This window comes from Bradyrhizobium sp. P5_C12, assembly GCF_054049735.1.
On sequence record NZ_JBFULU010000016.1, the window covers coordinates 1 to 56,693 of the forward strand.

General features: G+C 64.2%; 53 protein-coding genes and 1 pseudogene. 38 read left to right on the forward strand and 16 right to left on the reverse strand.

Annotated elements, in window-relative coordinates; translation table 11 throughout:
• Both ACXJMY_RS16375 and ACXJMY_RS16380 read right to left on the reverse strand, forming a co-directional pair.
• A pseudogene (locus ACXJMY_RS16375) lies at window positions 1-258 on the reverse strand (putative bifunctional diguanylate cyclase/phosphodiesterase); the annotation flags it as partial.
• A 372-nt stretch (window positions 259-630) separates the two neighbouring features.
• A complete protein-coding gene (locus ACXJMY_RS16380) occupies window positions 631-996 on the reverse strand; it encodes a nuclear transport factor 2 family protein (protein WP_456620368.1) in 366 nt (121 codons plus the stop codon).
• 100 nt (window positions 997-1,096) lie between these two features.
• Between ACXJMY_RS16380 and ACXJMY_RS16385 the strand changes: the two genes are divergently transcribed.
• On the forward strand, window positions 1,097-1,687 hold the full coding sequence (locus ACXJMY_RS16385; RefSeq protein WP_456620369.1) for a TetR/AcrR family transcriptional regulator: 591 nt from the start codon (window positions 1,097-1,099) through the stop codon (window positions 1,685-1,687).
• Between the two features lie 153 nt (window positions 1,688-1,840).
• Here ACXJMY_RS16385 and ACXJMY_RS16390 read toward each other — a convergent pair whose 3' ends face one another.
• The gene (locus ACXJMY_RS16390; RefSeq protein ID WP_456620370.1) at window positions 1,841-2,146 is read right to left on the reverse strand and encodes a hypothetical protein; all 306 of its coding nucleotides are present in this window, start codon (window positions 2,144-2,146) and stop codon (window positions 1,841-1,843) included.
• Between the two features lie 620 nt (window positions 2,147-2,766).
• On the opposite strand from ACXJMY_RS16390, the gene ACXJMY_RS16395 reads away from it, so the two are divergent.
• The 4 genes from ACXJMY_RS16395 (at window position 2,767) to hemC (ending at window position 6,994) form a co-directional block, all read left to right on the forward strand.
• Entirely contained in the window at window positions 2,767-3,294 is a 528-nt protein-coding gene (locus ACXJMY_RS16395) for a hypothetical protein (protein ID WP_456620371.1), read from the forward strand.
• A gap of 455 nt (window positions 3,295-3,749) precedes the next feature.
• On the forward strand, window positions 3,750-4,064 hold the full coding sequence (locus tag ACXJMY_RS16400; RefSeq protein ID WP_456620372.1) for a DUF3303 domain-containing protein: 315 nt from the start codon (window positions 3,750-3,752) through the stop codon (window positions 4,062-4,064).
• Window positions 4,065-4,362: 298 nt separating this feature from the next.
• Complete coding sequence (locus ACXJMY_RS16405) at window positions 4,363-5,988, forward strand: GMC family oxidoreductase (RefSeq protein WP_456620373.1); 1,626 nt, start codon at window positions 4,363-4,365, stop codon at window positions 5,986-5,988.
• Window positions 5,989-6,013: 25 nt separating this feature from the next.
• Window positions 6,014-6,994, forward strand: a complete 981-nt coding sequence (hemC, locus tag ACXJMY_RS16410) for a hydroxymethylbilane synthase (protein WP_456620374.1) — start codon at window positions 6,014-6,016, stop codon at window positions 6,992-6,994.
• A 178-nt stretch (window positions 6,995-7,172) separates the two neighbouring features.
• Here hemC and hemE read toward each other — a convergent pair whose 3' ends face one another.
• Complete coding sequence (gene hemE, locus ACXJMY_RS16415; protein WP_456620375.1) at window positions 7,173-8,207, reverse strand: uroporphyrinogen decarboxylase; 1,035 nt, start codon at window positions 8,205-8,207, stop codon at window positions 7,173-7,175.
• 106 nt (window positions 8,208-8,313) lie between these two features.
• Between hemE and ACXJMY_RS16420 the strand changes: the two genes are divergently transcribed.
• On the forward strand, window positions 8,314-8,535 hold the full coding sequence (locus tag ACXJMY_RS16420) for a hypothetical protein (RefSeq protein WP_456620376.1): 222 nt from the start codon (window positions 8,314-8,316) through the stop codon (window positions 8,533-8,535).
• A gap of 217 nt (window positions 8,536-8,752) precedes the next feature.
• Window positions 8,753-10,657: a diguanylate cyclase gene (locus ACXJMY_RS16425; protein ID WP_456620377.1), complete on the forward strand. Its 1,905-nt coding sequence runs from the start codon at window positions 8,753-8,755 to the stop codon at window positions 10,655-10,657.
• 9 nt (window positions 10,658-10,666) lie between these two features.
• On the opposite strand, the gene ACXJMY_RS16430 is transcribed toward ACXJMY_RS16425, so the two are convergent.
• Window positions 10,667-10,885, reverse strand: coding sequence for a SlyX family protein (locus tag ACXJMY_RS16430; RefSeq protein ID WP_456620378.1), 219 nt, complete (start codon window positions 10,883-10,885; stop codon window positions 10,667-10,669).
• The gene (gene trhO / locus ACXJMY_RS16435) at window positions 10,875-11,627 is read right to left on the reverse strand and encodes an oxygen-dependent tRNA uridine(34) hydroxylase TrhO (RefSeq protein WP_456620379.1); all 753 of its coding nucleotides are present in this window, start codon (window positions 11,625-11,627) and stop codon (window positions 10,875-10,877) included. The genes ACXJMY_RS16430 and trhO overlap by 11 nt, the downstream gene beginning before the upstream one ends.
• A 222-nt stretch (window positions 11,628-11,849) precedes the next feature.
• Here trhO and ggt point away from each other — a divergent pair, with 222 nt between their 5' ends.
• Both ggt and ACXJMY_RS16445 read left to right on the forward strand, forming a co-directional pair.
• On the forward strand, window positions 11,850-13,436 hold the full coding sequence (gene ggt, locus ACXJMY_RS16440; protein ID WP_456620380.1) for a gamma-glutamyltransferase: 1,587 nt from the start codon (window positions 11,850-11,852) through the stop codon (window positions 13,434-13,436).
• A gap of 70 nt (window positions 13,437-13,506) precedes the next feature.
• Window positions 13,507-13,971, forward strand: coding sequence for an FKBP-type peptidyl-prolyl cis-trans isomerase (locus ACXJMY_RS16445; RefSeq protein ID WP_456620381.1), 465 nt, complete (start codon window positions 13,507-13,509; stop codon window positions 13,969-13,971).
• Window positions 13,972-14,122: 151 nt separating this feature from the next.
• Here ACXJMY_RS16445 and ACXJMY_RS16450 read toward each other — a convergent pair whose 3' ends face one another.
• Window positions 14,123-14,341, reverse strand: coding sequence for a CsbD family protein (locus ACXJMY_RS16450; RefSeq protein ID WP_456620382.1), 219 nt, complete (start codon window positions 14,339-14,341; stop codon window positions 14,123-14,125).
• Window positions 14,342-14,467: 126 nt separating this feature from the next.
• Between ACXJMY_RS16450 and ACXJMY_RS16455 the strand changes: the two genes are divergently transcribed.
• The 3 genes from ACXJMY_RS16455 to ACXJMY_RS16465 all read left to right on the forward strand — a co-directional run bounded on the left by ACXJMY_RS16455 (window position 14,468) and on the right by ACXJMY_RS16465 (window position 16,074).
• Window positions 14,468-14,980, forward strand: a complete 513-nt coding sequence (locus ACXJMY_RS16455; protein WP_456620383.1) for a cupin domain-containing protein — start codon at window positions 14,468-14,470, stop codon at window positions 14,978-14,980.
• A gap of 132 nt (window positions 14,981-15,112) precedes the next feature.
• The gene (locus ACXJMY_RS16460; protein ID WP_456620384.1) at window positions 15,113-15,541 is read left to right on the forward strand and encodes a VOC family protein; all 429 of its coding nucleotides are present in this window, start codon (window positions 15,113-15,115) and stop codon (window positions 15,539-15,541) included.
• Between the two features lie 44 nt (window positions 15,542-15,585).
• Window positions 15,586-16,074, forward strand: coding sequence for a VOC family protein (locus ACXJMY_RS16465; RefSeq protein ID WP_456620385.1), 489 nt, complete (start codon window positions 15,586-15,588; stop codon window positions 16,072-16,074).
• Window positions 16,075-16,268: 194 nt separating this feature from the next.
• On the opposite strand, the gene ACXJMY_RS16470 is transcribed toward ACXJMY_RS16465, so the two are convergent.
• Together ACXJMY_RS16470 and ACXJMY_RS16475 are read right to left on the reverse strand one after the other, a co-directional pair.
• Window positions 16,269-17,393, reverse strand: coding sequence for a hypothetical protein (locus ACXJMY_RS16470; RefSeq protein WP_456620386.1), 1,125 nt, complete (start codon window positions 17,391-17,393; stop codon window positions 16,269-16,271).
• A gap of 2 nt (window positions 17,394-17,395) precedes the next feature.
• Window positions 17,396-18,097: a FecR family protein gene (locus ACXJMY_RS16475; RefSeq protein WP_456620387.1), complete on the reverse strand. Its 702-nt coding sequence runs from the start codon at window positions 18,095-18,097 to the stop codon at window positions 17,396-17,398.
• A gap of 51 nt (window positions 18,098-18,148) precedes the next feature.
• On the opposite strand from ACXJMY_RS16475, the gene ACXJMY_RS16480 reads away from it, so the two are divergent.
• Window positions 18,149-19,579, forward strand: coding sequence for a phospholipid carrier-dependent glycosyltransferase (locus ACXJMY_RS16480; RefSeq protein ID WP_456620388.1), 1,431 nt, complete (start codon window positions 18,149-18,151; stop codon window positions 19,577-19,579).
• 111 nt (window positions 19,580-19,690) lie between these two features.
• Complete coding sequence (locus ACXJMY_RS16485) at window positions 19,691-21,634, forward strand: PAS domain S-box protein (protein WP_456620492.1); 1,944 nt, start codon at window positions 19,691-19,693, stop codon at window positions 21,632-21,634.
• Between the two features lie 107 nt (window positions 21,635-21,741).
• Here the strand turns inward: ACXJMY_RS16485 and ACXJMY_RS16490 are convergent, their stop codons facing one another.
• Complete coding sequence (locus ACXJMY_RS16490) at window positions 21,742-22,383, reverse strand: OmpA family protein (RefSeq protein ID WP_456620389.1); 642 nt, start codon at window positions 22,381-22,383, stop codon at window positions 21,742-21,744.
• A 515-nt stretch (window positions 22,384-22,898) separates the two neighbouring features.
• Here ACXJMY_RS16490 and ACXJMY_RS16495 point away from each other — a divergent pair.
• From ACXJMY_RS16495 to ACXJMY_RS16510, 4 genes are all read left to right on the forward strand, one after another.
• The gene (locus tag ACXJMY_RS16495) at window positions 22,899-24,323 is read left to right on the forward strand and encodes a caspase family protein (protein WP_456620390.1); all 1,425 of its coding nucleotides are present in this window, start codon (window positions 22,899-22,901) and stop codon (window positions 24,321-24,323) included.
• A gap of 251 nt (window positions 24,324-24,574) precedes the next feature.
• The gene (locus ACXJMY_RS16500) at window positions 24,575-24,820 is read left to right on the forward strand and encodes a hypothetical protein (protein ID WP_456620391.1); all 246 of its coding nucleotides are present in this window, start codon (window positions 24,575-24,577) and stop codon (window positions 24,818-24,820) included.
• A 121-nt stretch (window positions 24,821-24,941) separates the two neighbouring features.
• Window positions 24,942-25,175, forward strand: a complete 234-nt coding sequence (locus ACXJMY_RS16505; RefSeq protein WP_456620392.1) for a hypothetical protein — start codon at window positions 24,942-24,944, stop codon at window positions 25,173-25,175.
• 117 nt (window positions 25,176-25,292) lie between these two features.
• On the forward strand, window positions 25,293-26,453 hold the full coding sequence (locus ACXJMY_RS16510; RefSeq protein WP_456620493.1) for a winged helix-turn-helix domain-containing protein: 1,161 nt from the start codon (window positions 25,293-25,295) through the stop codon (window positions 26,451-26,453).
• Window positions 26,454-26,470: 17 nt separating this feature from the next.
• Here the strand turns inward: ACXJMY_RS16510 and ACXJMY_RS16515 are convergent, their stop codons facing one another.
• Window positions 26,471-27,409, reverse strand: a complete 939-nt coding sequence (locus tag ACXJMY_RS16515) for a DUF1932 domain-containing protein (protein WP_456620393.1) — start codon at window positions 27,407-27,409, stop codon at window positions 26,471-26,473.
• Between the two features lie 205 nt (window positions 27,410-27,614).
• Here ACXJMY_RS16515 and ACXJMY_RS16520 point away from each other — a divergent pair, with 205 nt between their 5' ends.
• Window positions 27,615-28,649, forward strand: a complete 1,035-nt coding sequence (locus ACXJMY_RS16520) for a LacI family DNA-binding transcriptional regulator (RefSeq protein WP_456620394.1) — start codon at window positions 27,615-27,617, stop codon at window positions 28,647-28,649.
• A 6-nt stretch (window positions 28,650-28,655) separates the two neighbouring features.
• Here the strand turns inward: ACXJMY_RS16520 and ACXJMY_RS16525 are convergent, their stop codons facing one another.
• Window positions 28,656-29,084, reverse strand: coding sequence for a ribosomal maturation YjgA family protein (locus ACXJMY_RS16525; RefSeq protein ID WP_456620395.1), 429 nt, complete (start codon window positions 29,082-29,084; stop codon window positions 28,656-28,658).
• 79 nt (window positions 29,085-29,163) lie between these two features.
• Between ACXJMY_RS16525 and ACXJMY_RS16530 the strand changes: the two genes are divergently transcribed.
• Window positions 29,164-30,495 (forward strand): MFS transporter, encoded by a 1,332-nt coding sequence (locus tag ACXJMY_RS16530; RefSeq protein ID WP_456620396.1) that lies wholly within the window; start codon window positions 29,164-29,166, stop codon window positions 30,493-30,495.
• 255 nt (window positions 30,496-30,750) lie between these two features.
• Here ACXJMY_RS16530 and ACXJMY_RS16535 read toward each other — a convergent pair whose 3' ends face one another.
• Window positions 30,751-31,137, reverse strand: a complete 387-nt coding sequence (locus ACXJMY_RS16535) for a hypothetical protein (RefSeq protein WP_456620397.1) — start codon at window positions 31,135-31,137, stop codon at window positions 30,751-30,753.
• A 246-nt stretch (window positions 31,138-31,383) separates the two neighbouring features.
• Here ACXJMY_RS16535 and ACXJMY_RS16540 point away from each other — a divergent pair, with 246 nt between their 5' ends.
• The 9 genes from ACXJMY_RS16540 to ACXJMY_RS16580 all read left to right on the forward strand — a co-directional run bounded on the left by ACXJMY_RS16540 (window position 31,384) and on the right by ACXJMY_RS16580 (window position 44,039).
• Window positions 31,384-32,490 (forward strand): efflux RND transporter periplasmic adaptor subunit, encoded by a 1,107-nt coding sequence (locus ACXJMY_RS16540; RefSeq protein ID WP_456620398.1) that lies wholly within the window; start codon window positions 31,384-31,386, stop codon window positions 32,488-32,490.
• A 262-nt stretch (window positions 32,491-32,752) separates the two neighbouring features.
• Complete coding sequence (locus ACXJMY_RS16545; RefSeq protein WP_456620399.1) at window positions 32,753-35,890, forward strand: efflux RND transporter permease subunit; 3,138 nt, start codon at window positions 32,753-32,755, stop codon at window positions 35,888-35,890.
• A gap of 33 nt (window positions 35,891-35,923) precedes the next feature.
• Window positions 35,924-36,523, forward strand: coding sequence for a TetR/AcrR family transcriptional regulator (locus ACXJMY_RS16550; RefSeq protein ID WP_456620400.1), 600 nt, complete (start codon window positions 35,924-35,926; stop codon window positions 36,521-36,523).
• Window positions 36,524-36,664: 141 nt separating this feature from the next.
• A complete protein-coding gene (locus tag ACXJMY_RS16555) occupies window positions 36,665-37,288 on the forward strand; it encodes a flavin reductase family protein (RefSeq protein ID WP_456620401.1) in 624 nt (207 codons plus the stop codon).
• Window positions 37,289-37,585: 297 nt separating this feature from the next.
• Entirely contained in the window at window positions 37,586-39,853 is a 2,268-nt protein-coding gene (locus ACXJMY_RS16560; RefSeq protein WP_456620402.1) for an acyl-CoA dehydrogenase, read from the forward strand.
• The gene (locus ACXJMY_RS16565) at window positions 39,853-41,136 is read left to right on the forward strand and encodes an acetyl-CoA C-acetyltransferase (protein ID WP_456620403.1); all 1,284 of its coding nucleotides are present in this window, start codon (window positions 39,853-39,855) and stop codon (window positions 41,134-41,136) included. Before ACXJMY_RS16560 ends, ACXJMY_RS16565 begins: the two co-directional genes overlap by 1 nt.
• 2 nt (window positions 41,137-41,138) lie before the next feature.
• Window positions 41,139-43,235 carry a 3-hydroxyacyl-CoA dehydrogenase NAD-binding domain-containing protein gene (locus ACXJMY_RS16570; protein WP_456620404.1) on the forward strand — a complete coding sequence of 699 codons (2,097 nt, stop codon included), beginning with the start codon at window positions 41,139-41,141 and terminating at the stop codon, window positions 43,233-43,235.
• A gap of 7 nt (window positions 43,236-43,242) precedes the next feature.
• Window positions 43,243-43,653 carry an acyl-CoA thioesterase gene (locus ACXJMY_RS16575; RefSeq protein ID WP_456620405.1) on the forward strand — a complete coding sequence of 137 codons (411 nt, stop codon included), beginning with the start codon at window positions 43,243-43,245 and terminating at the stop codon, window positions 43,651-43,653.
• Window positions 43,654-43,847: 194 nt separating this feature from the next.
• Entirely contained in the window at window positions 43,848-44,039 is a 192-nt protein-coding gene (locus ACXJMY_RS16580) for a hypothetical protein (protein WP_456620406.1), read from the forward strand.
• A 220-nt stretch (window positions 44,040-44,259) separates the two neighbouring features.
• Here ACXJMY_RS16580 and ACXJMY_RS16585 read toward each other — a convergent pair whose 3' ends face one another.
• Complete coding sequence (locus ACXJMY_RS16585; protein WP_456620494.1) at window positions 44,260-44,724, reverse strand: nuclear transport factor 2 family protein; 465 nt, start codon at window positions 44,722-44,724, stop codon at window positions 44,260-44,262.
• A gap of 154 nt (window positions 44,725-44,878) precedes the next feature.
• Between ACXJMY_RS16585 and ACXJMY_RS16590 the strand changes: the two genes are divergently transcribed.
• The 9 genes from ACXJMY_RS16590 (at window position 44,879) to ACXJMY_RS16630 (ending at window position 54,551) form a co-directional block, all read left to right on the forward strand.
• Window positions 44,879-45,565, forward strand: coding sequence for an HAD family hydrolase (locus ACXJMY_RS16590; protein ID WP_456620407.1), 687 nt, complete (start codon window positions 44,879-44,881; stop codon window positions 45,563-45,565).
• A gap of 122 nt (window positions 45,566-45,687) precedes the next feature.
• A complete protein-coding gene (locus ACXJMY_RS16595; RefSeq protein ID WP_456620408.1) occupies window positions 45,688-46,533 on the forward strand; it encodes a DeoR/GlpR family DNA-binding transcription regulator in 846 nt (281 codons plus the stop codon).
• A gap of 302 nt (window positions 46,534-46,835) precedes the next feature.
• Entirely contained in the window at window positions 46,836-48,386 is a 1,551-nt protein-coding gene (glpD, locus tag ACXJMY_RS16600) for a glycerol-3-phosphate dehydrogenase (protein WP_456620409.1), read from the forward strand.
• Window positions 48,383-49,459 (forward strand): ABC transporter ATP-binding protein, encoded by a 1,077-nt coding sequence (locus ACXJMY_RS16605; RefSeq protein ID WP_456620410.1) that lies wholly within the window; start codon window positions 48,383-48,385, stop codon window positions 49,457-49,459. The genes glpD and ACXJMY_RS16605 overlap by 4 nt, the downstream gene beginning before the upstream one ends.
• Window positions 49,460-49,471: 12 nt before the next feature.
• Window positions 49,472-50,557, forward strand: a complete 1,086-nt coding sequence (locus ACXJMY_RS16610) for an ABC transporter ATP-binding protein (protein WP_456620411.1) — start codon at window positions 49,472-49,474, stop codon at window positions 50,555-50,557.
• Window positions 50,557-51,531, forward strand: a complete 975-nt coding sequence (locus tag ACXJMY_RS16615) for a carbohydrate ABC transporter permease (protein ID WP_456620412.1) — start codon at window positions 50,557-50,559, stop codon at window positions 51,529-51,531. The genes ACXJMY_RS16610 and ACXJMY_RS16615 overlap by 1 nt, the downstream gene beginning before the upstream one ends.
• Window positions 51,531-52,337, forward strand: a complete 807-nt coding sequence (locus ACXJMY_RS16620) for a carbohydrate ABC transporter permease (RefSeq protein ID WP_456620413.1) — start codon at window positions 51,531-51,533, stop codon at window positions 52,335-52,337. The genes ACXJMY_RS16615 and ACXJMY_RS16620 overlap by 1 nt, the downstream gene beginning before the upstream one ends.
• Window positions 52,338-52,348: 11 nt before the next feature.
• Entirely contained in the window at window positions 52,349-52,678 is a 330-nt protein-coding gene (locus ACXJMY_RS16625) for a DUF2160 domain-containing protein (protein WP_456620414.1), read from the forward strand.
• 130 nt (window positions 52,679-52,808) lie between these two features.
• The gene (locus tag ACXJMY_RS16630; RefSeq protein ID WP_456620495.1) at window positions 52,809-54,551 is read left to right on the forward strand and encodes an ABC transporter substrate-binding protein; all 1,743 of its coding nucleotides are present in this window, start codon (window positions 52,809-52,811) and stop codon (window positions 54,549-54,551) included.
• Between the two features lie 312 nt (window positions 54,552-54,863).
• Here the strand turns inward: ACXJMY_RS16630 and ACXJMY_RS16635 are convergent, their stop codons facing one another.
• Both ACXJMY_RS16635 and ACXJMY_RS16640 read right to left on the reverse strand, forming a co-directional pair.
• Window positions 54,864-55,967 (reverse strand): alkene reductase, encoded by a 1,104-nt coding sequence (locus ACXJMY_RS16635; protein ID WP_456620415.1) that lies wholly within the window; start codon window positions 55,965-55,967, stop codon window positions 54,864-54,866.
• 169 nt (window positions 55,968-56,136) lie between these two features.
• Window positions 56,137-56,640 (reverse strand): DUF1993 domain-containing protein, encoded by a 504-nt coding sequence (locus ACXJMY_RS16640; protein WP_456620416.1) that lies wholly within the window; start codon window positions 56,638-56,640, stop codon window positions 56,137-56,139.
• Window positions 56,641-56,693 lie beyond the last annotated feature (53 nt).

The window sequence follows — 56,693 nt, forward strand, 5'->3', positions numbered from 1 at the left end:
GAATGCGATCGCAGCGCCCGCCACGATGACGGCCCAGATCAAGGCCAGCGTCCAGTCCGGCGAGCGCCACAGCGCGATGGCGAGCACGGCGGCGTTGCAGGCATTGGCGAGCATGATGCCGACCGAATAGCCGAGCACGAGCGACATCTGTTCGGCGCGGATATGGCCGGCGACGGCCTCGTCGGTTGCGGGCCCGCCAAAGGCCGACAGATCGCCGGCGAACAGCCGTGCGAGATAGGAGGTCAGTTGGGTCCGCATTCGGGAGCCTGCAGCATGGGCCGTTCGTCCGGCTCGATCCGAAGAATTCTCCGCAAACCTTTGACGAACTATGAATTATCCCCGTTGCTGCCCAGCGCCACGATCACTTCTAGGTGGCAAAGCCCGCGTATCGATAACAAATCGATACAAATGCGGCGTCCCGCGTTACCGTTGTAACGGAAGGAACAATGTTTGCGACCATCTCCGCTGTTATGCCCCCGCGAAGGCGGGGCATCCAGTACGCAGCGGCTTCTCGTTTCATCACGACCGTCTCTGGAATACTGGATCGCCCGCCCCAGTGCGCAAGTGCGCACAAGGCAGGCGATGACAGCGGTCGGATGGGTAACGCGACGCCCGCCTAACGCTGGCCCATCACCGCCCCAATTGCTTCGGATCGTAGTAGAACCGCTCTTCGATCAGCTGATCGCCTCGCCAGGTCTGCCAGGCAATCTCTTCCAGCGTCCGCGTGACGCCTTCGGCATTGGTGAAGCTGAATTTCCAGCGCGTGGCGACGTTGTCGCCTTCGATCAGGCTCGGCCCGATCCGCACCGCCTTGACCTCCTTCGACGCGGCCAGCACGCCGCGCTCCTTGGCGACGAGCTTGTCGCGGCCGGTCGTCGGCGCCGCGTTGTTCTCATAGGTCGCCGCATCGGGCGTATAGAATTGTTCTATCGCGCCGACGAAATCCCCGTCCTCCAGCCGCTTCGCAAAGGCTTCGACGATGTCACGGCTCGGCATGGCGCACCTCACGATTAAAACCGACTGATAGTCGGTAAATACCGACCGCTGGTCGAAAAGTCAACTGGCAGCGCTCGTCCATTTCGATTAGAGCAGACCCATGGCGAAACAGGCGGAACGGCGGGCAGCGACATCGGAGGCGATCCTGGCGGCGGCGCGCCGCCTGTTCGGGACGCGAGGATTTACCGACACCACGATGGATGAGATCGCCGACGGCGCCGGCGTCGCCAAGGGCGCGGTCTATCATCACTTCAAGACCAAGGAGGCGGTGTTCGAGGCGGTGTTCGATCAGGTCTCGCGCGATCTCGTTGCCGAGATCGACGGCGCGGCCCGCGCCGAGAAGGACGTGCTGGCCGCCATGGTCGCCGGCACCCAGCATTACTTTGCTGCGACCGCCAAGGGCCCGACCGGCCAGATCATCCTGCGCGACGGCCCGGCCGTGCTCGGCTGGGAGCGCTGGCGCGAGATCGACGCGCAGCACTTTGGCGGCAAGATGCCGCGTGCGCTCTCTGCAGCGATGGAGGCCGGCCTGATCGCGCGGCAACCGGTCGAGCCGCTGGCGCGGCTGCTGCTCGGCGCGGTGACGGAGGCTGCGGTCGCCTGCGCCGGACGCGCCGATATCGCAAGGGCAGGGGCGGAATATGCCCGTGCGTTCAAGTCGCTGGTCGAGGCGCTGCGCGTCGCTGCATGATTGTGCGCAGTCCACCAGCCTCCCGCCATGGCCTCTTGCTCGTGGCCATCGCAGTCGCAAGCCTGGTTTTGCGCCTCGCCGAGATTTTAGTTTTGAATGTCCAGGTCGTGCGTACCTTCCGCGGGCAAGAGGCCCAAGTTCTCCGCTCTTCTCCTACTTGCAGTCGCGGCAGATGGTCAGCTTGCGCTTTAAGACCTCATCTTCTTGATCGATCGATTTCTGCCCCGTCGCGCCACTTGTCTCCACACTGGGCTTGGAGGCATTTGCTGCGCGTGACCTGATGGGGCGCGCCGCCTGGCCTGACGTGTCACCGTCGTCGACGGTGCCGACACTAAATCCATCGTAGTCGGTGACTGGTTTGGGCGACGGCCATAACCGCGAAGGTGCCAGGATTGGGTCTACCGAAGCGTTCGGCAAACGGCCCAAAAGTGATTGCTTGACCATTATCAAGCGGCGCATTGAAAAGTCTCATGGCTCTCGACCTCCGTGCGTGTCGGTGAAGCCAAATTGTTCTTTCCAAAGGCGAAGATCGGAGGCGGCGACCTTCTCGCGAGGCGACGGACGCCGCAACTTGTCCGGCCTCACTCCAGAAGAGCATTCAACGCCGGGGACTCGATTGCGTCAATGAGCGATTCAGTCGCCTAGCCGCCCTAACCATTCCGCAGGCCAAAGGCGCGGCAATGTCGCTCGTGGGGATTGCAGCGAGCTTGCAGATCTGCCGCTGGGTGCACAGCGAACGAACTCGCGCCGCGATGCCTTGAAGAAAGTTTTGTCGATAGAGTGGCACTACAACACCGGCAGAACTTTCACACCGCCTCGATGAGCAGTCACTATTCATTAGGCGTTGGACCTGAAGCGGAGTAGGACTCTTTCAGCGGGCACGCGGATCGCTTGCCTGACAGCTGCCCAAAACGGCGATGCACCGAAGTCATCGCCTCAATTTAAATGGGCAGCACAGTGCCTTTGGTAGGCAAACTCTTTCCAAAATTGCTGCTCCAAACACGTCATGAAATGCAGCCAAGCGCACAGCCTGCTGACGGCGTCGCGCGCGGCAGGTTACCTGTTGGAGAGGAAACCACATGAAGACGAGCAATGCAGTTCTCAGCGCGCTAGCCATGGCAAAATCCACTTATGTCGCGGCTACCATATGGGTCGCTCCTGCCACTCTCATCAAATCGGCACATCTCCTTGAAAGGATCGGACTTGCTGCGGTTGGGGGCTCGTGCGGCCTGTATGTGGCCGCAGCATTGATGCGCCTGGAAAACCAAATGTTTGGAAACGGCTGGTTCATCTTGTTGATGATGCTCTACGGGGCCTTCAGCTTCTATATCGGCATCGATTTGCCTGGGCGTCCTGCTGACGGATCGGCTTCGAGGCTGCCGGAAGAGCGAAACCGCGGCACCGATGCGGCTGAGATATTCAGTGCAGCAGGCACATTCGTTGCCGCGATTGCGGCATTTCTGTCTGTCAGCATGATTGTCGTTGATCAGGTCCTGTCTGAAGGTTCGATCATTCTGATCGCATGCTGTTGGGCGATTGGTTCTTCGCTTCAAATTGCGGCCGGCTCCATCGCTCGCAACGGCGTGCTCGAAGATGATGGCGAGTAACTTCCGCTGCAATTGCACTGACGCCACTGGTCTCTTTTGAGCGGCGCGACAGTCAGAGGCGCAGGCAAGACGGAGCAATCGCGAGTATCGAGCGGCTGTTGCCGGTGGCGCCTTGGTCAATCGCGTCGGTTTGACTCCGAGGTGATGACTTCGGGTCTGACCGGATAAGCGGACATCGTCAGATCGAACCGGAATGTCTCGAACGGGCCATGGGCCGACATCTGAGATTGAGTTCGTCCTGATCAATGTTAGCAAAGCGTCGCGTGTATCGGCAGTTGCCCTTACCTATCCGCACGCGGGCGCGTACTCTTAACTCGCATTTGCCCGGCCCGACTTGCTCGATGTCCCAAGTGCCAAGAGCTGACTTGTCAACGAAGCCCAATCGCGCAACGCTGTTATTCAAGAACAACAAAAAGTCATTCTTCGGATTTCAGCGAACATAATGGAGGATGCCGATGAAGTACATGATCAGCTGGTTCGAGCGTCCGCAGGGATCGCCTATGGAGTACGAGAACGCCCAGAAGCGGATACTGGAGGTTTTCACTCAATGGAAGGCGCCTGACAATTTCAAGATCGAGTTGTTCGTTATACGAGTAGGCGACTGGGGTGGATATATGCTGTTGGACTGCGAAGATCCGTTGGCGGTTCACAAGTTCTGCTCGATGTTGCCTGCGTTCGAATTCCAGGCAAGACCCGTAGTTCCCGTCATGGACGCCGTCCGGGTCGAACTTGAAGCGATTGCCTTTCGCGATGGGCTCCAACACAGATGATATTCGAGAGTATCACGTCAACATTCACGTCGTGAGGGCCGGTGGCATTGGTGTTGAACTATGCGGGATCGAGAGAACGGCACTCAACTTGAGAGCCGTTTTTTCTTAGGCCTTCCTGATCAGGCTGGCGCGGCCAGGACGAATCCACCATTCAGGGGGCTGAGAGGCGGACTTTACGAACAACTAGCCAATGTCGCGTGTGGGGCAAAAAGGCGAAATGGCTGGAATGATCGGCCCAAGTCTGCTTCACCCTTGGAAGCAGATATGTCACGCTTATGAGCACAGGCCCTGGCAACAGATGACCGCAAATTCCTCCCTCGCGCCGTCCGATCCCGAATTCGACTACATCATCGTCGGCGCCGGCTCCGCCGGCTGCGTGCTCGCCAATAGGCTGTCGGCGAACGGCAAGCACACGGTGCTGCTGCTCGAGGCGGGACCAAAGGATTCCAACATCTGGATCCACGTGCCGCTCGGTTACGGCAAACTGTTCAAGGAGAAGACCGTCAACTGGATGTACCAGACCGAGCCGGAGCCCGAGTTGAAGGGGCGTCAGGTGTTCCAGCCGCGCGGCAAGACGCTGGGCGGATCGAGCTCGATCAACGGCCTGCTCTATGTCCGCGGCCAGCACGAGGACTATGACCGCTGGCGCCAGCTCGGCAACACCGGCTGGGGCTACGACGACGTGCTGCCCTATTTCAAGAAGGCCGAGAACCAGTCGCGCGGCGCCGATCAATATCACGGCACCGGCGGCCCGCTGCCGGTCTCCAACATGATCGTGACCGATCCGCTGTCGAAGGCTTTCATGGATGCCGCGGTCGAAACCGGTCTGCCCTACAATCCGGATTTCAACGGCGCCACGCAGGAAGGCGTCGGCCTGTTCCAGACCACGACACGCAACGGCCGTCGCGCCTCGACGTCGGTGGCCTATCTCGGCCCCGCGAAGGCGCGGGGCAATCTCAAGGTCGAGACCGAGGCGCTCGGCCAGCGCGTGCTGTTCGAGGGACGCCGCGCCGTCGGCGTCGAGTACCGGCAGGGCGCAACCGTGCGCCGCGCTCGTGCGCGCAAGGAGATCGTGCTGTCGAGCGGCGCCTACAACTCGCCACAGCTCTTGCAGCTCTCCGGTGTCGGTCCCGCCGATCTGCTGCGCAAGCACGGCATCGATGTGGTGCTGGACGCGAAAGGCGTCGGCCACGATCTTCAGGACCACATGCAGGTCCGCATCGTCATGCGCTGCTCGCAGAAGATCACGCTCAACGACACCGTCAACAATCCGATCCGCCGTACGCTCGCCGGCGCGCGCTATGCGCTGTTCCGGAAAGGCTGGCTGACGATCGCGGCCGGCACCGCGGGCGCCTTCTTCAAGACCAGCCCGCGGCTGGCATCGCCGGACATCCAGGTCCACTTCCTGCCGTTCTCGACCGACAAGATGGGCGAGAAGCTGCACGATTTTTCCGGCTTCACCGCGTCGATCTGCCAGCTCCGTCCCGAAAGCCGCGGCACCTTGCGCATCAAAAGCGCGGACCCGACGGTCCCGCCGGAGATCCGCATCAACTATATGTCGACCGAGACCGATCGCACCACCAACGTCGAAGCCTTGAAGATCCTGCGCAAGATCCTGAACGCGCCGGCGCTGAAGCCGTTCGTGGTCAACGAGGTCGATCCCGGTGCGAAGGTATCGACGGATGCTGAGCTGCTGGATTACTGCCGCGAGCGCGGCAGCACCATCTACCATCCGACCTCGACCTGTCGTATGGGCAATGACGCGCTCGCGGTGGTGGACCAACGGCTGAAGGTGAGGGGGCTCGAGGGCCTTCGCGTCGTTGACGGCTCGGTCATGCCGGACCTCGTGTCGGGGAATACCAATGCGCCGATCATCATGATCGCCGAAAAGGCCTCCGACATGATATTGGAGGATGCGCGGTAAATCCGTGCTTCGAAAGGACAAGAGCTTGGCTACACGACTTCGGATCGGCACACGCAAGAGCGCGATGGCGCTGGCACAGACGGAAGAGATCGCGCGCCGCCTGACCGCCGCCGTGCCCGATATCGAGGTCGAGATCGTCAAGTTCGACACCACGGGCGATCTCGACCAGACCAGCAAGCTGTTGCCCCACGGCGGCAAGGGCGGCGCCTTCGTGGCGCAGATCCGCGCCGCCGTGCTGTCGGGTGAGCTACAGGCGGCGATGCATTCGCTGAAGGACATGCCGGGCAACGAGGACACGCCCGGCCTCGTCATCGGCGCGACGCTGTCGCGCGATCCGGCCAGCGACGCGCTGGTGCTGCGCGACGGCGTGACCCTGGAGGCGCTGCGCCAGTCGCGCGGCAAGGGTTTTAAAGTTGGCACCAACGCCGTGCGCCGCGCGGCCTATGCGCGGCGACTATTTCCCGAGATAGAGGTGATCCACTTCCGCGGCGCGGCCGACACGCGCGTGCGAAAGCTCGACAATGGCGAGAAGCAGCGCCTGCCCGACGGCGGCGCCGTCGGACCGGCCGATGCATTGATCATGGCGCGCTCGGGCCTCGACCGCGTCGGCCTTTCGAGCCGCATCGCCTATGAATTCTCCGCGGCGGAGATGCTGCCGGCGGCAGGGCAGGGCATCGTCGCCGTCGAATGCGCGGCGCAGGACTGGCAGACCCGGCAGATCCTCTCCGCGATCGACGATCCCGCTGCCCACGCCTCTGCCGATGCCGAACGCGAGGTGCTTTGGGTGCTGAACGGCCACTGCAATTCGCCGGTGGCGGGCTTCTCGACCATCGCTGGCGATCAGATGTCGCTGACCGCATCCGTGCTCGACCTCTCCGGCAACACCATCATCGAGGCCTCGCGCACCGGCGCCGCCAACCGCCCGCGTGAGCTCGGTCGTGCGGTGGGTCTCGATCTGCTGACGAAGGGCGCTGCCGAGATCATCGAGCGCAGCCGGCCGCGCTAGCCTGCCGCAAAGCGATCATCGGTGCGATCATGTAGTTTTGCGCCTGTTTTGCCCGACGTGTCAAACGTCTCCGCTGCGGGGACTCAAGTCATGTCGGACGAAATTCTTCAATGATTTGTACTGTGCATGGGGTTGTTTGCGCGTTTTTTGTTTTTCCGCTCCCCAGGGGCGAAATAAATCACCCCCGCACGCGCTTCAGCATCTGCTCGACATGGGCGATCGGCGTTTCCGGCTGGATGCCGTGGCCGAGATTGAAGATCAGCCGTCCTGCCGCGAAGTTGGCCAGCACGTTGTCGACCGCGCGGTCGAGCGCTGCGCCACCGGTAATGAGCACCAGCGGATCGAGATTGCCCTGCACCGCGACGCGTGTTTGCACGCGCTCGCGGATGAAGGCGGGCTCCGCGGTCCAGTCGATGCTGACGGCGTTGACGCCGGTCGCCTCGACGTAACCCGGCAATTGCGCGCCGGCGCCGCGCGGAAATCCGATGATCCTGGCGTCCGGCACCTTGGCGCGCACGCCTTCGACGATGCGCCGCGTCGRCTCGACCGACCAGCGCGCGAACTCGGCCGGCGGCAATACGCCCGCCCAGGTGTCGAAGATCTGCAAGGCGTCGGCGCCGGCGGCGAGCTGCGCCAGCAGATACTCGATCGAATTCTCGACCAGCACGTCGATGATTGTCGCAAACGCCTCCGGATGCCGGTAGGCCATCATCCGCGCCGGTGCCTGATCGGGGGTGCCGTGGCCAGCGACCATGTAGGTCGCGACCGTCCACGGCGCGCCGCAGAAGCCGATCAACGCGGTCTTGGGATCAAGTGCGCCGCGCACGATCCGCAACGCCTCGAACACCGGCGCGAGTTTCGTGAAGTCGGCGCGGGGCGCCAGCGTCGCGACCTTGGCCGGATCATCCAGCGGTTCCAGCCGCGGCCCTTCGCCGACCTCGAAGCGCACCGAGCGGCCGAGCGCATAGGGGATCACCAGGATGTCGGAGAAGATGATCGCGGCGTCGAAGCCGAACCTTCGGATCGGCTGCAGCGTGACTTCGGCGGCAAGCTCCGGATTGAAGCAGAGATCGAGGAATCCGCCGGCCTTCGCCCGCACCTCGCGATATTCCGGCAGGTAGCGGCCTGCCTGCCGCATCATCCACGCGGGAGGGGTGGCCTGCCGTTGGCCGGAGAGCACGTCGATGAAGGGCGTTGTCGCAGACTGGGGCACGAATGGTCCTGAGCAAGGTTACGGCTCCTGATACACCGCCGTGGCCTTCAGCGGAACAGGGGAACAAGCGCAATTGGGCCGCGTTGACCAACCAATGGAGGAGATCATGGCTGAGACGTTCAATCCCGCGCCGCATGACAAGCACGCCGTCGATCCGCACGAGGCGCAAGCCGCCGACCGTGAGATTCACACCAAGCTCGATGCCGGACTGGTGGACAGCTTTCCCGCGTCCGATCCCGTAAGCGCCGCCCAGCCGACGCCATCGAAGGCCGACGCGGAGGCGGACAGCCCGTCGCTGTGGGACAAGGTTAAGGCCATCTTCAGCTAGCGGCGATCTTCGACCAAGGCTTGCTTCAACCAAGGCTTGCTTCAACAAGGTTTGACGCGCCGTTTCCGATAGGTTCGATAATGTCTTGTTAGCGATCCGCGGACGCTTGCGTCCGTAGGACTACGGGAAACGGTGATATCGCGCCGAATCTCGGCGGCAATTTCAGAGTTCCATAACAGAAGCGGCAGAATTTCCGACCATCGGAGAATTCTGTCGCATGAACTTCGCCTCCCAGAGAACCGGATGGAGCCGCCTGCCGTTACGGGCGGCGGCGTTCGTCGTGCTGACCTGCGCGACCATCCTGGGCGTCAGCGGCTGGCGCGAATGGGCTGCGCGCGACGCGGTGCTCAGAGGCGCCGAGACCGAGATGGCGAACGTCGCCCGCTCGCTGACGCAGCACGCCGAGGACAGCCTCGACCTGTTGGATTCCGGTGTTGTCGGCGTCGTCAGCCGGCTCGAGATGGACGGCACCGAGCCGGCCACGATCGCCAAGCTGCGCAAGCTCCTGGAGGTGCGCAAGAAGGCGATGGAGCGCGTCCACAGCCTCGCCATCATCGACGATCAGGGTAACTGGCTGACCTTGCCCGGAACGATTGCTTCGACGCTCAGCGATGACGCTTTCTTCCGTCATCATCAGCTCTCGCCGAAGCGTGAGGCCCATGTCGGCCACCCCGTGAAAAGCCAACTGGATGGCGAATGGGTCGTGACCCTGTCCCGCCGCTTCAACAAGCCGGACGGCAGCTTCGGCGGCGTGGTGCTCGCGACCATCAGCTCCAGCTACCTCTCGCATTTCTACGAGCAGTTCGAGATCGGCCGCAACAGCTCCGTGGCGCTGACACATGGCGACGGCCTGATCGTCGCGCGCTACCCGAGCAACGAGAAATTCGTCGGACGCAGCGTCGCCGACAAGCCGCTGTTCCGCGACGCAAGCCTGCAACAGCCCGGCGGAGCCTATCATTTCAAGTCGCCGCTGGATGGTGCCGAGCGCGTCAGCTTCTTCAAGCGCAGCAGCCGTTACCCTCTTGTCCTGCTCGCCACCGTCGACAAGGCGGAGCTGCTGGCGCCCTGGCGCGCGGCGGCGATATCCCGCATGCTCTACGTGCTCGCGCTGGTCATTCTGATCGCAGTGATCGGGGCCGTGCTGGTGCGTCAGTTGCAACGCGGCCAGCGCATGGCCGCCGCGCTGGTCGAGAAGGAAGCTCATTTCCGCCTGCTCGCCGAGGGCTCCAGCGACATGGTGACCCGCATCGGGCTCGACGAGCGGCTGCGCTATGTCTCGCCCTCGTCGGTCCGCGTCGTTGGCTGGCGCGCCAACCAGCTGATCGGGACGCCGGCGCTCGCAGGCATCAACCCGGACGACCGGCCGCAAGTCCAGGCGATCGTCGATGCCATGAAGCGTGGCGAGACGGAGGAGGCGCGCGTCACCTACCGAAACACGCACCGGCAGAATGGCGAAGTCTGGCTCGAATCGACCATGCGGGTGACGCGCAAGGACAACGGCAACGTCGACGGCGTGGTGGCGATCTCGCGCGACATCACCGAGCAGAAGAAGCTGGAGACCAGGCTCGAGATGCTCGCGATCGAGGACAGCCTCACCGGACTCGCCAATCGCCGCCGCCTGGACGAGCGTCTGAAGGAGGAATGGGCGCGCGCCTATCGCGACCGTTCGAGCCTCAGCCTGCTGATGATCGACGTCGATCATTTCAAGGCCTACAACGACGAATACGGCCATCCCGCCGGCGACGCCTGCCTGCGCGTGATCGCCAAGGTCATCGCGGCCGAGATGCAGCGTGCAGGCGATCTGGCGGCGCGCTATGGCGGCGAGGAATTCGCCATGTTGCTGCCGAACACCGATGCCGCGGGTTGCGCGCGAATTGGCGGGCGGATCCGCCGGGCGATCCGCGAGGCCGGGCTCGTCCATACCTCAAATCACGCGTCGGGCTGCGTTACGGCTTCGCTTGGCGGTGCGACTTGCCGGCCGGCGCTGGAGCGCACCGCAGGCGTGACGTCGCTGATCGAGGCTGCGGATCAGGCGCTCTACGCCGCGAAGGAGGCCGGGCGCGACCGCCTGATGATGTCGGGCGAGGTGACCAGCCTGCTGCCGAAGGCGTCGGGCCTGTAATTCCCGGCCTCAATAATGCGGCGGGCGCTCGTTGGCGGGTCCCGGCGCATTCGCTTCGGCCTCCTGGAGACGTTCGGCGAACTGCGCGACCTGCCGCGTCAGCGCGTCGATCTGCTTCCATTGCGCCGTGATGGTCTGATTCAGGGTTTCGATGGTGTCGTCCTGATAGGCCAGCCGCGCCTCCAGCGTGTCGATGCGCTCGCTGAGCGTCCTGATCTCATTCGTCACGGCCGTGCCCCTTTTCCCGTTCGCGCAGACCATGGCCGAGCGCGACGCGCTCGTCGAACACGAAGCATTCGCCGCGCCAGCGGCTTTGCGCCTCCGGCACCTGTTCCAGATATCTGAGGATGCCGCCCTTGAGGTGATAGACCTCTGCAAAGCCGCGCGCGAGCAGATGCGCGCTCGCCTTTTCGCAGCGGATGCCGCCGGTGCAGAACATCGCGATCCTGCGGTGCTTGGCGGGGTCGAGCTGTTCTGCCGCAAAGTCCTTGAACTGGCCAAAGCTCTTGATGCCGGGATCGACCGCGCCCTCGAACGTGCCCATCGCCACTTCGAAGGCGTTGCGGGTGTCGAGTAGCAGCGTATCGGGCGCCGCGATCAACGCATTCCATTCGGCCGCATCGACATAGGTGCCGACCCGGTCCGTCGGATCGGCAGCCGCGTCGCCAAGCGTGACGATCTCCTTCTTCAGCCGCACCTTGAGCCGGCCGAACGGCATGGACCCGGCGGTCGAGAATTTCAATTCGAGATTGTCGAGCCTGCCGCCAAACATGTCGCCGTGCATGAGCTCGTGGGCGAATGCGTCGATCGCAGCGGGCGGGCCTGCAATCGTGCCGTTGATGCCCTCCCGGGCCAGCAGCACGCTGCCCTTCAGCGCCAGGCGCGCGCAGAACGCACGCAGCGGCTCGCGCAGCTCGCGGTAATCGGGCAGGGCGGCGAATTGGTAGAAGGCGGCGACCTTGGTGATCATGGCGGCTCGTTTAGCAGGCGGCCGCCGCCCAGAAAACCCGCATCGGCGACGCCCACGAACGGTCATACGCCCAGCGGATGGCAGCCATTTCCCTGGTATGCCAGCATTGCCCGGGCGGGCCGGAATGTGCCATGAAGGCTCGGTTTTTCGAGAGGGCGCGACATGCGCGTCCCAAGACTTCGCCTAGCGGCCCAAGAGGGCTTAACGAGAGCAAGAATTCGCATGAGAAACTTCCATTTCCCCGGCAGGTCCACGGTCCACGCCACCAACGCGATGGTCGCGACCTCGCATCCGCAGGCCTCGCTGGCCGCGATCGAGGTGCTGCGCGAGGGCGGCACGGCGGTGGACGCGGCGGTGGCGGGCTCGGCGCTGCTAAGCGTGATCGAGCCGCAATCGACCGGCATCGGCGGCGACTGCTTTGCGCTGATCCAGCCGCGCGGCGAAGGCAAGATCACCGCCTATAACGGCTCCGGCCGCGCGCCCAAGGCTGCGAACGCCGACTGGTATCTCGAACGCAAGATCAATTCCGTGCCGCTGACCTCGGCGCACGCGGTCTCGATCCCCGGCGTGATCGATGCCTTCGCAACCGTGCTGCGCGATCACGGCAAGTTCGGCTTCGACCGGCTGCTGCAGCCCGCGATCAAGGCGGCCGAAGAAGGCTATGTCGTCGCGCCCCGCATCGCCTTCGACTGGAAGAACCAGTTCGAGAAGCTGAAGGGTGGCACCAACACCCAGCGCTATTTGCTGCCGGGCGGCAAGCCGCCGGTCGCCGGCGACGTCATCCGCCAAGCCGAGCTCGGCAAGACGCTCCGCGCGATCGCCAAGGACGGCCGCGACGCCTTCTACAAGGGCGCGGTCGCGGAGGACATGGTCGAGACCCTGCGCGGCATCGGCGGCCTGCATACGCTCGACGATTTCGCCGCGCACACCACCGAGACGACGACGCCGATCGGGACGATGTACAAGGGCTACGACGTCTGGCAGTGCCCGCCGAACGGCCCCGGCGTCACCGCGCTGTTGATGCTCAACATCCTGTCGCGCTTCGATCTGACCAAGTACGCTCCCCTCAGCGTCGAGCGCTTCCACCTCGAGGCGGAGGCCGCGCGCATCGCCTACATGAATCGCGAGATGCACGTCGCCTCCCCCGAGCACATGAAGATCAACGTCGCCGAGATGCTCGAGAAGGGCTTTGCCGACGAGTACATCAGCAAGATCCGCATGGACGGCATGCTCGACCTGCCGAATGTCGCGCCGCCGATGAATCCTTCGACCATCTACATCACGGTCGTCGACAAGGACCGCAACGTCTGCTCGTTCATCAACTCGGTCGCGCATTCCTTCGGCTCGGCGATCGTCGCGAACAAGACCGGCGTCCTGTTCCAGAACCGCGCCGGCGGCTTCCGCATCCAGCCCGGTCATCCCAACTGCATCGAAGGCGGCAAGCGCCCGCTGCACACGATCATGCCGGGCCTGCTCACCAAGGGCGGCCGTTCCACGATGTCGTTCGCGGTGATGGGCGGCCAGTACCAGCCGACCGGCCAGACCCATCTCCTGACCAACATCCTCGACTATGGCTGCGACGTGCAGGAGGCGATCGACATGCCGCGCGGCCTGCACTACGAGGGCCAGTATCAGCTCGAGGACAGCGTGCCGGCTGATATCGTCGAGGGCCTGAAGAAGCTCGGCCACAAGACCACCAGTGTGGTCGGCCCGCTCGGCGGCGCCCAGGCGATCTGGATCGATTGGGACAAGGGTACGCTGACCGGCGGTTCCGATCCGCGCAAGGACGGCTGCGCGCTGGGCTACTAAGCCGGCCCGAGGGCTGGAAACCACACCTTCGTTGCGCTAGACACCTCCCGCCTCAAACGGAAGGTGTCTTATGCAGCGTTTCCAGCGTGTGCTCCTCGCCATCATGTCGGCACTCGCGATCACCGTGATCGGCGGCGTGTCCGATTTCGTTTCCACCACGGCCTCGGCCCAGACCGCAGGAAAGACCATGACCACAGCTTCAGGCTTGCAAGTAATCGACAGCGTCCCCGGCACCGGTGCCTCGCCAAAGCCCGGCCAGATCTGCGTGATGCACTACACCGGCTGGCTCTATGAGAACGGCCAGAAGGGCAAGAAATTCGACTCGTCGGTCGACCGCAACGAGCCGTTCGAGTTTCCGATCGGCAGGGGCCGCGTCATCGCCGGCTGGGACGAGGGCGTTGCCTCGATGAAGGTCGGCGGCAAGCGCACGCTGATCATCCCGCCGCAGCTCGGCTACGGCGCGCGCGGCGCCGGCGGCGTGATCCCGCCGAACGCGACGCTGATGTTCGACGTGGAATTGCTCGCGGTGAAGTGACGCGCAGCGTCATTCCGGGATGGTCCGAAGGACCAGACCCGGAATCTCGAGATCCCGGGTTCGATGCTGCGCATCGCCCCGGGATGACGGAGCAAGACAAACAAAAAGACCGGCCCTGCGGCCGGTCTTTTCGCTTTCAGTGCTACGCGCGTTACTCCGCCGCGCGTCGTGCCGCAGCCGCAGCGCGATCAATCGCTTCCTTCGCGGCGTCCTTGGCATCGCCCATGGCCTGCTGGCCCTTGCCCTTCACCTCCTGGACAACGCCTTCGCCCTTCAGACGATCGGAACCGGTGGCTTCGCCGATGCCTTGCTTGGCCTTGCCCATCGCCTCGTTGGCAGTGCCCTTGATCTTGTCGCTCGTGCTACCCATGAAACTCTCCTTCCAGTTCTATCGCAGGGGCAACACTGGACGCGTGCGAGGGTTCCTTTTTTGGTCTGGCTTGACGCTGCGGCTTTGGTTAGTTTGCCGCGCATGGAACCAACAGAAAGCAAGATCATGACGGGCCATGACCACACGCATTCCCACCATGCACACGATCATGACGATCGCTGGAAGAATGATGGCGTGCGCGTCATTCCCGGCAACCAGCTCGATTCCAACGTGCCGTCGACGCCGGGCATGGACCGCAAGGCCGCGATCAATTTCGCGCGCGTGGGTGCGCAGAAATTGTGGGCGGGCACGGTCAGCATCAAGCCGGACGCCAAGACCGGCGCGCATCATCACGGCCATCTTGAAAGCATCATCTATGTGGTGAAGGGCAAGGCGCGGATGCGCTGGGGCGAAAATCTCCAGTTCACCGCGGAAGCCGGCCCCGGCGATTTCATCTACGTGCCGCCTTATGTCCCGCACCAGGAGATCAACGCCAGCCCCGACGAGGTGCTGGAATGCGTGCTGGTGCGCAGCGACGGCGAGGCGGTCGCGATCAATCTCGACATCGAGCCGGTCGAGAAGCCCGAGACGGTGCTGTGGATCGACCCCGTCCACCGGGACCCGAACGAGACGAAGTAAGGCTGCCGGAAAGCCATGGGGTTCTGTGCGACAGAACCACGCAGGCCGGAGCCTTAAAAAATAATCGGAAGCCGTGTCGGATGGCTGCTTGCCCGTCCGTCCTTGGGCAGAACCCCGCCCAAGGAGCTTCCGATGCCCAAGATGATCTTCGTCAACCTGCCGGTGACCGACCTCAAGCGCGCCACGGCCTTTTATGAGGCGGTCGGCGCGGTCAGGAACCCGCAGTTCTGCGACGATACGGCGAGCTGCATGGTCTTCTCCGAGACCATTTTCGCCATGCTTCTGACCCACGACAAATTCCGCCAGTTCACGCCCAAGCCGATCGCGGACGCCAAGACCTCGAACCAGGTGCTGCTCTGCCTGTCGGCCGACAGCCGCGACGAAGTCGACGCCATCGTCGGCAAGGCCGAGGTCGCGGGCGGGGTGGCCGATCCCGGCCCGAAGGATGAGTACAGCTTCATGTACGGCCGCAGCTTCGAGGATCCGGATGGCCATATGTGGGGTGTGAATTGGATGGACATGGCAGCCTTCGCCGCGCAGTCCGACATGGCGAACGCCTGATCGAAAATCCGAGAGCATTGAAAACCTGAAGAGGAGCGGTCTCCATGTCCAAGCTCGTGCCCTGCATGTGGTTCAACGGCGATGCCGAGGAAGCCGCAAAGTTCTACGTCTCGCTCGTGCCGAATTCCGAGATCACGCACGTTCAGCGCAACGTTTCGGACGGCCCGTCCGGCAAGGAGGGCTCCGTGCTGGTCGTCGAGTTCACGGTGGCCGGACAGCCGCTGGTCGCGCTCAACGGCGGCATGAAGGTGGAATATACCCACGCGATCTCGCTGATGATCCATTGCGACGATCAGGCCCAGGTCGACAGCGTCTGGAGCGCGTTCCTTGCTCATGGCGGCAAGGAGCAGCAGTGCGGCTGGATCAGCGATCGCTGGGGCGTGTCCTGGCAGGTCGTGCCGAAGGTGATGTTCGAATTCCTGTCGAGCTCCGACAAGGCCGCCGCCGCGCGCGCGATGCAGGCCATGATGAAGATGGTGAAGCTGGACGTCGAAACCTTGCGCCGCGCGTTCGAGGGTAAGTCGGCGGCGTGAAGTGCATGCTCGCTCCACATACTCACTGTCATCGCCCGGCTTGACCGGGCGATCCAGTACTCCGAGACGGTAGTGATTGAACCGATAGGCCGCGGCGTACTGGATGCCCAGCCGGAGCCTGTCATCGGGCTCGCCGAAGGCGAGACCCGGTGGCGGGGCATGACAGCGGAGGTTGGGGCGGGCAAACCCCCGCGCTAATAATTAATCCGCAGCCCCAGGCCGCCGTGGATGGTGTTCCCCACTGGCTGCGGGCCGAGCGTGCCGTTGGCGAAGACGTCCACGATCCAGCCCTTGGACACGCGGAAGCCGAGCCGGCCGCCATATTCGAACCAGCCCTGGTTGCCCATCGTCGGCACCACCACGCCGTCACCGGTCACGGTGGCGACGATGCCGCTGTGGCTGGCGAACGACTGCACCCAGCCGCCGTTGATGTTGGCTTCGATATTGCTGCCGTAGAGATGGGTCCACTGGCCGCCGATCTTGACCAGGCTGGTGCGGTCGGTGCCGGTCGCAATCGTGGCGTCGAACGGATTGAATGCCACCGCACTGTCGCTATATCCGGACACGCGCTGCCAGAGCTGCCAGACCTCGATCGAGGCCGCAACCTCGTCGCGGGGTGACAGACGGTTCATCCAGCCGGCGCGGCCATAGACGGCGTAGTTCGAAGCGTTGGTCGAGCCCGTCACGCTCACCGGGCCGAGGCTGGTGTTGTAATTCCTTGTATAGCGCGCCTTCTCCCACGGCGTCAGGATCGTGCCGACGTCGAAGAACGGGCGCGACGAACCCCAGTCGGTGAAGTCATAGCGCAGCGCGAACGCGCCGATCGGCGCGCTGGTGATGTTGTAGCCGCCCTCGCTGTACTGCGTGTAGGCGATGCCGGCGAGCAGCGACAGATTGTTGGTCAGTTCCTTGCGGCCGTGAATGCCGGCCGAGAACGAGCCGGCCGAGCCGAACGCGCTGATGCAGTCGCTGCAATTGACCTGCTCGTTGACGCCGAGCAGCACCGTGCCGAGCACCCGGTTGGTGATCATCTGGTTGAAGCGCTGGTCGGCGAGGCCGCCGACCGAATTGCCGCTGGAATCGGCGCCTGTCGGGCCGGTGCTCGCGCTTGGAGCAGGCGACGGGTAAGGCGACGGATAAGGATTCGGCGTGGCTGCGGGCGTGCCGGTCGACGTGGGCGTCGGCGAGCAATTTGTCTCGCAATCGGTCAGGGTTAGGGTCGCGGCCGAGGCCGGCTGCACACCCCATGTCAGTGTCACGATGGCCATGGCCATCAGCGCGGCGGCAGGAAGCTGGTCGCGGATGCGGAGCGTTGCCATCATCAGCGCCCACACAGCATGCCGTCGTCATTGACGGCGGGCGTGATGGTCGGTCGGGCGTCTGCATATTGGGTGACCGAGCACAGCCCGGCATTCGCGGCGCAAGTCCCGGCAAACGTCCAGGGCGGCGTGTTGGTCTTGGTGATGCCGACCTTGCCGCCGGTCGAGGTGATGATTGCGGTGTCGCCGGGCTGGGTCAGCTGCACGCACTGAAAGCTCAGCGTGCAGACGCTGGCCGCGCCGTCCTGAAGCACGACGACGGAGCGGCCGCGCTGCGAGAGGATGTCGAGCGTGGTGCCGCGCACGCCGATGGTCGCGAGCGGCGTCGTGATCTTGTAGGCGGTCTTCTCCGAATGTCCGGTGACGAAACGGAATGCGCCGGTGGTCATGCGGATCGCGACGTCGCGATAGCTGTGCTCGTCGTTGAAGACGGTGCGGTCGAGCTTCAGCGTTGCACTCGGTCCGAGCGACAAATTGGTGCTGTCGRCCATGACGAAGCGCGCCGCGCTGTCGGCGCCGGTGCGCACGGTCTCGTCGCGCAGCATGCTGTCGCCGACATTGATCGGCGTCGCGGTCGCGGCCACGCGCACCACTTCGTTCTGAATCACGACGGCTTCGCCGACGCGCGTCTGCGCCTGTGCGCCAGACGCCGCGCACAATGCGGCCGAGAGCAGTGTTGGGAAAAGCCAGAAACGCAAATTCATTTCGCAACCGATCGATGTGTCCCTGATCGTACCGGATCGCGCGTGCTTCTGATGTGGCGAAATTATCACAAGCGGCGCGAGACCTGCGCTATGCTTAGTGACAGTTGCGGCGGAATGCGTTCAATGAAAAGCGCCATCCTTGTTTTTCTCCGCGGTGAAGCAGATTTGCCACGCAAAGCATCCCCACAACAGCCGCTTGAAATGCCTGCGGTTCCGAAAGTGTCGCAGAGTGCAGTGATCGCTGTCGCGATTTTCCTGGTCACCCATCTCGCGCTGCTGATCGGACTGACGACACCGGAGAAATTCGTGTTCGACGAGGTGCATTACGTGCCGGCGGCCCGGCAGATGCTTGGCACCGTGGCGTCGCAGCCGGTGCTCAATCCGATGCATCCGCCGCTGGCGAAGGAGCTGATCGCGGCCTCCATCGCGACCTTCGGCGACAACGCGCTGGGCTGGCGCTATCCCGCAACGCTGTTCGGCGCGCTGGCGATCGTGGCGATCTATCTGTGCGGCCTCGCGCTGTTCGCCGCGCAGGGGCCGGCGGTCGCCGCAGCACTGATCGCGGCCTGCAACCAGATGCTCTACGTGCAGGCGCGCATCGCGATGCTCGATATCTTCGCGCTCGGTTTCGGCCTGTTTGCCACCGCCGCCTTCATGCACGGTTTTCGAAGAGAGCGCCCGCATGCGCTGTTCGCGCTCTCGGGCGCCCTGTTCGGCTGTGCTGCCGCCTGCAAATGGAGCGGGCTGTTTCCGCTCGGCGTCTGCATCGTCATCGTCGCGGTGGTCCGCCTGATGCAGGGCTGGCGCACGCTGTTTGCCGATGCGAGGCCGGGCGACTGGTATCGTCCCGACCTCTGGCCGGATTTCCGCGCGCAGCATGTCGCGCTCTGCTTCGCAGCCCTGCCGGCGGTGACCTATCTCGCGACCTTCGTTCCGCTCTACGGGCTGTCGCCATCGGATCTGATCGAGGCGCAGCGCCGGATCTTCGCCGACAACACCACCACCGCGATCGCCGGCCACACCTATATGAGCTCATGGCCGTCCTGGCCGTTCCTGGCGCGCCCGGTATGGTTCCTGTTCGACAAGACGGCGGAAGATCGCATTGCCGCGATCGTCTTCCTCGGCAATCCCCTGGTGCTGTGGCCAGCGCTGCTTGCGCTCGCCGTGGTGTTGCGCGACGTCGTCGTCACGCGGCGATGGGATGCATTCCTGATCGCGTCGTTCTACTGCGGGCCCTATTTCGCCTGGGCGCTGCTGCCGCGCACGCTTGGCTTCATCTATTACTACCTGCCGGCCGCAACGGCCGCATCGCTTGCGCTCGTCTATGTCCTGCGGCGCGGACGTCTGCCGCGCTGGGCGCTATGGGCCTACGTCGCGGTCGCCGCCATCGGCTTCGTCGCGATGCTGCCGATCTCCGCAGCCTTCATCGGGACCTCGATGCCGATGTTCAATCGGCTGATGCTGTTTCAGAGCTGGATTTAAGTGCCCGCTGGCGTGCACATGCCGGGCCTGTGAACCGATTTTTCTTGCTTGAATCAATCAAGGCGTGTGGACTGGCCGGCATCATCGGAATCGGAGAGTTGTCAGGTGAGCATGGAGGACCGCATCTCCAGACCGGGCCATTCCAATGCCGACTGGCTGCGTGCCGTCGTCGACACGGCGGTCGACGGCGTGATCCTGATCGATGCGCGCGGCTGCATCCTGATGTTCAACCCGGCCTGCGAGAGCCTGTTCGGCTATCCCGCGCGCGAAGTCATCGGCCGGAACGTCAAGGTCCTGATGCCGTCGTCCTATCGCGACGCCCATGACGGGTTCCTGCACAATTATCACACCACCGGCGATCGCAAGATCATCGGCATCGGCCGCGAGGTGGTGGGTCAGCGCAAGGACGGCTCCACCTTCCTGATGCATCTGTCGGTCGGCGAGACCCAGCGGGACGGGGAAGAGTCGATCTTCGTCGGCATCGTTCATGATCTCACCGGGCGCGAGAGGGTCGAACGAGAGCTGCGCGAAAGTTCGGCGCGGCTGCGCGCGGTCGTCGACACCGCCGTCGACGGCGTGATCCTGATCGATTCCGACGGCAGCATCCTGAAATTCAATCCGGCCTGCGAGAAGCTGTTCAAATATCACGACGACGAGGTCCTCGGGCAGAACGTCCGGATGCTGATGCCGGAGCCCTACCGCTCCGGGCATGACGGTTACATTCGCAATTTCGTCACCACCGGCGAGAGGAAGATCATCGGCATCGGCCGCGAGGTGATGGGCCAGCGCAAGGATGGCTCCACCTTCCCGATGGATCTTTCGGTTGGCGAGGCCAAGCAGGACGGGTCGTCGATCTTCGTCGGCATGATCCACGACCTGACGGAGCGCAAGCGCACCGAGGCGCAGCTCATACAGGCCCAGAAGATGGAGGCGGTCGGGCAGCTCTCCGGCGGCATCGCCCACGATTTCAACAATCTCCTCACCGTGATCGTCGGCAACGCCGAACATCTGAGCGAGCAGTTGGCGTCGCGGGGGGACCTGAAGCGGCTCGCCGACGACATCTGCAGCGCCGGCGAACGCGGCGGGGAGCTGACGCAGCGTCTGCTCGCCTTCAGCCGCAAGCAGCTGCTGCGGCCGGTGGAGACCGAATGCAACAAGCTCGTCGATTCCATGCACAAGCTGCTGCGGCGGACCCTTCGCGAGGACATCGAGATCTCCACCCATTTCGATCCCGGTCTCCGGAACGCTTTCGCTGATCCGGTGCAGCTTGAATCGGCGATCCTCAACCTCGCGCTCAACGCCCAGGATGCGATGGCGTCCGGCGGCCGCCTGAGCATCTCGACGGCGAACTCGTCTCTCGGCTCCGGCGATCACAATGCGCATCCCGACGTCGGACCCGGCGAGTACATCGTGATTGCCGTGACCGACAACGGGGCGGGAATGCCGAAGCGGGTGCTGGAACATGCGTTCGAGCCCTTCTTCACCACCAAGGAGGTGGGCAAGGGCAGCGGGCTCGGGCTCAGCATGGTCTACGGCTTTGCCAAGCAGTCCAACGGCCATGTCACGATCTACAGCGAGCCGCGCCTCGGAACGACGGTGAGGATCTACCTTCCGGCGGCGATGGTGAAGGCGCAGGGCGTGCCGCTTGCGGTTGAACGGGAGGCGGTCCAGAGCGGTTCTGAAACGGTGCTGATCGTCGAGGATGATCCGTTCGTCCGCTCCTATGCCGTCATGAGTCTGGAGAGCCTGGGCTACAAGGTCATTTCGGCGGTTGATGGCAGGGAGGCCTTGCAGAAGCTCGCGGCGGCGCCGCACGTCGATCTCCTGTTCACCGATATCGTGATGCCGGGAGGCGTCAACGGCTGGGAACTGGCGCAGCTTGCGCGCAAGGCGAGACCCGATCTGCACGTGCTGCTGACGTCCGGTTACGCCGTGGAGACGCTGGCGGCGAACGGCCACGTCCGGCAGGGCGCCCTGATCCTGGAAAAACCCTACCGCAAGGCGGAGCTTGCGAGGCTGCTGCGGGAGGCGCTCGCCGCAGCGGCACCGGTTTGAATGTTGGGACGTCGATCCGCCTGCCGCGCGGGGCGCGGCAGGCGGTGGTTCGTCGTCAGGTTACGTGAGCGTCAAAATCACTCGGACGTAAAATCACTTGGACCAAATCACTTGGACGCGGTCTTGGTGTCCATGTTCACGACCTGGACGCGGCGGTTGATCGGGTCGGCGCCGTTGGCGGTGTCCTTCAGCTTGGACTTGCCATAGCCGACGGTGACGAGATCGGTGCCGTTGAGGCCGTAGTTCTGGACCAGATACTTCTTGATGGTGTCGGCGCGCCGCTCGGAGAGCCCCTGATTGTACTCCTCGCCGCCGATCGCATCGGTGTGGCCGGCGACCACGAAGGTCGAGCCCTTGAGCGACGGATCGGACAGCGCCTTGCCGAGCGCCTGCACCGAGGGCACCGAGGTCTTGGCGATGTCGGCCGAGTTGTAATCGAACTGGATCTCCAGATCGATCTTCGGCTTGGTCGCTGCGAGTTCGGCGATCTGCTCGCGCTCGCCGGTCGAGAGCGATCGGGTCGAGCGGTTGCGCACGGTGTTCAGGAAGGTCGATTCCTTGGCCTGCACCGCCGGATCGGCCTGCGGACCTGCGGAGAGGCCGCGGGTCACCGGCTTCGGCTTCAACGCGTCCAGAATCTGGTCGGCGGAGAAGTTGTTGTCGCCGGCCAGCGCCAGGCCCGCCGACATCGAAAGAACGGCCGAGAGAGCAATCGCCTTCAGTCCAAAAAACTTATCAAAACGGGTCATTGTCGTATCCTCGCTGTTACGCCTGATGGCGATTTGATGCTGCGAGCGTAGGGCAGGTTCAAATGCCCTGACGTGATGCGGATCACATTCGGCATTGGCCGAAATTCCATTCGCATCCTAGCGCCGAAGCTGATCGACATCCATGGCACCCAGCCAGCGGCAATGGCCCGGTGCAGCACAAGGCCTGCGTCAGGAAGCCACGCTGTCGCATTCAGTCCTCGAAAGCCGCGTGCAAATCCTGCCCGTGTTTTCGCGATCGTTTCCCGCGATTCTCTGGACTCGCGGCCCATGCGGGTACAATCTTCGGCATTGCTCGTCACCAGCCGTTGTTGCCTCTTGCGACTGCCGCCTGAAAAGTAGCCGTCGCAGCGTCTCCCAGCTCGGTTCGAGCAGCAGAAATCCCCGAGTGATCCAGATCACAGTGCGTCGTTGTGAACTGGGTCAGATTGCTCTCATCGGATCGGCTCGGGCTGATCCGAGAGCAGCGAGGAAGTTTGGATCAGGGGAGAATGGTCATGCGCTTCTTAATCGCAGCAATTTCAATCGCAGTATTTCTCGTCAGCGGCAGCGCCGCTTTCGCCGACAAGCGCGTCGCCTTCGTGGTCGGCAACTCCGCCTACAAGAATGTCCCGCAGCTCCCCAACCCCGCGATCGATTCCAAAGCGATGGCCAGGGTGCTGCGCAATGTCGGTTTCGATGTCGTCGAGGGCTCCAACCTCACCCGCGATGCCATGACCGCAAAGCTTTTGGAGTTTGGCAAGAAGAGCGAAGCCGCCGATGTCGCCGTGTTCTTCTATGCCGGCCATGGCATCGCGGTGAACGGCACCAACTATCTGCTGCCTGTCGATGCCGATCTCAAATCCGAGATGGACGTCAAGCTGGGTGCCGCCATCAATGTCGACCTCACGCTCGATCAGACCATGTCGGACGCGAAGGTGAAGCTCGTATTCCTGGACGCCTGCCGTGATAACCCGTTCGCGGCAAAGATCCGATCGGCCAAGGCGACGCGCTCCGTCAATGTGCAGACTGGCCTCGCCGAGATGAAGTCGGGCGAGGGCACGCTGATTGCTTTTGCCACCGGTCCCGGCCAGACCGCGCTCGACGGCGAGGCCGGCACCAACAGCCCGTTCACCCGCGCGCTCCTCGCCAACATCGCCCAGCCCGGCATCGAGATCCAGCAGGCGATGACCAAGGTCCGTGCCCAGGTCAATGACGAGACCAACAAGGCGCAGCTGCCCTGGGGCCACACCAATCTCACCGGCAACGTCTATCTCAATCCGGCTGGCGCGTCGGCTGCGGCCACGATCGATCCGTCCAACGCGCCGGTGTCGGCCGCGACCAAGCAAGGCTCCGACATCGAGCTCGAGTTCTGGCGCTCGATCAGGGACACCAACAAGGTCGAGGAGCTCAACGCCTACCTGACCAATTATCCGAACGGCACCTTCAAGTCGCTGGCGCTCGCCCGCATCGCCGTGATCCAGGACGGTCCCTCCACGACGACGCGCAACCTCACCGCTGGCGTCGATCCCGCAACCTTCACCGAAGCGGCCGATCAGATCTCCGAAGACCAGATCGGGCTGGACAAGAACCTGCGCCGCGACGTGCAGCGCCGTCTCACCGGCCTCGGCTTCGACATCAAGGCGACCGGGAAGTTCGACGACGAGACCCGCACGGTGATCAAGCGCTGGCAGGCCGCGCGCGGCTATCCGGCAACCGGCTACCTCAACAAGCTCCAGCACAAGGCGTTGCAGTCCGAGATCGTCTCGACCCGCGTCGCCGGGTCCGACGATTCCGGTGACGAGCCGGCGCGTCGCCGGTCCTCCGGTGGTGGCGGCCGGCGTTATCATGGTAGTGGCGGCGGCGGTGGCGGTGGCGGTGGCATGGGCGGCCCCGGCGGTCTGCTCGGCGGCATGATGGGCGGATTGTTCGGTCGCCGCTGAGAGGCAAAAGGCGACGGGGCGGCCCAAACCGGGCCGCCTTTCCCCTGTTGGAAATCTGCGTACATCGATCGTCGCAAAGCCGTCGCCGCATGGCCCGCCTGCGAACAAGAATTTGGCCAGATGCGCGCCTAGCCAAAGCCTTCATCCGACAACCCCGGATCAGAGGAGCAGAGTTCCATCCAGTGCCGAGGCCAGGTGACTACCAGCTCTATCGCAGTGGCCCGCCGGATCGGACAGTGTCCCTGAGCTCAATGGCTATCTACATCGGCGCGGCGATGATCGCGGTGGCGATCCTGCTGTCGACGCTGATCACGGGCCTGACCTCCCGCTATGTCGGGCTCGAAGGTCCGACCGACGAGAACATGTGGCTGGTCGACCGCCTCACCGGCAGCGTCTATCGCTGCCAGGCGGAGGGACGGGGCAGGGCCCTGTGCGAGCCGGATATCGCGACAGGCAGCGTCGGGAACCGGTCCAAAGCGCCGAAGGATGGCCACTGAGCCGCTTCGCTTTCGCATCGCAGCAAGAAGACTGTCTTCTCCACGAAACGTCTGCGCCAGAGACTACGTAATTGCGAAGGCCGGCATGACGCCGGTTTCGTTTTACGGAGGAGACTTTTCTATGAAGATCTTGCTCACGACCGCAGCTTTTGTCGCGTTCACTCTTTCGTTGTCCCCCGCCTCCGCCGCCATGATGGCGTGCACCGGCGAGAACATGATGAAATCGACGGCCACGATGATGGGCACCGCCGACACGCCGGCCAAGATGGCGGCGAACAAGGAAATGGCCATGGCCAATACCGACATGAGCAACGGCAAGATGAAAAGCGCCTGCATGCATTACATGATGAAGTAGGCCTCGGCCTCCTCAACCGGCTGCGCTGTCAGCAGATGGCAGCGCGGCTTTTTCATATGCCCGCTTCCTTGCCTTCGGCTTTTTCTTGGCGCGAATCTCGCTACATTGCATTCCGCAATRCCCCGCGCACCGAAACCTCTTCCGCTCTCGACGACGCAAGCCCGGCAGATCTGGCTGCATGCCCAGCGGCTGGACGTGCGTGCGCCGTTCGGAGAGGGCGCGCAGGCCGTTGCCGAGGCGGTCGCCCATCTCGGCTATGTGCAGATCGACACCATCAACGTGATCGAGCGCTGCCACCACCACATCCTGTTCAGCCGCATCCCGTCCTATCGCCGCGCCGACCTGCGCCACGCCCAGAGCGTCGACAGAAGCGTGTTCGAATACTGGACTCATGCACTGTCCTACGTGCCGGCGAACGACTTCCGCTTCTTCCTGCCGGCGATGCGCGAGCACCGCCGCGAGGGACACAAATGGCATGCCTCGGTGACGCCGGCCGACACGCGCAAGGTGATGCGGCTGCTTCGTGCCGGTCCGCTGACGATCCGCGACATCGAGGACGACGTCCTCACCGAGAAGGAGCATCTCTGGCAGAGCCGCAAGCCGTCGAAGCGGGCGTTGCAGCTCGCCTTCTATACCGGCGTCGCGACCGTCAGCGCGCGCCAGGGCATGCTCAAGACCTATGAGCTGATGACGCGGCATTTCGGCTGGGACAAGCTGCCGAAGCCGGCCTCGGCAAAGGACATCACGGCCTATCTGCTCGATCGCGCGTTGCGGTCGCAGGGCGTGGTGAGCCTTGATTCGGTCTGCCATCTCGACGCGCCGAGCAAGAAGGCGGTCGCAGGCCTGATCGCCACGCACGTCCGCCGCGGCGAGCTCGTGCCCGTGACGATCGACGGCGCCGGCAAGCAGGAGCATTGGGTGCCGCCCGCGGCGCTGGAGCCGGGCGAGGTGCCGCCGGATCTCGTCCACATCCTGTCGCCGTTCGATCCCCTGATCATCCAGCGCAAGCGCACCAGCCTCATCTTCGGCTACAACCATCTGTTCGAAGCCTATGTGCCGAAGGCCAAGCGCAAGCTCGGCTACTTCGCGCTGCCGGTGCTGGTCGGCGACGAGATCGTCGCCGCGCTCGACCTCAAGACCGATCGGCAGGACAAGAAGCTGCTGATGCAGAAATGGACCTGGGTCGGGCAGGGCAAGAAGACGGCGGCGCGCAAGGAGCTCAATCAGAAGATCGAGGAGGAGCTCGATCGCTTCGAACGGTTTCAACTCGCGGAGTGAGCGTGTTCATCGCCTGTCTACGGCGTATCCTTGAGCTCGTGCGAGCCGGATGGCGCGCTTCCCGGACCGGACAGCACATGCGCGTAGCGGTCCAGCACCTCGTCGGCCGAATAGCCGGAGCGCTGCGCGAACTCCTCCCGCAACCCCAGTCGCGCCGAGGCTTTCAATCGCTCCGTCGTGGCGGTCGTCATCAGGGGATCGAAGCCCAATTCCCGCAGGCCCGCCGCCACCCCATCCATTTCCACGGCGCGGCGCTCGGCATGCAGCACGTCGGAGCGAACGCACATGTCCAGGAATTTGCTGAACGTGGTGGCATCCATCGACGCGCAAAGCCCGCGCATGGTCTCAGGGCGCACGCCGGCGAGGGTCGCGGCGGTCAGCGCCTCGACCAGCAGCGCCTCCATGCCTTTCGTCACCACGCTGCGCAGCATCTTCACGGCCGCCGCCGTACCGGCTTCGGGGCCTGCCACCTCGATGCGGAAGCCGAGCGGCCTGAATATGTCGGCGAAGCGCTCGGCGCCGCTGCCTGACGTATAGAGCGGGACCGCGGCGCCATAGAGGTCGACCGACCCCATCAGGTTCGCGTCCGCGAACACGCCGCCGCGTGCCTCCACGGCTGCGGCGACACGCTTCTTCGTCCGCGGAGTCGCGGCGTTGATGTCCACCACGAGGCAGCCGGGACGCACGATCCTGGATATGGCCTCGCCGGTCTCGGCTGCGACGGCAACGACGACGGCGGAAAAGATCACGTCCGCCTCCGCCAGATCGTCCAGCCGCTCGACAAGCGTGACGCCGCATCCGGCCGCCACCGTGCGAAAGGCCTGTGAGTAGGGCGGTGCGTTCGTCTTGCCCTGACAGAACGCGGCGATCGGCGCGCCGGTCTGAGCCGCCAGATGCGATGCGAAGCACCGCGCGGCCTCACCAAACCCAACGAAGGCGATCTTGGGCTGCGCCATGGCTGAGATGTCTCCGGATCCATCCGATGGAGAGGATGAGGTCTCCTCGTGCGGCCTTCGCCGCTGCCGCCATTCTGCCAAGTCCGGCACCGGAGTCAATGAACCGGTTCATCGTAAGAAGATTTTTTCTAGCAGGTGACCAATTTTTCGGCACTTTAGGTCGGAAAAGATTGTCAGAAGGCAATGAACCGGTTCATATTGCAGCATGTCGATACAGATGCGCCGATCGCAAACCGTCAAGGTCAGGGACGTGGCCCGGGAGGCCGGCGTCGCCGTCGGCACGGTGTCCCGCGTGCTCAATGATCATCCCACGGTGACCCGAGAGCTGCGCGTGCGCGTCGAAAAGGCCATGGCTGATCTCGGCTATGAGGTCGACGTCACGGCGCAGAGCATGCGCGCGGGGCGGTCGCGGCTCGTGGCCTGCGCCATTCGCGATTTCGACATCCCGCGCTTTGCGCTGTTCATCAAGGAGGCCGAGGCGGTGCTGCGCGAGGCCGGATATACCCTGCTCCTGGCGAGCACGACCAACCGCCCGGACGTCGAGGTCTCGCTGTTGCGCGCCTTCCGCAGACGCCGGGTGGACGGCGTGATGATGACGCTGAGTGATGAGGAGCACCGGGACGTGCGCATGGCGCTGTCGGAGGCTCCGATGCCAGTCCTGCTCATCGACCGAGACAGCATCGAAGCGCTCGATCGCGTCACGGCCGATCATCGTCACGGTGCGCGCCTTGCGACGAGCCATCTGCTCGGCCTCGGGCACCGGCGGATCGCGATGCTCGTCGGCGATATCAAGGCGTTTCCGTCGCGAAGCCGCCTGGAGGGATTTCGTGAGGCGTATTCGGCCGCAGCAATCACGCCGGATCCGAGGCTGTTGCAAGACAATGTGCTCTCGGGCGAAGACGCCTACCGGGCCACCACCTCGCTCATGAGCCTTAAGGATCGCCCGACCGCTCTCTTCGTCGCTGCGATGGACACGCTCGGCGGCTGCCTGCGAGCGCTGCGGACAATGGGCATTGCCGTCGGGGAGGGGATTTCGGTGGTGGCCGGCAGCGATTCCGACCTGGCCGAATTGCACGCGCCGTCCATCACGGCGATCGAGTGGGATCTCGCGGCCATGGGCCGCCACGCCGCGACCATGCTGCTGGAACGGATGCGGGGCGACGAGATCGAGCGCGGCCGTGGTCTCACCGTGCGGACGGAGCTGATCATTCGGGAGTCGAGCCGGCCTGTTGCGAGTTGAACGGCGCTACCGGATGAGGAATCTTGCGACGCGGCTGTCGAGCCAGATGCCGGCCACGATGCCGATGAGGTAGGCCACCAAATTCCACAGCGAGAAGATCCGCCCCAATAGCAGCGCGCCTGCGGTGGTCAGCCGGAACGCGTCGAGCCAGGGTGTGTGCACGAGCCGCGAAAACTCGACCACGACCGCAATCGCCACCGCAATGGCTGCGATCTGCATCCGCGACAGGCGTGGCCGCAAAACCCCGACCAGCAGGAACACCATGGTCGCCCACAACAGCGAGCCACCATACTTCACGACGAAGGCGGGAAGGCCGAGCGGAAAGCCGTACCAGCGCAAGGAGAGCCCGCAGATGATCACCGCGAGGGCGAGGGCGGCGCGAATCAGGGATGTTCGCAACGGCGCAACTGGTTTGTCCGGTTGCGCTCCGYGCATTGCTCGTTCCATTGACTCTTTGCTTGTGATGCTCAAAACCGCTCCTCAGTCCATAAAAGCAACAACCCCGGGGGAAGCCATGAGCCAGACCACGACCTATGCCGGTGCCGCCGGCGCAGCCAAGAGCGCGATCGAGACCTCGACCATCCGCGCCATCTCCTGGCGCCTGATTCCGTTCCTGGTGCTGGCCTACTTCTTCTCCTATCTCGACCGCGTCAATCTCGGCTTCGCCGCGCTGACCATGAACGCGGAGCTGAAGTTCACGCCGCTGATCTTCTCCTGGGGCGCCGGCATCTTCTTCATCGGCTATTTCATCTTCGAGGTGCCGAGCAACCTCGCGCTGGAAAAGTTCGGCGCCAGCCGCTGGATCGCCCGCATCATGGTGACCTGGGGCATTATCTCGGCGCTGATGGCGACGGTGTCCGGCGAATGGAGTTTTTACATCCTGCGCTTCCTGCTTGGCGTCGCCGAGGCCGGCTTCTTCCCCGGCATCATCCTCTATCTCACCTATTGGTATCCGGCCGAATATCGTGCCCGCTTCCTCGCTGCGTTCGCAGTCGCGGTGCCGGTCTCGACCGTGATCGGCGCGCCGGTCTCGGGCCTGTTGCTCGGGCTTGACGGCGTGATGGGCCTGAAGGGCTGGCAGTGGCTGTTCATCATCGAGGGCATTCCCTCGGTGCTGCTCGGCATCGTCACCTGGTTCTATCTCACCGACAGGCCGGAGAAGGCGGACTGGCTTTCGGCCGAGCAGAAGGCGTGGCTCAAGACGAGGCTCGATGCCGAGATTGCCGCCAAGCAGGCGGTGAAGCACCTCACGCTCGGCGAAGCACTGTCGTCGCCGAAGGTGATCATGCTGAGCCTGGTCTATTTCGGCTTCGTCGGCGCGCTCTACGGCATGCAGTTCTGGCTGCCCCAGATCGTCAAGGCGTTCGGCCTCACCAACGCCCAGACCGGCTTCGTCACCGCGATCCCGTATCTGTTCGGCACCATCGCCATGATCCTGTGGGCGCGGCATTCCGATGCCACGCGCGAGCGCGTGATGCATGTTGGCGCGCCGCTGCTGCTCACCGCCGTCGCGCTCGGCGTCTCCAGCTATCTCACCGATCCCACCATGACGATGGTGGTGCTGACGGTCGCCGCGATCGGTGTGTTCTGCTGTTTTGGTGTGTTCTGGACCCTGCCGACCGCCTGGCTCTCCGGCACCGCGGCCGCCGGCGCCATCGCGCTGATCAACTCGATCGGCAATCTCGCCGGCTTCGGTGGCCCGTATTTGATCGGCTGGGTCAAGGAAGCCACGGGCCAGACCTCGACGGGATTGCTGGTGCTCGCGGTGCTGCCCCTGATCGCCGGCATCCTGGTCTTCATCGGCGGCCACGACAGCAAGCACGAGTTCGCCGAACAGGGGCGCTGAGGCCAACAGCCTGTCATCTTGGGCTCGTTAGGCTCGCGCAAGCGCATAGCCGGCTCTCGACGGTGCAATTAACCCTCGACAGATTCGAGCAGAATTCCTATGTTCCCAAGCACTAAACGCTAACGGCGCCTCAGGGGTGAACCCGAGGCGCCGCCGCCCTGATACCCGGTTTTGGAGACCGGGGAGGTTTAGCAGGTGTTCTAGAACACCTACCAATGGGTCCTGGGTGCCTCCAGGGCCCAATTCTTTTTTGCCCTAAGGCAAATCGTAGAATCCGTCCGAGACCTGTTTGACCTTGCCGGAACGGACCAAGTTTATAATTGTTGCGTGAAGAGACCGACCGTCCACGACGAGGCCTTGGCTCTCGGCGAAGTTCCTAAGCCCATCCTTGTTCATTCTGCCGCGCGCCAGGCTTTCGAGGATGAAGGTTGAGAGCGTTTCAGACGCTCCCGTTGTTTCGGGTTCGCGCGAGCCGAAGCGGCTCTCTTCTTGATCGAGCAGCTTTGTGAGCATCAGCACTTCGTCATCGAGTGCCTTCATCTGCTTCTGATACTCGTCGCGTTTCGCGGCGGCCGAGATCATCCGCGCCTTTAAATCTTGGCGGATGTCGCGATAGGCGGGCTCGCGCAATTTGATCGTCATACTTCAGTTTAAAGCATGGCCGCGTTCCAACTGCAAGGCGCGACTGAGAGACGACTGAGAAAAACTGAAGAATCACGGGAACAAGTGAGAATATATTAGAACATAAAGTGTACATTCACTGTTTGTTCTTAGGGCGGGCGGCTTACCACCCCTTAATGATCACAGATTCCTGATGACTGACGAATATTGACTTTTAACAGTGATTAGTCGACATTCCTCCCAACGCAGCCGCTGGAGTGTCCTCCGATGTTCGTCCGGTCGATTTTATCGAGCTATTCCAAGCTCTTGGCAGGTGTGTCGCTGGCCCTGATGGCCGCGGCGCTGGCCGGATGCAATGACACGGTTGCCCAGAAAGCCGAGCCGCCGCGGCCGGTTCTGGTGGCGACCGCCCATTATGATGCCGAGACGCCGGAGCGCAGTTTTGTCGGCACGGTCCGGCCCCGGATCGAGAGCGATCTCGGTTTCCGCGTCGCCGGCAAGGTCGCCAAACGCCTGGTCGAGGTCGGCCAGACCGTCGAGATCGGCCAGCCGCTTGCGACCCTCGATGAGATCGACCTGAAGCTCCAGGCCGAGCAGTCCGTGGCCGAGCAGACCGCCGCCACCGGCGTGCTGGCCCAGGCCGCCGCTGCCGAGCAGCGCGCCAAGGATCTGAAGGCCAAGGGCTGGACCACCGATGCGCAGATGGATTCGAGCCGCGCCGCCGCCGACGAGGCCCGCGCGCGCCTGAACCGGGCCGAGCGCTCGGTCGGGCTGACCAAGAACTCCCTTTCCTACGCGACGCTCAACGCCGACGCCCGTGGCGTCGTCACCGCAACGCTGATCGAGCCCGGCCAGGTGGTCGCCGCGGGCCAGGCTTCGATCCGTGTCGCCCGCTTTGCCGAGAAGGAAGCGGTCGTCGCGATCCCTGAGACGCTGGTCGGACGTGCCAAGTCGGGCGCCGCCAGCGTCACCCTTTGGTCGGAGCCCAACAAGAAGTACGCCGCGAAGCTGCGCGAGATCGCGCCCACCGCGGATACCGCCACGCGCACCTATCTCGCAAAGTTCTCGTTGCCGGAGGCCGACGACAAGGTCTCGCTCGGCATGACCGCGACGCTGACGCTGTCGGACGCGGCAACCGAGCGCGTCGCGCGGCTGCCGCTCTCGGCGCTGTTCAACGAAGGCGGCAAGCCGTCCTTCTACGTCGTCGACGACAACGGCGCGGTCACGCTGAAGCCGGTCGTGGTGAAGTCCTACGAGAGCAACGACGTCGTCATCACCAGCGGCGTGGAAGAAGGCGCCAAGATCGTTGCGCTTGGCGTGCAGAAGCTCGATCCGAGCCAGAAGGTGCGGATCGTCTCGTCACTGTCTTTCTAGTTTCGGTCATTCCGGGGCGCCCCGAAGGGCGAACCCGGAATCCCGAGATTCCGGGTCTGGTCCTTCGGACCATCCCGGAATGACACGAGAAGTAAGTTTCGTCGTGTGAGGTGAGTTTCGGCCGTCGCGCAAATGCGAAGGCTGAAGCGGCGAAGCGATCCAGAATCTGCCCAGCCCCCTGGATTGCTTCGCTGCCTCGCGACGACGGATTTAACAGAGTGGCTGTCGTTTTTGGCAATTGGATCGTCTTGCGGAGAGAGCGATGAAGCGCTTCAACCTTTCGGCCTGGGCCGTCAGCCATCCGACGCTGGTCCTGTTCCTGATGCTCGTGCTCGGCGTCGCAGGCTTCTTCTCCTATCAGAAGCTCGGCCGCGCCGAGGATCCGTTCTTCACGGTGAAGGTGGTCAACGTCTCCGTGATCTGGCCGGGCGCGACCGCGCAGGAGATGCAGACCCAGGTCGCCGATCCCATCGAGAAGAAGCTCCAGGAGCTGCCCTATTTCGAGAAGGTGCAGACCTATTCCAAGCCCGCCTTCACCGCGCTCCAGGTCACCTTCCGCGATTCCACGCCGCCGAAGGACGTGCCCTATCTCTTCTATCTCCTGCGCAAGAAGCTGGTCGACGTGCAGGGCCAGCTGCCCTCCGGCATTCTGGGGCCCGTCGTCAACGACGAATTCTCCGACGTCGATTCCATCCTCTACATGATGACCGGCGACGGCGCCGACTATGCCCAGCTCAAGAAGGTCTCGGAAGGATTCCGTCAGCGCCTTCTGAAGGTGCCCGGCGTGACCAAGGTCGACGTCTACGGCAATCAGGACGAGCGCATCTTCGTCGAATTCTCCCACGCCAAGCTCGCCACCCTCGGCATCACGCCGCAGGCGCTGTTCGACTCGCTCGCCAAGCAGAACAACGTGACCCCGGCCGGCACCGTCGAGACCTCGTCGCAGCGCGTGCCGCTGCGCGTCACCGGCGCGCTTGACGGCGCCAAGGCGGTGGCCGAGACCCCGGTCGAGAGCAACGGCCGCGTCTTCCGGCTCGGCGACATCGCCACCGTCACCCACGGCTATGTCGATCCGCCGAGCTTCGTCGTCCGCCAGGAAGGCAAGCCCGCCATCGGCATCGGCGTCGTCACTGCCAAGGGCGCCAACATCCTCGATCTCGGCAAGGAGGTCGAGAAGGCCACCGCCGAATTCATGAAGGCGGTGCCGCAGGGCGTCGACGTCCGGCTCATCGCCGACCAGCCCAAGGTGGTCGAGCACGCCGTCGGCGAGTTCGTGCACTCCTTCATGGAAGCCCTCGTCATCGTGCTGTTCGTGTCGTTCCTGGCGCTCGGCTGGCGCACCGGCATCGTGGTCGCGCTGTCCGTGCCGCTGGTGCTCGGCATCGTCTTCATCGTCATGAACACGATGTCGCTCGACCTGCACCGCATCACGCTCGGCGCGCTGATCATCGCGCTCGGCCTGCTCGTCGACGACGCCATCATCGCGGTCGAGATGATGGTGGTGAAGATGGAGCAGGGCTGGGACCGTTTCCGCGCGGCCTCCTTTGCCTGGGAATCCACCGCGTTTCCGATGCTCACGGGAACGCTGGTCACGGCCGCTGGCTTCCTCCCCATCGGCTTTGCCAATTCCGCGGTCGGCGAATATGCCGGCAGCATCTTCTGGATCGTGGCGATCGCACTGGTCGCCTCCTGGTTCGTGGCGGTGATCTTCACGCCCTATATCGGCGTCATGCTGCTGCCCAACATCAAGGTGCATCACAATCACGATCCGCATGCGGTCTACGAGACCCGCATGTACCGCGGCCTGCGTGCCATCGTGCAGTGGTGCGTCAACCACCGCATCACCGTCGTGGTCGCGACCGTCGGCGTCTTCATCGCTTCCATCGTCGGCTTCGGTCACGTCCAGCAGCAGTTCTTCCCGCTGTCGGAGCGGCCCGAGCTGTTCCTCCAGCTCCGCTTGCCTGAGGGCACCGCCTTCAACGTCACCGAAAAGGCGGTGAAGACGGCCGAGACGCTGCTGAAGGACGACAAGGACATCGAGACCTACACGGCCTATGTCGGCCAGGGTTCGCCGCGCTTCTGGCTGGGCCTCAATCCGCAGCTTCCGAACGAGGCCTTCGCCGAGATCGTCATCGTCGCCAAGGGCGTCGAGGCACGCGAGCGCATCAAGGCGAAGATCGAGGGCGCGGCCGCCGACGGCATGCTGAGCGAGGCGCGCGTCCGCGTCGATCGCTTCAATTTCGGTCCGCCGGTCGGCTTCCCGGTCCAGTTCCGCGTGATCGGGCCCGACGCCAACAAGGTGCGCGAGATCGCCTATCAGGTCCGCGACGTCATGCGGCAGAACAAGAGCGTCAAGGACGTCCAGCTCGACTGGAACGAGCAGTCGCCCTACCTGAAGCTCGTCGTCGACCAGGATCGCGCCCGTGCCATGGGCCTGACCCCGCAGGACGTCTCGCAGGCGCTTGCCATGCTGATCTCCGGCGCGCAGGTCACGACCATACGCGACGGCATCGAGAAGGTCGGCGTGGTCGCACGCGCTGTCTCGTCCGAACGTCTCGACCTCGGCGGCGTCGGCGATCTGACCATCATCTCGCGCAACGGCGTTGCCGTGCCGCTCCAGCAGATCGCAAAGATCGAATATGCCCACGAGGAGCCGATCATGTGGCGGCGCAACCGCGACATGGCGATCACCGTGCGCTCCGACGTGGTCGACGGCGTGCAGGCCCCCGACGTCACCAGCCAGATCACGCCGAAGCTCCAGGCCATCAAGGACTATCTCGAGCCGGCCTACCGCATCGAGGCGGGCGGGGCGTTCGAGGAATCCGCCAAGGGCAATGCCTCGATCTTCATCCTATTCCCGGTGATGGTCATGGTGATGCTGACGCTGTTGATGATCCAGCTCCAGAGCTTCTCGCGCCTGATCCTGGTGTTCCTGACCGCGCCGCTCGGCATCGTCGGCGCCTCCTTCGGGCTCAACGTCGCCAATGCCCCGTTCGGCTTCGTGGCGCTGCTCGGCCTGATCGCGCTCGCCGGCATGATCATGCGCAACGCGGTCATCCTGGTCGACCAGATCGAGACCGACGTTTCCCACGGCTTGACCCGCCGTGAGGCGATCGTGGAGGCCACCGTCCGCCGTGCCCGTCCGGTGGTGCTGACGGCGCTCGCCGCCATTCTCGCCATGATCCCGCTGTCGCGCTCGGCATTCTGGGGCCCGATGGCGATCACGATCATGGGAGGCTTGTTCGTTGCGACCTTCCTCACGCTCCTGTACCTGCCGGGCCTCTATGCCCTGTGGTTCCGCAAGAGCCTGGACGAGGCAGGCACCCCCGAGCAGCCTGCCGCGCCGCAGCATGGGAGCGATGACCAGCACGCAATTCCGCTTGCTGAAGCGGCTGAATAAATGAGAAGACTACTGGCTAACGAGTCCTGATTGATGGCCCTGATTTCGGAACATATCGAAGGCGACACCCGGGATCGTATCCTCGAGGTGGCCGAGCGGCTGTTCCGCCAGATCGGCTATCAGAAGACCACGGTCGGGGACATCGCCAAGGAGCTCAGGATGAGCCCCGCCAACGTGTATCGCTTCTTCGAATCGAAGAAGGCGATCCACCAGGCGGTGGCCCGTTCGCTGATGGGCGAGGTCGAGCTGGAGGCGCAGCGGATCGTGGCGAGGCCCGGTCCGGTGCTGGAGCGCTTCCGTGAGTTGCTCACCACCATCCATCGCATGAACACCGAGCGCTATGTCGGCGACAACAAGCTGCACGAGATGGTCGAGATCGCGATGCAGGAGGACTGGGACGTCTGCGTCGCCCATATGGAGTGTATTGCCGGGGTTATCGGCCAGATGGTCGCGCAGGGTGCCGCCTCCGGCGAGTTCGAGGCGCCGGACCTGGAGCTGTCCGCGATGTGCGCCTGCACCGCGATGATGCGCTTCTTCCACCCCCAGATGATCGCCCAGTGCGCCACCAAGCCGGGCCCGACCATCGACCAGATGATCGATTTCGTCATTGCGGGCCTGTCGCCGCGCCACTGACGGGCGGGGAAATCTCTCCTATAAGCAAGCTGACGTAGCCCGGATGGAGCGAAGCGCAATCCGGGATGGTTCAGCGTTGCGCTGGCGGCCCCGGATTACGCTTCGCTCCATCCGGGCTACCAGGATCAGGAAAGACCCGCGGTGACCGACAAAGACCTGTACTTCTACGAGCCCTCCAAGGGCCACGGCCTCAAGCACGATCCGTTCAACGCCATCATCGCGCCGCGGCCGATCGGCTGGATCTCCTCGCGCGATACCAACGGCCACGTCAATCTCGCGCCCTACAGCTTCTTCAACGCGTTTTGCTACGTGCCGCCGATCATCGGCTTCTCCTCCACCAACTGGAAGGACACGGTCGAGAACATGCAACAGACCGGGGAGTTCGTCTGGAATCTGGCGACGATGGACCTCGCCAAGCACATGAACGCGACCGCCGCCCATGTCGCCCCCGAGGTCGATGAGTTCAAGATCGCCGGCCTGACCGCCGTGCCGGGCAAGCTCGTCAACGTGCCGCGCGTCGGTGAAAGCCCGGTCGCCTTCGAGTRCAAGGTCTCCGACATCGTCCGCCTCAAGGGCGCCGACGGCAAGGAGGCCGACGCCTGGCTGACATTGGGCGAAGTCGTCGCCGTCCATATCGACAAGGCCATGATCAAGGACGGCGTCTACCAGACCGCCGCCGCCCACCCGATCGTCCGCGCCGGCCGCCGCGGCGACTATTTCGAGATCAAGCCGGAAAACATGTTCGAGATGGTCCGCCCGGACTAGGCCCCGCCTTCTCCCCACCGTCATTCCGGGGCGCGCCGTCAGGCGCGAACCCGGAATCCATTCATCTTCCGACGCTGCCGCGCGATGGATTCCGGGCTCACGCTTCGCGTGCCCTGGAATGACTGCGTCGAAGTACCCGCGCACCTCCCCGGAACTGCCCCCACGCCCCGGCCGTTATGGCTCCCGGGGCGGCCGCCCGGCCGCGTCAATTCGCTTCTTTTTGCTCGCGAAGTGTTCACTTGCCCCGGCCACTTTCCGCTAAAATGCCGATAACCGCGCCGATGCATGAGGTCAGCCATGAGCTTCCGCCGCGACACCCTGACAAAACCGATCTTCTCCTGGGCGCGCGGCGTGTTGCCGGCGATGTCCGGCACCGAGCGCGAGGCGCTGGAGGCCGGTGACGTCTGGTGGGATGCCGATCTCTTCACCGGCAATCCGGACTGGTYGAAATTGCTCAAGGTGCCGCAGGCGACACTGACCGACGAGGAACAGGCTTTCCTCCATGGCCCGGTCGACGAGCTCTGCGCCATGCTCGACGAGTGGAAGATCTTCTGGGAATGGCGCGACCTGCCGCACGACGTCTGGCACTTCATCAAGCGCGAAAAATTCTTCGGCATGATCATTCCGAAGGAGTTTGGCGGCCTCGGCTTCTCGCCCTACGCGCATTCGGAAGTGGTGCGCAAGATCTCGACCCGCTCGATCGCGGCCGCCGTCACCGTGATGGTGCCGAACTCGCTTGGGCCCGGCGAGCTGTTGATGCGCTTCGGCACCAGGGAGCAGCAGGAGCGCTGGCTGCCGCGGCTGGCCGACGGCCGCGACATTCCCTGCTTCGGCCTGACCAGCCCGGAGGCCGGCTCCGATGCCGCCGCGATGGTCGACGCCGGCATCATCTGCAAGGGTGATTTCGAAGGCCGCGAGGTGTTAGGCCTCAGGCTGAACTGGCACAAGCGCTACATCACGCTCGGTCCCGTTGCGACGCTGCTGGGCCTTGCCTTCAAGGCCTACGATCCCGATCATCTCGTGGGCGATCAGGAGGAGCTCGGTATCAGCGTGGCGCTGATCCCGACCAACCTTCCCGGCGTCGAGATCGGCAAACGCCACCTGCCGTCGATGCAGGTGTTTCAGAACGGCCCGAACTGGGGCCGCGACGTCTTCATTCCGCTCGACTATGTCATCGGCGGCGAAGCACGGCTGGGGCAGGGCTGGAAGATGCTGATGACGGCGCTCGCCGCCGGCCGCGGCATCTCGCTGCCGTCGCTCTCGGCGGCGGGTGCGGCCTATGCCGCGCGCACCACCGGCGCCTATGCCCGGATCCGCGAGCAGTTCGGCATCTCCATCTCGAAATTCGAAGGCGTCGAGGAGCCGCTCGCCCGGATCGTCGCCACCGCCTATCAGCTCGACGCGGCGCGCCGGCTGACCTGTGCCGCACTGAACGCCGGCATCCATCCTGCCGTGATCTCCGGCATCATGAAGCTGCACGCGACCGAGCGGATGCGAACCGCGGTCGACGACGCCATGGACATCCATGGCGGCAAGGCCGTGATCGACGGGCCGCAAAACTATCTCGGCAATCTGCACCGCGCCGTGCCAGTCGGCATCACCGTCGAAGGCGCCAACATCCTGACCCGCAATCTCATCGTGTTCGGGCAGGGTGCCATCCGCGCCCATCCCTATCTGCTCGACGAGATGAACGCGCTCGCCGACACCGATCGCGAGCGAGGGCTGACGGCGTTCGACAAATCGTTCTGGAAGCACGTCGCCCACAGCTATAACACCCTGCTGCGCGCCTTCGGCCGGAGTTGGAGCTTTGGCGCCTTCGCACCGGCGCCCGATGCGGGCGCGGCGACGCCATTCTATCGCCAGCTCTCGCGCTATTCGGCCGCCTTCGCGCTCTGCGCCGACATGGCGCTGCTGACGCTCGGCGGCGCGCTCAAGCGCAAGGAGATGCTGTCGGCGCGCTTCGGCGACATCCTCTCCGAGCTCTATCTGCTCTCGGCCGCTCTGAAGCGCTGGCAGGACGAGGGCCGGCAGAAGGAGGACTTTGCCGCGCTCGAATGGTGCATGGCGAGCGGCTTCCGGACCATCGAGAACCGGCTTGCGGAGATCCTCGCCAATCTGCCCAACCGCTTCGTCGCCGGCCTCCTCAAGCTCGTGGTCCAGCCCTTCGGCGCGCGCGTGCTCGGCCCAAGCGACCGCGTCGTGCATCAGTGTGCGCAGCTCGTGCTTGAGCCGTCGGCCGCGCGCGACCGCCTCACGCCCGATCTTGCTTATGTCGAGGACGACGGCGGCTTTGCCCGGCTGGAGCACGCGTTCAAGCTGGTGGCAGGCACCGACGCGATCGCCAAGCGGATGCGCGCCGCGCATATCGGCAATTGGAAGGACGCCGTGGCCAAGGGCGTGATCACGCAGGCCGAAGGCGAGCAGCTCGCCGCTGCTCATGAAGCAGTCACAAAAGTGATCGAGGTCGACGATTTTGCGCCGGAGGCGCTGTCGCCGATTTACAAGAAAACCGGAGATGTGCATCAGTTCTTCCAGGAACTCGGTGAACAGAGGGCGGCGAGCTGATGGCACGACCGGTTTTCATCGTCGACGGCAGCCGGACGCCGTTTCTGAAGGCGCGCTCGGGGCCCGGGCCGTTCACGCCGGTCGATCTTGCCGTGCAATGCGGCCGGCCGCTGCTGGCGCGCCAGCCGTTTGCGCCCACCGCCTTCGATCAGGTCATCCTCGGCTGCGTCAACGTGATCGCCGACGAAATGAATCCGGCCCGCGTCGCAGCGCTCAGGCTCGGCATGGGCGAGGACATGGTCGCCTTCACCGTGCAGATCAATTGCGGCTCCGGCATGCAGTCGATCGACACCGGCTACCGCTATATCCGGGAAGGTCATGCCGACATGATCCTGGCCGGCGGCACCGAGGCGCTCAGCCACGCGCCGCTGGTCTGGCCGAATTCCGGCGTGCGCTGGTTCGCCGGCCTTGCCACCGCCAAGGGCATCGCCGCGAAGGCCGCCGCGGCCTTCAAATTGCGACCGCGCTATCTCAAGCCGATCATCGGCCTCGAGCGCGGCCTGACCGATCCCGTCACGGATTTGAACATGGGCCAGACCGCCGAGGTCGTCGGCCATCTCTTCGGCATCACCCGCGCGCAGTCCGACGCTTACGCCGCCGAGAGCCATCGCCGGCTCGCGCATGCGCAAGGCGCGGGTTTTCTCAAGGGCGAGGTCGAGACCGCGTTCTCCCGCGACGGAAAATTCTTCGACCATGATGACGGCGTGCGGCCGGACTCGTCTTCCGAGACGCTGGCAAAATTGAAGCCTGTGTTCGAGCGCCCCTGGGGCCAGGTCACCGCCGGCAATTCCTCGCAGATCACCGACGGTGCCTCCTGGGTGATCCTGGCCTCCGACCAGGCGGTCGCAAAACACAAGCTGACGCCGAAGGCCGTCATCGTCGACAGCAACTGGGCCGCGCTTGATCCGAGCATCATGGGGCTTGGTCCGGTGATGTCGGCGACGCCGCTGCTGACGCGCAACAACCTCACCATCGGGGACGTCGAGACCTGGGAGCTGAACGAAGCGTTTGCCACGCAGGTGCTCGGCTGCCTCGCAGCCTGGAACGATGAAAAGTTCTGCCGCGAGATCCTGAAGCTCGATGGCGCGGCCGGCGAAATCGATCGTGACAGGCTCAACGTCGACGGCGGCGCGATCTCGCTCGGCCATCCCGTCGGCACCTCCGGCAACCGCATCGTGCTGCATCTCGTCAACGCGATGAAGCGGCTCGGCACGCGGCGCGGAATTGCCACCGAATGCATCGGCGGCGGGCTCGGCGGCGCCATGCTGATCGAGGCGGTGTGACCATGGATTCGAAGATCATGACCGCGCTTGGCGACCGCGTGCTCACGCTCGGGCCGCAGCCTGTGGCCGACGGCCCGTACAAGCATTTCAAGCTGACGCGCGATGCCGACGGCGTCGCCTGGCTGCTGTTCGACCGCGCCGATTCCAGTGCCAACACGCTCTCGTCGGACGTGATGGAGGAGTTCGATGCCGTGCTCGCGGCGATCGAGACCGAGCGCCCCGCCGGCCTCGTGATCCGCTCGGCCAAACCCTCCGGCTTCATCGCGGGAGCCGACGTCAACGAATTCCGTGGCGCCAGCGATCCCGGCATGGTCGAGACACGGATCCGCGCCGCGCATGCGGTGGTCGACCATCTGGAAGCCTTGAGGTTGCCGACGGTCGCGGTCATCCACGGCTTCTGCCTCGGCGGCGGGCTCGAGGTTGCGCAGGCCTGCCAGTCGCGCATCGCCATCGACGGCGCGCGCTTCGGCTTCCCCGAGGTGATGCTGGGCCTGCATCCCGGCCTCGGTGGTACCGCGCGCTTCACCGCGCTGGTCAATCCGACCCAGTCGATGGCCCTGATGCTGACCGGCCGCACCATCGATGCGCGCCGCGCCAGATCACTCGGGCTGGTCGACACCGTGACGCAGGAGCGTCACGTCCAGAACGCGGTGAAGGACGCGCTGTTCGGCCGGCTCAAGCGGGCGCGGCCGGGCCTTCTGACCCGGGCGGCGAATTTCGGACCGGTGCGCGGGCTTCTGGCCAAGCGCATGCGCTCGGAGGCGGCGAAGGCCGCATCGCGCGAGCACTATCCGGCGCCTTACGCGCTGATCGATCTCTGGGAGACCCATGGTGGCCGCAAGGCCGCGATGCTGACGGCGGAGCAGGCGTCCTTCGCCAAGCTGATGGTGACGCCGACGGCGCAGAACCTGATCCGCGTGTTCTTCCTGCGCGAGCAGATGAAGAAGGCGGCCGGCTCCGGCAGCACGGTGAAGCATGTCCACGTCATTGGCGCCGGCGCCATGGGCGGCGACATCGCCGCCTGGTGCGCGGGGCAGGGTGTGCGCGTCTCGCTCGCCGACATGAAAGCGGAGCCGATCGCGGGCGCGGTGAAGCGCGCGGCCGAGCTTTACGGCAAGATCATCCGCAAGCCGACCGAGGTGCGCGACGCGCTCGATCGCCTCATCCCCGACATGGACGGTGAAGGCGTTCGCAACGCCGACCTGATCATCGAGGCGGTGCCGGAAAAGCTCGAGCTGAAGCAGAAAATCTATGCCGGTCTCGAGCCGAAGATGAAGCCGGGCGCGATTCTGGCGACCAACACCTCGAGCATTCCGCTCCAGGATTTGCGCAACGGTCTGGCGCGCCCGGAGCGGCTGGTCGGCCTGCATTTCTTCAATCCGGTGTCGCGGCTGCAACTGGTCGAGGTCGTCAGCCATGACGGCAACGATGCGCAGGTTCTGAAAGAGGCGCTCGCCTTCGTCGGCGCGATCGACCGCCTGCCGCTGAAGGTCGAGAGCTCGCCCGGTTTCCTCGTCAACCGCGCGCTGACGCCCTACATGCTGGAAGCGATGGTGATGCTGGACGAGAAGACCGATCCGCGCCTGATCGACGCGGCGGCCGAGCAGTTCGGCATGCCGATGGGGCCGATCGAGCTTGCCGACCAGGTCGGGCTCGACATCTGCCTCGACGTCGGCGACATGCTGCGCACCAAATTCGGCGATCTCTTGCCGCCGACGCCGGCCTGGTTGCGCGAGAAGGTTGCGAAGGGCGAGCTCGGCCGCAAGAGCGGCAAGGGCTTTTACGTCTGGCGCGACGGCAAGGCGGAGAAGGCGCCGTTGCCCGAGACCGGCCCGCGCGTGACCGACCAGATGATCGACCGGCTGGTGCTGCCGATGTCCAACGTCTGCGTTGCCGCTCTTCGCGAGGGCATCGTCGACGATGCCGACATGGTTGACGGCGCCATGATCTTCGGCACCGGTTACGCGCCGTTCCGTGGCGGGCCGCTGAATTATGCGCGCACACGCGGCGTGGAGAACGTTGTATCCACCTTGCGCGCGCTGGCCGAGCGATTCGGCGGACGCTTTGCGCCCGATCCGGGCTGGGACAGTTTCAAGTGAGAGACGTATGAACGAACACAGGAGCACCGAGCCGAGCGGCGATCTCTGCATCCGCACGCTGGCGATGCCGGCCGACACCAACGCCAACGGCGACATCTTCGGCGGCTGGCTGCTGAGCCAGATGGATGTCGGCGGCGGCGTGTTCGCCTCGAAAGTCGCGAAGTCGCGCACCGTGACGGTCGCGATCGAGGCGATGAATTTTCGCAAAGCCGTCTATGTCGGCGATCTCGTCTCGGTTTACGCCAATCTCGTGCGTGTCGGGCGCACCTCGCTGACCGTGCATCTCGAAGCCTGGGCGCTGCGGCGCAGGGAAGCGCATCCGTTCCTCGTCACCGACGGCAACTTCACCTATGTCTCGATCGACGATCACGGCCGTCCGCAGCCGATCAGCCAGGCCGACACACCGATCGCGACCTAACCGCGCGCACTGCACCGCAAGCGCGACAGATGGCCCGTTCCTGCGTCGCGTCTTCGCCAAGAACAAGTCATAAAACGGATGAGGTCCCGGCGTACTCAATTGGGTGTCGATTCGGGGTGGAAACGGCCTCAAATGCCCAGGAACCTTTGGGCAGCAGTGTCGTTATTTGCCCGCACTTGAGGAATCCACGGGCCATGCCGGACAGCTACATCATCGAAGTCGATTCGCAGACCGCAGGTATCGTCGTTCGTTCCCAAGGAGGCTACTGCTTCTTCGCCTCATCCCACCGCTTCAACCGCCTCGAAGGCCAGATCTTCCGCAACGCGCGCGAAGCCGAGCGCGCTGCGCGCAAACTGGTTAACGGTGATGTGAAGGAGGCGGCATAATTTTCCGCCTGCCGTTCCGGGCCGCGCAAAGCGCAGGTCGGAATTTTTTGCAGCCTTCCCTTCTCCCCTTGTGGGAGAAGGTGGCGCGAAGCGCCGGATGAGGGGTTGTTTCAGCGAATTCAACTGTGAGAGATCCGCTCGCGGAGAAAGACCCCTCACCCGTCTCGCCGCTGCGCGGCGAGCCACCCTCTCCCACGAGGGGAGAGGGGAAGAGCCGTCATCACAGCTTCGTCGCGGCGCGCGACAAGAGCTTCCAGTCGTCGCCCTGCTTCTGCCAGTTCATCAGGATGTGAAGGTTGGTCGGCACTTTTTTCCCATCGGCCGCCATCTCCTGTTCCGCCATCCAGTGGAAGCGTACGATCGCGGTGGGGCCGACGACCTTGATTGTCGGGTCCTTGTACTCGATCGACAGGAATTTTGATTTGCCGTCGGTGGCGTTGGTGACGAACGTCGCCTTGTCTTCGACCTTGCCGTTGGAATGGCTATAGCTAACCTCGTCGGCGCAGAGTGCGCCGAGAGCTTTCGGGTCGGCCGCAATCTGGGCGAGGCGGAAAGCCTCGACCTTCTTCGCCACGGCCTCTTCATCCGCCGAGGCAGCCAGTGCCGGGGCTGCGAGCGCAAGTGCCGAGACTGCAAGAGTCGAGAGAGCCAGGCCTGAGATAGACAAGTCGCGTCGGTTGATCATCGTTTCCTCCTTTTTGATCTTGTGCCGAGTGTTGCAGCCGCGCGCGACTTTGTCGAGTGTCACCTCGCCGTCATGCGCATGCGTCATTGCGCGATCGCGGCCGTATTGATACGTCTTTCGCATCGATGCATCGCGCTTTTGGGAAAGTACGGAAATGATTGAGGCGATCGGCAGGGAGATGAGCAGGGCGTTGCTGTTCGATATCGACGGCACGCTTGCCAACACCGACCCGCTGCACCTGAAGGCGTTCAACGCGGTGCTCGGTCCTCGCGGCCATGTCTTCGATCACGCGCGCTTCTCGAGGGAGCTGCAAGGTTTCGCCAATGTCTCGATCGGCGAGCGTTTTCTGCCCGACGAGGCACCGGAACGGCGCGCCTTGATCCTCGATGAGAAGGAGGAAGTCTTCCGCGCGCTGGTGGCCGGGCAGATCGAGCCGCTGCCGGGCCTGATGTCGCTGCTCGACCGGGCGGACGCGGCCGGCATTCCCATGGTCGCCGTGACCAACGCGCCGCGCCTCAACGCGGAGCTGCTGCTCTCCGGCCTCGGCATCACGCACCGCTTCAAGGCGATCGTGATCGGCGACGAGCTGCCGCACGGCAAGCCGCACCCGCTGCCCTATCAGGAAGGGCTGCGCTGCGTCGGCGCGAGGCCGGAAAGCTCGGTCGCATTCGAGGACTCCCGCACCGGCGTGCAATCGGCCACAGCGGCCGGTATTCCGACCATCGGGATCCGCACCAGCCTTGGCCATGCCGACCTCGTCGCCGCCGGCGCGATCGCGTCCGCGACTGCCTTCGACGATCCGGACCTGCTCGCGCGCCTTGCCGCCGCCATGACTTGGTAAGACATGACTTGGTAACAAATGGCGTGGTGAGGCGGCTCGCCCGTTAACCCCTGATCGGCTCCTGCATTGACCGATCGCGCGAACCGCCGCACCATGCGGCTGTCTGATGTGAGGCTCCCGCCGTGACCGGATTGACCCATCGCCAAGCCGAAATCCTCAACATCGCGCGCGCCTCGGGCCGCGTCATGGTCGAAGAGCTCGCGCGCCGCTTCGAGGTCTCGGCGCAGACCATCCGCAAGGATCTCAACGATCTCTGCGAACGCCGCTCGCTGACCCGCATCCATGGCGGCGCCATCATCGCCTCCGGCGTGGAAAACCTCGCCTATGAGGCGCGCCGCTTCGTCGCCGCCGACGAGAAGAAGGCGATTGGGGCGGCGGCCGCCTCGCTGATCCCGAACGGCTGCTCGCTGTTCATCAATATCGGCACCACGACGGAGGAGGTCGCCAGCGCACTGACCTCGCACGAGGACCTGCTCGTCATCACCAACAATCTCAACGTCGCCATGCTGCTCTACCGCCATCCCCGCATCGAGGTGGTGGTCGCCGGCGGCACGGTGCGGCGTGCCGACGGCGCCGTGGTCGGCTCGACCGCGACGCAGCTGATCGGCCAGTTCAAGGTCGACTACGCCATCATCGGCGCGTCCGCGATCGACGAGGAGGGCGCGCTGCTCGATTTCGACTATCGCGAGGTGCAGGTGGCCCAGGCCATCATCGCCAACGCCCGCAGCGTCATGCTGGTGGCGGATTCGACCAAGCTTCGGCGCAGCGCCCCGGTGCGCATCGCCCATATCAGCCAGATCCAGACCTTCGTGACCGACCAGGAACTGCCCGAGCGCCTCGCCACGATCTGCCACAGCAAGGGCATCGAGGTGGTCGAGGCGATGCCGAAGGCGGCGGATATCGATGACTCTCAGGCCGAGGTGCAGGACCCCGCGCCCGAAGCCGCGCCTGTGGTCAGGCTGCGATAGCGGCCTCTTACCCTCCCCTGGAGGGGGAGGGTCGATCGCGCGTAGCGCGAGCGGGGTGGGGTGACAGTCCCTCCACCCTGAACACTGCCCGTTTGGAGAGATCACCCCACCCCGGCGCTTCGCGCCGACCCTCCCCTCCAGGGGAGGGTGGCACCGCTGCTGCCTATTCCTTCACCACCCTGCCCACAGAAAAAGTTCCGCTTTCGCTTCTCTTCGCCTCTCTTTCATCTTGCTTTCGCTTTTCGGTGTGATCTAATCAAAAACGAAAGTAGTCGCTCGATGGAACGAGCGGTCGCCGGGGGATGCGTCTGTTGGAGCGTATTTTCGACCTCGCCATTATCGGAGGCGGTGTTAACGGCTGCGGCATCGCGCGCGACGCGGTGGGCCGTGGCAACACGGTTTTCCTGTGCGAAATGAACGATCTGGCGAGCGGGACGTCGTCCTGGTCGACCAAGCTCGTGCACGGCGGCCTGCGTTATCTCGAATATTACGAGTTCCGCCTGGTCCGCGAGGCGCTGATCGAGCGCGAAATCCTCTGGGGCATCGCGCCCCACATCATCCGCCCGCTGCGTTTCGTTTTGCCGCATCATGCGGGCCTGCGCCCGGCCTGGCTGCTGCGCCTCGGCCTGTTCCTCTATGATCACATCGGTGGCCGTCATCTGCTGCCGGCGACCCGTTCGGTCGACCTTCGGCGTGACGAGGTCGGCCGCCCGCTGATCCCGAATCGCTATACCCGCGCGTTCGAATATTCCGACTGCTTCGTCGATGACGCCCGCCTCGTCGTGCTCAACGCGCGCGACGCCGCCGACAAGGGCGCCGAGATCCGCACCCGCACCCGCGCCTCCGAGATCCGCCAGGCCGACGGCATCTGGACCGTGAGCATGGTCGACACGCTGACCGGTGCGCGCTCGCAGGTCCAGGCCCGCGCGCTGGTCAATGCCGGCGGGCCCTGGGTCGAGGACGTGCTCGGCCGCGGCGCCGGCATCAATGCCAAGGCCAAGGTGCGCCTGGTGCAGGGGTCGCACATCGTGGTCAAGAAGCTCTACGACCATGACCGCGCCTACATGTTCCAGAACGCCGACGGCCGCATCATCTTCGTCATTCCCTATCAGGATGATTTCACATTGATCGGCACCACCGACCGCGACTATGACGGCGATCCCGCCAAGGTGAAGGCGACGGCCGAGGAGATCCAGTATCTCTGCACCGCTGCCAGCGAATATTTGGCCAAGCCGGTCACGCCCGGCGACGTGGTCTGGACCTATTCCGGCGTCCGTCCGCTCTATGACGACGGCGCCAACGAAGCCAAGGCCGCGACCCGCGACTATGTGTTCGAACTCGACATGCCCGGCGGTGCGCCGCTGCTGTCGATCTATGGCGGCAAGATCACGACTTATCGCCGCCTCGCCGAAGAGGCGCTGGAACGGCTCGCGCCCCATCTTCGCAGTGCGAAAGCGCGCGAGGGCTGGACCGGCAAATGGCCGCTGCCCGGCGGCGACATGGGTGTGTCCGATGTCGACGGCCTGATCGCCGAGCTGCAGCGCGGCTATCCCTTCCTCAGTCACGAGCACGCGCGGCGTCTGGCGCGCGCCTATGGCACGCGTGCCATCAAGCTGCTCGGCGATGCGAAATCGGCGGCCGATCTCGGCCAGTCCTTCGGCGCCACGCTGACCGAGCGCGAGGTCCGCTACCTCATGGCCAATGAATGGGCGGTGACGGCCGAGGACATCGTCTGGCGCCGCTCCAAGCTCGGCCTGCGACTATCTGCCGACGAGATCGCGGCGCTTGACGACTGGATCAGGACCCACGCTTTGCCGCAAAGTCCCCTGCTGGAAGCGGGAGGACGCCCATGACCGTGACACTCGATCACGTGACCCGGACCGTCGACGGGATCCCGCACATCCGCGACGTCTCGCTGACGCTCGAGAGCGGCACGCTCAACGTGCTGCTCGGGCCGACGCTGTCGGGCAAGACCTCGATCATGCGGCTGCTCGCCGGCCTCGACAAGCCGACCACGGGCAAGGTGCTGGTCAACGGCAAGGACGTCACCGGCGTCGACGTGCGCCAGCGTTCGGTCGCGATGGTCTATCAGCAGTTCATCAACTATCCCTCGTTCACGGTCTATGAGAACATTGCCTCGCCCCTGCGCGTRCAGGGCAAGCCGCGCGACGAGATCGAGAAGCGTGTCGCGGAGGCAGCGCGGCTGCTCAGGCTCGAGCCGTTCCTGAAGCGCACGCCGCTGCAGCTCTCCGGCGGCCAGCAGCAGCGCACGGCGATGGCGCGTGCGCTGGTGAAGGGCGCCGATCTCGTGCTGCTCGACGAGCCGCTCGCCAATCTCGACTACAAGCTCCGCGAGGAGCTGCGCACCGAGCTGCCGCGCATCTTCGAGGCCTCGGGCGCGATCTTCGTCTATGCCACCACCGAGCCGACCGAAGCCCTGCTGCTCGGCGGCAACACGGTGTGCATGTGGGAGGGGCAAGCGCTCCAGATCGGCGAGACGCCCAACGTCTACCGCCGTCCGCAGACCCTGCGGGTCGCCCAGGTATTCTCCGATCCGCCGCTCAACCTCGTCGGCATCGAGAAGAAGAACGGTTCCGTGCAATATGCAGGAGGCATCGCCGCGCCGGCGTCCGGTCTCTATTCCTCTCTCGCCGACGGCGCCTATCGCGTCGGATTTCGCGCGCATCAGCTTGCCCTCGCCAATGGCGAGACTGACCGCCATGCCTTCCATGCCACGGTGACGGTGACCGAGATCACCGGTTCGGAGAGTTTCGTGCATCTGACCCGCGACGGATCGAACTGGGTGGCGGTGTTACACGGCGTGCACGAGTTCGAGCCCGGCCAGACCATCGATGCCGTGCTCGATCCCAACGACGTCTTCGTCTTTGACGCGGCCGACCGTCTGGTCGCCGCGCCTGGCTCATGAGGGAGATGCGTCATGGCCCGCATTGACCTCGTCGATCTCGCCCATTCCTACGGCGGCAATGATGCGCCGCAGGAAAGCTTTGCACTGAAGCCGGTGACCATGACCTGGCGGCAGGGCGGCGCCTATGCGCTGCTCGGGCCGTCCGGCTGCGGCAAGACCACGCTGCTCAACGTCATCTCCGGCATCATCACGCCGTCGCGCGGGAAGATCATGTTCGACGGCCAGGACATCACACCGCTGTCAACCCAGAAGCGCAACATCGCCCAGGTGTTCCAGTTTCCGGTGATCTACGACACCATGACGGTGGGGCAGAACCTGGCGTTCCCGCTGAAGAATCGCGGCGTGCCGAAGGCCGAGATCGACAAGCGCGTCGCCGAGATCGGCCGCCTGCTCGACCTTGAGCCCTATCTCAATCGCAAGGCGACGCGCCTCACGGCGGATGCCAAGCAAAAAATCTCGCTCGGCCGCGGCCTGGTGCGTTCCGACGTCGCCGCCGTGCTGTTCGACGAGCCGCTGACGGTGATCGATCCCGAGCTGAAATGGCAGCTTCGCTCGAAGCTGAAGGCGCTGCATCGCGAGCTCGACCTCACGATGATCTACGTCACCCACGACCAGACCGAGGCGCTGACCTTCGCCGACACCGTTGTCGTCATGCATGACGGACGCGTGGTGCAGAGCGGCACGCCGGCGGAACTGTTCGACAAGCCGGCGCACACCTTCGTCGGCTATTTCATCGGCTCGCCCGGCATGAACATCCTGCCGGCCGAGGTGAAGGGGCGCGAGGCGCGGATCGGCGGGAACGTCATCGCGCTCAACCGCAGCTATGACAACCTGCCTGCCGGCGCCAAGATCGAGATCGGCGTGCGTCCGGAGTTCGTCGACGCCGTCGCGCCCGCACCCGGATTGCTCAGCGCGAAKATCGACCGCATCGACGACCTCGGCCGCATCCGCTTCGCGCGCGTCCGCATCGGCGAGGCCAAGATCGCGGCGCGCGCGCCGGCGGGCTTCACCGGCTCGGACGGCACCGCCGGGTTGAAATTCGATCCGTCGCATGTCCACGTCTATGCCGACAGCCTTCTGGTGGAGGGAGCCGCCTGATGGACAAGACTATCAACCAAAAAGCCTGGTTCCTGGTGCTGCCGGTGTTCCTGGTCGTCGCCTTCTCGGCGGTGCTGCCGCTGATGACGGTGGTGAATTATTCGATGCAGGACACGTTCGGCAACAACCAGTTCTTCTGGAACGGCGTCGGCTGGTTCAAGGAATTGCTCGATCCCTCGACCGATCTCGGCGGCCGCTTCCTGGCCTCGCTCGGCCGCAACCTGTTCTTCTCGATGGTGATCCTCGCGATCGAGGTGCCGCTCGGCATCGTCGTCGCGCTGTCGATGCCGCGCCAGGGCTGGACGGTGGCGGCCTGTCTCGTCATCCTCGCGCTGCCGCTGCTGATCCCGTGGAACGTGGTCGGCACGATCTGGCAGATCTTCGGCCGGCCCGACATCGGCCTGCTCGGCTATACGCTCAATGCGATGGGCATCGACTACAACTACGTGTCCAATGCAGTCGACGCCTGGATCACCGTCATCGTGATGGACGTCTGGCATTGGACCAGCCTGGTCGCACTGCTCTGCTATGCCGGCCTGAAGTCGATTCCCGAGGCCTATTACCAGGCGGCGCAAATCGACGGCGCCTCGCGCTGGGCGGTGTTCAAGGCGATCCAGCTGCCGAAGATGAACCGCGTGCTGCTGATCGCGGTGCTGCTGCGCTTCATGGACTCGTTCATGATCTACACCGAGCCGTTCGTCGTGACGGGTGGCGGACCCGGCAACTCGACGACGTTCGTGTCGATCGAGCTCGTCAAGATCGCACTCGGCCAGTTCGACCTCGGCAAGGCCGCCGCGCTGTCGCTGGTGTACAATCTGATCATCCTGATCGTCTGCTGGATCTTCTACACCGTCATGACCAATGCCGGAGTCGAACGCAAAGTCGAGGCCGAGACCGAGGCGGCAGCGGAGCCCAAGCCTTTGGCCGCGCTCAAGCCCGTGACTGCACTCAAGCCAAAGGAAGGAGTGGCCTGATGCACTCAATTCCCGGCCGCCGCCTCATCATGGCGCTGTTCTTGATCTTCCTGCTGTTGCCGATCTACTGGCTCATCAACATGAGCTTCAAGACCAACGCCGAGATCGTCTCGACGATGACGCTGTGGCCGCATACCCCGACGCTCCAGCACTACAGGCGCATCTTCACCGACGAGAGCTGGTATTCCGGCTACATCAATTCGCTCGAATACGTCGTCCTCAACACCATCATCTCGATTTCGGTGGCGCTGCCGGCGGCCTACGCCTTCTCGCGCTACCGCTTCCTCGGCGACAAGCATCTGTTCTTCTGGCTGCTGTCGAACCGCATGGCGCCGGCTGCGGTCTATGCGCTGCCGTTCTTCAACCTCTATTCGGCGATCGGGCTGTTCGATACGCCCTGGGCGGTCGCGCTCGCGCACTGCATCTTCAACGTGCCGCTGGCGGTGTGGATCCTCGAAGGCTTCGTCTCCGGCGTGCCGCGCGAGATCGACGAGACCGCCTTCCTCGACGGCTATTCCTTCCCGCGCTTCTTCATCAAGATCCTGGTGCCGCTGATCGCGAGCGGCATCGGCGTTGCCGCCTTCTTCTGCTTCATGTTCTCCTGGGTCGAGCTGCTGCTCGCGCGCACGCTGACCTCGGTGCATGCCAAGCCGATCGCGGCGATCATGACGCGCACGGTGTCGGCGGCCGGCATGGACTGGGGCTTGCTCGCGGCGGCCGGCGTGCTCACCATCATTCCGGGCGCACTCGTGATCTGGTTCGTCCGCAACTACATCGCGAGCGGTTTCGCGCTCGGCCGGGTTTGAGGGAGGGGCTTATGGAATCCATCGCATGGATGGCCTGGACGCCGCCGACAGCGATATTCTTCGTCGCGCTCGCCTGCACGCTTGCCGTGATGACCTGGCTTGCTGCCGTCTATCCCGAAGCCGAACGCGTCGGCGTGCTGCGCATTCCGACCACGCGCGGCGACCGCCTGTTCGTCTCGCTGATTACGGCGGCCGTCATCCATCTCGCCTGGATAGGCCTGGTCGGCACCGACGCGATCGCCACGCTGCCGATAGGTGAGGAGGGCTTCGAGATTTCGAGGCTGTGGCTCGCAAGTGGAATTTCGCTGGTCACGGCCGTGCTTATTTTCCGCACGGTCTGAAGCTCGCGAAGGGACGGCCAGATCCGGGACCAACCCGGGCCTGTATAAAAGTTTGTCGCTGCAACGGAGGAACAACATGCGACAGTTTAGGAGAAGGAAAGGTCCATTGACCAAGAGCAGTTTTCTGACCATGTCCAGCGCCGCTGCAATCGTTGCAGTGTCGTTCGCCGTCTCGGCGCCGGTCCGCGCCGCTGACGACGCCGCGATCCAGAAGTGGATCGCCGAATTCCAACCTTCGACGCTGTCGAAGGACGAGCAGAAGAAGGAGCTCGAGTGGTTCGCCAAGGCCGCCGAACCCTTCAAGGGCATGGAGATCAACGTCRTCTCCGAGACCATCACGACCCACGAGTACGAATCGCAGACGCTGGCCAAGGCGTTCTCCGAGCTCACCGGCATCAAGCTCAAGCACGACATCATCCAGGAAGGTGACGTCGTCGAGAAGCTGCAGACCCAGATGCAGTCCGGCAAGAACGTCTATGACGGCTGGATCAACGATTCCGACCTGATCGGCACGCACTTCCGCTACGGCCAGACCATCGCGCTGTCGGACTACATGACCGGCGAGGGCAAGGACGTCACCGACCCGATGCTCGACGTCAACGACTTCATCGGCAAGTCGTTCGGCACCGCGCCGGACGGCAAGCTCTATCAGCTGCCCGACCAGCAGTTCGCCAACCTCTACTGGTTCCGCTACGACTGGTTCACCAACCCCGACTACAAGGCGAAGTTCAAGGCCAAGTATGGCTACGAGCTCGGCGTTCCCGTGAACTGGTCGGCCTATGAGGACATCGCCGAGTTCTTCACCAACGACATCAAGGAGATCAACGGCGTCAAGGTCTACGGCCATATGGACTATGGCAAGAAGGACCCCTCGCTCGGATGGCGTTTCACCGACGCCTGGCTGTCGATGGCCGGCAACGGTGACAAGGGCATTCCGAACGGTCTGCCGGTCGACGAATGGGGCATCCGCATGGAAGGCTGCCGCCCGGTCGGCTCCTCGGTCGAGCGTGGTGGCGACACCAACGGTCCGGCCGCGGTCTACTCGATCACCAAGTACCTCGAGTGGATGAAGAAGTATGCTCCGCCGCAGGCTCAGGGCATGACCTTCTCCGAGTCGGGTCCGGTGCCGGCGCAGGGCAACATCGCCCAGCAGATGTTCTGGTACACCGCCTTCACCGCCGACATGGTGAAGCCGGGTATCGCCGTGATGAACGCGGACGGTACGCCGAAATGGCGTATGGCTCCGTCGCCGCACGGTTCGTACTGGAAGGAAGGCATGAAGCTCGGCTACCAGGACGCCGGTTCGGCGACACTCCTGAAGTCGACCCCGGCTGACCGCCGCAAGGCGGCCTGGCTCTATCTCCAGTTCATCGTCTCCAAGACGGTGTCGCTGAAGAAGAGCCATGTCGGTCTCACCTTCATCCGTGAATCCGACATCTGGGACAAGTCGTTCACCGAGCGTGCGCCGAAGCTCGGCGGCCTGATCGAGTTCTACCGCTCGCCCGCGCGCGTGCAGTGGACCCCGACCGGCAACAACGTGCCCGACTATCCGAAGCTGGCGCAGCTGTGGTGGCAGAATATCGGCGATGCGTCGTCCGGTACGAAGACGCCGCAAGCCGCGATGGATTCGCTTGCCGCCGCGCAAGACTCCGTCATGGAGCGTCTGGAGAAGTCCGGTGTGCAAGGGGCCTGCGGCCCGAAGCTGCACAAGAAGGAAACGGCCGAGTACTGGTTCGCCAAGGCCCAGAAGGACGGCACCATCGCGCCGCAGCGCAAGCTCGCCAACGAGAAGCCGAAGGGCGAAACGGTCGACTACGACACGCTGATCAAGTCGTGGCCGGCCACCCCGCCCAAGCGCGCCTCGCTGCAGTAACGCACGCCGCATAACGACGAAAGGCCGGGAGCAATCCCGGCCTTTTTTCTTTTGGTGAGTCAGGTGCGTTGCCTCCACATCGTCATTGCGAGCGCAGCGAAGCAATCCAGACTGCTACCCGCGGAACGATTCTGGATTGCTTCGCTACGCTCGCAATGACGAGACTGTGGGACGGCCTTACCGCACTCACAACTGTCATCGCCCGCGAAGGCGGGCGATCCAGTACGCCGCGGGCTCTCGGATGAATCTCACTGCTGGTGGCATACTGGATGCCCCGCTTTCGCGGGGCATGACAGCGCGCTGGGGAAAAAACTACTCCGCTGCCTCAGCCGGCTCCAGCGCCGGGTAATCCGTGTACCCCTTCGCGCTGCCGCCATAGAACGTGTTCTTGTCCCAGTCGTTCAGCGCTGCGCCCTTCTTCAGGCGCTCGACGAGGTCGGGGTTCGAGATGAACGGCTTGCCGAAGGCGATGAGATCGGCCGCGTTCGCGTCCAGCACCTTGGTCGCGAGATCGAAGTCGTAGCCGTTGTTGGCGACATAGGCGCCGGCGAAGCGCTTGCGCAGGCTCGCATAGTCGAACGGCGCGATGTCGCGCGGGCCGCCGGTGGCGCCTTCGACGACATGGAGATAGACCAGCTTCAGCGCACTGAGGCCATCGACGATATGGTCGTACAGGGCCTGCGGGTTCGAATCCGAGATATCGTTGGCCGGCGTCACCGGCGAGATGCGGATGCCGGTGCGCTCAGCGCCGGCTTCGGAGACGACGGCCTTGGAGACCTCGAGCATCAGCCGGGCGCGGTTCTCAATCGAGCCGCCATAGGCATCCAGGCGCTTGTTGGTGCCATCCTTGGCGAATTGCTCGAGCAGGTAGCCGTTGGCGCCGTGGATCTCGACGCCGTCGAAGCCGGCCTCGAGCGCATAGCGCGTGGCGCGCTTGAAATCGTCGATAATGCCTGGAATTTCGGAAAGCTCGAGCGCGCGCGGCTCGGAGACGTCGGCGAAGGTGCCGTTGACGAAGGTCTTGCCCTTGGCGCGGATCGCGCTCGGCGCCACCGGGGCTGCGCCATTCGCCTGGAGCGCGGTGTGCGAGATGCGGCCGACATGCCAGAGCTGGATGAAGATCTTGCCGCCGCGCTCATGCACGCGGTCGGTGACCTTGCGCCAGCCGGCGGCCTGGTCCTTGGAGTAGATGCCGGGCGTATCCTGATAGCCCTGGCCCTGCTGCGAGACCTGGCTCGCTTCGGTGATCAGCAGGCCTGCGGAGGCGCGCTGGCCGTAATAGTCGGCGGCGAGGGGACCTGGCACGAAGCTGCCGGGCACGGCGCGGTTGCGCGTCAGGGGCGCCATCACGAAACGGTTCGCGAGCGTGATCGGGCCGAGCTTGTAGGGCTCAAACAATTTGGTCGGACGGCTCATGGGATTGCTTCCAGGCGGTGAGAGATCTGGAACACTTGTGCATCGCGGCAATCAGCGCAAGGGAGGAGCCATACGGAAAGTGCAGGCGAGCTACGCGGCAAGGCCCGCGTAGCATAATTCATGTGCAATTTGGGCCGCGGCAGCGGGTTTCCGCTGCCGGGCTCAGAAGTCAGTTGGTGCCGAGGAAGTCGCGCTTGCCGATCTCAACGCCATTGTGACGCAAAAGGCCGTGGGCGGTCGCGGCGTGGAAATAGAAGTTCGGCAGCGAGAACGCGCTGAGGAATTGCTGCCCCTTCATGGTGATGGATTTGTCGGGCCCGGCCGGGAAGGTGACGTCCCTGGTGTCGGCGCCCTCGAACTGTTCGGGCTTGAACGACTTCACATAGTCGATCGTCTTCGCGAGCCGCTGCTTCAATTCGACGAAGCTGGTCTCGGTGTCGGGATTGGACGGCACTTCGCTATGCGTCAGCCGCGCGCAACCCTTGGTAGCGAAATCGCTGACGAGCTGGATCTGCTTCGACAGCGGCAGCATGTCCGGGAACAGGCGGGAGCCGAGCAGGACGCTCGGGTCGACCTTCTTGGCCGCGCAATGCGCCTCGGCTTTGGTGAGCAGGCCGATGAGGCTGTTCAGCATTTGCAGATATGCGGGGACGACGGCGTCGTGGAAGGACATGTAATGCTCGCTCGAATGAGGGGAAATCTCAGGAGAAAACCTGAGCCACTCAC

Coding starts and splice junctions, on each gene's coding strand:
- ACXJMY_RS16455 (WP_456620383.1), top strand. CDS start 14,468: ATGACGGGCCATGACCACACGCATTCCCACCATGCACACGATCATGAC.
- ACXJMY_RS16620 (WP_456620413.1), top strand. CDS start 51,531: ATGCACTCAATTCCCGGCCGCCGCCTCATCATGGCGCTGTTCTTGATC.
- ACXJMY_RS16445 (WP_456620381.1), top strand. CDS start 13,507: ATGCAGCGTTTCCAGCGTGTGCTCCTCGCCATCATGTCGGCACTCGCG.
- ACXJMY_RS16485 (WP_456620492.1), top strand. CDS start 19,691: ATGGAGGACCGCATCTCCAGACCGGGCCATTCCAATGCCGACTGGCTG.
- ACXJMY_RS16420 (WP_456620376.1), top strand. CDS start 8,314: ATGGCTGAGACGTTCAATCCCGCGCCGCATGACAAGCACGCCGTCGAT.
- ACXJMY_RS16425 (WP_456620377.1), top strand. CDS start 8,753: ATGAACTTCGCCTCCCAGAGAACCGGATGGAGCCGCCTGCCGTTACGG.
- glpD (WP_456620409.1), top strand. CDS start 46,836: ATGCGTCTGTTGGAGCGTATTTTCGACCTCGCCATTATCGGAGGCGGT.
- ACXJMY_RS16545 (WP_456620399.1), top strand. CDS start 32,753: ATGAAGCGCTTCAACCTTTCGGCCTGGGCCGTCAGCCATCCGACGCTG.
- ACXJMY_RS16395 (WP_456620371.1), top strand. CDS start 2,767: ATGAAGACGAGCAATGCAGTTCTCAGCGCGCTAGCCATGGCAAAATCC.
- ACXJMY_RS16615 (WP_456620412.1), top strand. CDS start 50,557: ATGGACAAGACTATCAACCAAAAAGCCTGGTTCCTGGTGCTGCCGGTG.
- ACXJMY_RS16540 (WP_456620398.1), top strand. CDS start 31,384: ATGTTCGTCCGGTCGATTTTATCGAGCTATTCCAAGCTCTTGGCAGGT.
- ACXJMY_RS16550 (WP_456620400.1), top strand. CDS start 35,924: ATGGCCCTGATTTCGGAACATATCGAAGGCGACACCCGGGATCGTATC.
- ACXJMY_RS16380 (WP_456620368.1), bottom strand. CDS start 996: ATGCCGAGCCGTGACATCGTCGAAGCCTTTGCGAAGCGGCTGGAGGAC.
- ACXJMY_RS16470 (WP_456620386.1), bottom strand. CDS start 17,393: ATGGCAACGCTCCGCATCCGCGACCAGCTTCCTGCCGCCGCGCTGATG.
- ACXJMY_RS16405 (WP_456620373.1), top strand. CDS start 4,363: ATGACCGCAAATTCCTCCCTCGCGCCGTCCGATCCCGAATTCGACTAC.
- ACXJMY_RS16460 (WP_456620384.1), top strand. CDS start 15,113: ATGCCCAAGATGATCTTCGTCAACCTGCCGGTGACCGACCTCAAGCGC.
- ACXJMY_RS16635 (WP_456620415.1), bottom strand. CDS start 55,967: ATGAGCCGTCCGACCAAATTGTTTGAGCCCTACAAGCTCGGCCCGATC.
- ACXJMY_RS16500 (WP_456620391.1), top strand. CDS start 24,575: ATGGCTATCTACATCGGCGCGGCGATGATCGCGGTGGCGATCCTGCTG.
- ACXJMY_RS16575 (WP_456620405.1), top strand. CDS start 43,243: ATGAACGAACACAGGAGCACCGAGCCGAGCGGCGATCTCTGCATCCGC.
- ACXJMY_RS16385 (WP_456620369.1), top strand. CDS start 1,097: ATGGCGAAACAGGCGGAACGGCGGGCAGCGACATCGGAGGCGATCCTG.
- ACXJMY_RS16570 (WP_456620404.1), top strand. CDS start 41,139: ATGGATTCGAAGATCATGACCGCGCTTGGCGACCGCGTGCTCACGCTC.
- ACXJMY_RS16490 (WP_456620389.1), bottom strand. CDS start 22,383: ATGACCCGTTTTGATAAGTTTTTTGGACTGAAGGCGATTGCTCTCTCG.
- ACXJMY_RS16535 (WP_456620397.1), bottom strand. CDS start 31,137: ATGACGATCAAATTGCGCGAGCCCGCCTATCGCGACATCCGCCAAGAT.
- ACXJMY_RS16515 (WP_456620393.1), bottom strand. CDS start 27,409: ATGGCGCAGCCCAAGATCGCCTTCGTTGGGTTTGGTGAGGCCGCGCGG.
- ggt (WP_456620380.1), top strand. CDS start 11,850: ATGAGAAACTTCCATTTCCCCGGCAGGTCCACGGTCCACGCCACCAAC.
- ACXJMY_RS16590 (WP_456620407.1), top strand. CDS start 44,879: ATGATTGAGGCGATCGGCAGGGAGATGAGCAGGGCGTTGCTGTTCGAT.
- ACXJMY_RS16400 (WP_456620372.1), top strand. CDS start 3,750: ATGAAGTACATGATCAGCTGGTTCGAGCGTCCGCAGGGATCGCCTATG.
- ACXJMY_RS16495 (WP_456620390.1), top strand. CDS start 22,899: ATGCGCTTCTTAATCGCAGCAATTTCAATCGCAGTATTTCTCGTCAGC.
- ACXJMY_RS16465 (WP_456620385.1), top strand. CDS start 15,586: ATGTCCAAGCTCGTGCCCTGCATGTGGTTCAACGGCGATGCCGAGGAA.
- ACXJMY_RS16390 (WP_456620370.1), bottom strand. CDS start 2,146: ATGCGCCGCTTGATAATGGTCAAGCAATCACTTTTGGGCCGTTTGCCG.
- ACXJMY_RS16625 (WP_456620414.1), top strand. CDS start 52,349: ATGGAATCCATCGCATGGATGGCCTGGACGCCGCCGACAGCGATATTC.
- ACXJMY_RS16580 (WP_456620406.1), top strand. CDS start 43,848: ATGCCGGACAGCTACATCATCGAAGTCGATTCGCAGACCGCAGGTATC.
- ACXJMY_RS16505 (WP_456620392.1), top strand. CDS start 24,942: ATGAAGATCTTGCTCACGACCGCAGCTTTTGTCGCGTTCACTCTTTCG.
- trhO (WP_456620379.1), bottom strand. CDS start 11,627: ATGATCACCAAGGTCGCCGCCTTCTACCAATTCGCCGCCCTGCCCGAT.
- ACXJMY_RS16450 (WP_456620382.1), bottom strand. CDS start 14,341: ATGGGTAGCACGAGCGACAAGATCAAGGGCACTGCCAACGAGGCGATG.
- ACXJMY_RS16480 (WP_456620388.1), top strand. CDS start 18,149: ATGTGGCGAAATTATCACAAGCGGCGCGAGACCTGCGCTATGCTTAGT.
- ACXJMY_RS16585 (WP_456620494.1), bottom strand. CDS start 44,724: ATGATCAACCGACGCGACTTGTCTATCTCAGGCCTGGCTCTCTCGACT.
- ACXJMY_RS16565 (WP_456620403.1), top strand. CDS start 39,853: ATGGCACGACCGGTTTTCATCGTCGACGGCAGCCGGACGCCGTTTCTG.
- ACXJMY_RS16520 (WP_456620394.1), top strand. CDS start 27,615: ATGTCGATACAGATGCGCCGATCGCAAACCGTCAAGGTCAGGGACGTG.
- ACXJMY_RS16530 (WP_456620396.1), top strand. CDS start 29,164: ATGAGCCAGACCACGACCTATGCCGGTGCCGCCGGCGCAGCCAAGAGC.
- ACXJMY_RS16640 (WP_456620416.1), bottom strand. CDS start 56,640: ATGTCCTTCCACGACGCCGTCGTCCCCGCATATCTGCAAATGCTGAAC.